At 57.1% G+C, this 57,671-nt stretch carries 47 protein-coding genes, 1 tRNA gene and 3 pseudogenes (1 of these 51 cut by a window edge); 35 read left to right on the top strand and 16 right to left on the bottom strand.

The window, feature by feature from the left end; all coding sequences use genetic code 11:
• Nucleotides 1-138 precede the first annotated feature (138 nt).
• On the bottom strand, nucleotides 139-864 hold the full coding sequence (gene ompR / locus PEP31012_RS09260) for an osmolarity response regulator transcription factor OmpR (protein ID WP_017234082.1): 726 nt from the start codon (nucleotides 862-864) through the stop codon (nucleotides 139-141).
• Between the two features lie 610 nt (nucleotides 865-1,474).
• Between ompR and PEP31012_RS09250 the strand changes: the two genes are divergently transcribed.
• On the top strand, nucleotides 1,475-3,295 hold the full coding sequence (locus PEP31012_RS09250) for a DUF1800 domain-containing protein (RefSeq protein ID WP_150589058.1): 1,821 nt from the start codon (nucleotides 1,475-1,477) through the stop codon (nucleotides 3,293-3,295).
• A gap of 164 nt (nucleotides 3,296-3,459) precedes the next feature.
• Nucleotides 3,460-4,686: a DUF1501 domain-containing protein gene (locus tag PEP31012_RS09245; protein WP_150589057.1), complete on the top strand. Its 1,227-nt coding sequence runs from the start codon at nucleotides 3,460-3,462 to the stop codon at nucleotides 4,684-4,686.
• Nucleotides 4,687-4,969: 283 nt separating this feature from the next.
• On the opposite strand, the gene PEP31012_RS09240 is transcribed toward PEP31012_RS09245, so the two are convergent.
• A complete protein-coding gene (locus tag PEP31012_RS09240; RefSeq protein ID WP_150589056.1) occupies nucleotides 4,970-5,854 on the bottom strand; it encodes a squalene/phytoene synthase family protein in 885 nt (294 codons plus the stop codon).
• Nucleotides 5,855-6,169: 315 nt separating this feature from the next.
• On the opposite strand from PEP31012_RS09240, the gene PEP31012_RS09235 reads away from it, so the two are divergent.
• Nucleotides 6,170-6,256: transfer RNA gene (locus PEP31012_RS09235), tRNA-Leu, on the top strand.
• A gap of 47 nt (nucleotides 6,257-6,303) precedes the next feature.
• Here PEP31012_RS09235 and PEP31012_RS09230 read toward each other — a convergent pair.
• From PEP31012_RS09230 to PEP31012_RS09215, 4 genes are all read right to left on the bottom strand, one after another.
• Nucleotides 6,304-7,527 (bottom strand): site-specific integrase, encoded by a 1,224-nt coding sequence (locus tag PEP31012_RS09230; RefSeq protein ID WP_150589055.1) that lies wholly within the window; start codon nucleotides 7,525-7,527, stop codon nucleotides 6,304-6,306.
• 355 nt (nucleotides 7,528-7,882) lie between these two features.
• The gene (locus tag PEP31012_RS09225; protein WP_150589054.1) at nucleotides 7,883-8,515 is read right to left on the bottom strand and encodes a hypothetical protein; all 633 of its coding nucleotides are present in this window, start codon (nucleotides 8,513-8,515) and stop codon (nucleotides 7,883-7,885) included.
• Between the two features lie 256 nt (nucleotides 8,516-8,771).
• Entirely contained in the window at nucleotides 8,772-9,683 is a 912-nt protein-coding gene (locus PEP31012_RS09220) for a site-specific integrase (RefSeq protein WP_150589053.1), read from the bottom strand.
• 1,011 nt (nucleotides 9,684-10,694) lie between these two features.
• Nucleotides 10,695-11,762 carry a ParM/StbA family protein gene (locus PEP31012_RS09215; protein WP_150589052.1) on the bottom strand — a complete coding sequence of 356 codons (1,068 nt, stop codon included), beginning with the start codon at nucleotides 11,760-11,762 and terminating at the stop codon, nucleotides 10,695-10,697.
• A gap of 2,094 nt (nucleotides 11,763-13,856) precedes the next feature.
• Between PEP31012_RS09215 and PEP31012_RS09210 the strand changes: the two are divergent.
• The 4 genes and pseudogenes from PEP31012_RS09210 to PEP31012_RS09195 form a co-directional block, all read left to right on the top strand.
• A pseudogene (locus tag PEP31012_RS09210) lies at nucleotides 13,857-14,801 on the top strand (IS3 family transposase); the annotation flags it as partial.
• 316 nt (nucleotides 14,802-15,117) lie between these two features.
• Nucleotides 15,118-16,485 carry an MFS transporter gene (locus PEP31012_RS09205; RefSeq protein ID WP_150589051.1) on the top strand — a complete coding sequence of 456 codons (1,368 nt, stop codon included), beginning with the start codon at nucleotides 15,118-15,120 and terminating at the stop codon, nucleotides 16,483-16,485.
• A gap of 26 nt (nucleotides 16,486-16,511) precedes the next feature.
• The gene (locus PEP31012_RS09200; RefSeq protein ID WP_150589050.1) at nucleotides 16,512-17,762 is read left to right on the top strand and encodes a CaiB/BaiF CoA transferase family protein; all 1,251 of its coding nucleotides are present in this window, start codon (nucleotides 16,512-16,514) and stop codon (nucleotides 17,760-17,762) included.
• 7 nt (nucleotides 17,763-17,769) lie between these two features.
• The gene (locus tag PEP31012_RS09195; protein ID WP_150589049.1) at nucleotides 17,770-18,576 is read left to right on the top strand and encodes an enoyl-CoA hydratase-related protein; all 807 of its coding nucleotides are present in this window, start codon (nucleotides 17,770-17,772) and stop codon (nucleotides 18,574-18,576) included.
• Between the two features lie 61 nt (nucleotides 18,577-18,637).
• Here PEP31012_RS09195 and PEP31012_RS09190 read toward each other — a convergent pair whose 3' ends face one another.
• A complete protein-coding gene (locus PEP31012_RS09190; protein ID WP_150589048.1) occupies nucleotides 18,638-19,573 on the bottom strand; it encodes a LysR substrate-binding domain-containing protein in 936 nt (311 codons plus the stop codon).
• Between the two features lie 178 nt (nucleotides 19,574-19,751).
• On the opposite strand from PEP31012_RS09190, the gene PEP31012_RS09185 reads away from it, so the two are divergent.
• The 5 genes from PEP31012_RS09185 (at nucleotide 19,752) to PEP31012_RS09165 (ending at nucleotide 24,839) form a co-directional block, all read left to right on the top strand.
• Complete coding sequence (locus tag PEP31012_RS09185; protein ID WP_150589047.1) at nucleotides 19,752-21,443, top strand: MFS transporter; 1,692 nt, start codon at nucleotides 19,752-19,754, stop codon at nucleotides 21,441-21,443.
• 9 nt (nucleotides 21,444-21,452) lie between these two features.
• On the top strand, nucleotides 21,453-22,271 hold the full coding sequence (locus PEP31012_RS09180) for an alpha/beta fold hydrolase (protein ID WP_150589046.1): 819 nt from the start codon (nucleotides 21,453-21,455) through the stop codon (nucleotides 22,269-22,271).
• Between the two features lie 22 nt (nucleotides 22,272-22,293).
• Nucleotides 22,294-23,064 (top strand): short-chain dehydrogenase/reductase, encoded by a 771-nt coding sequence (locus PEP31012_RS09175; RefSeq protein ID WP_150589045.1) that lies wholly within the window; start codon nucleotides 22,294-22,296, stop codon nucleotides 23,062-23,064.
• Between the two features lie 169 nt (nucleotides 23,065-23,233).
• The gene (locus PEP31012_RS09170; RefSeq protein ID WP_150589044.1) at nucleotides 23,234-24,385 is read left to right on the top strand and encodes an iron-containing alcohol dehydrogenase; all 1,152 of its coding nucleotides are present in this window, start codon (nucleotides 23,234-23,236) and stop codon (nucleotides 24,383-24,385) included.
• A 73-nt stretch (nucleotides 24,386-24,458) separates the two neighbouring features.
• Complete coding sequence (locus PEP31012_RS09165) at nucleotides 24,459-24,839, top strand: acyl-CoA thioesterase (protein ID WP_217427122.1); 381 nt, start codon at nucleotides 24,459-24,461, stop codon at nucleotides 24,837-24,839.
• Between the two features lie 184 nt (nucleotides 24,840-25,023).
• Here the strand turns inward: PEP31012_RS09165 and PEP31012_RS09160 are convergent, their stop codons facing one another.
• From PEP31012_RS09160 to PEP31012_RS09150, 3 genes are all read right to left on the bottom strand, one after another.
• Complete coding sequence (locus PEP31012_RS09160) at nucleotides 25,024-25,263, bottom strand: integrase core domain-containing protein (RefSeq protein WP_246171213.1); 240 nt, start codon at nucleotides 25,261-25,263, stop codon at nucleotides 25,024-25,026.
• 310 nt (nucleotides 25,264-25,573) lie between these two features.
• Nucleotides 25,574-26,599 carry an IS110 family RNA-guided transposase gene (locus tag PEP31012_RS09155; protein WP_150589042.1) on the bottom strand — a complete coding sequence of 342 codons (1,026 nt, stop codon included), beginning with the start codon at nucleotides 26,597-26,599 and terminating at the stop codon, nucleotides 25,574-25,576.
• Between the two features lie 209 nt (nucleotides 26,600-26,808).
• Nucleotides 26,809-27,744, bottom strand: coding sequence for a LysR family transcriptional regulator (locus tag PEP31012_RS09150; RefSeq protein ID WP_150589041.1), 936 nt, complete (start codon nucleotides 27,742-27,744; stop codon nucleotides 26,809-26,811).
• Nucleotides 27,745-27,833: 89 nt separating this feature from the next.
• Between PEP31012_RS09150 and PEP31012_RS09145 the strand changes: the two genes are divergently transcribed.
• Complete coding sequence (locus PEP31012_RS09145; RefSeq protein ID WP_150589040.1) at nucleotides 27,834-28,487, top strand: SDR family oxidoreductase; 654 nt, start codon at nucleotides 27,834-27,836, stop codon at nucleotides 28,485-28,487.
• Here PEP31012_RS09145 and PEP31012_RS09140 read toward each other — a convergent pair.
• Both PEP31012_RS09140 and PEP31012_RS09135 read right to left on the bottom strand, forming a co-directional pair.
• Complete coding sequence (locus tag PEP31012_RS09140) at nucleotides 28,471-28,719, bottom strand: AAA family ATPase (protein WP_150589039.1); 249 nt, start codon at nucleotides 28,717-28,719, stop codon at nucleotides 28,471-28,473. The two genes, PEP31012_RS09145 and PEP31012_RS09140, sit on opposite strands and share 17 nt — an antisense overlap.
• Nucleotides 28,720-29,373: 654 nt before the next feature.
• Nucleotides 29,374-29,904, bottom strand: a pseudogene (locus PEP31012_RS09135) (IS110 family transposase); the annotation flags it as partial.
• Nucleotides 29,905-30,327: 423 nt separating this feature from the next.
• Here PEP31012_RS09135 and PEP31012_RS09130 point away from each other — a divergent pair.
• The 3 genes from PEP31012_RS09130 to PEP31012_RS09120 all read left to right on the top strand — a co-directional run bounded on the left by PEP31012_RS09130 (nucleotide 30,328) and on the right by PEP31012_RS09120 (nucleotide 33,812).
• Nucleotides 30,328-30,963: a nitrile hydratase subunit alpha gene (locus tag PEP31012_RS09130; protein ID WP_343039896.1), complete on the top strand. Its 636-nt coding sequence runs from the start codon at nucleotides 30,328-30,330 to the stop codon at nucleotides 30,961-30,963.
• A 46-nt stretch (nucleotides 30,964-31,009) separates the two neighbouring features.
• Nucleotides 31,010-31,627: an SH3-like domain-containing protein gene (locus PEP31012_RS09125; RefSeq protein WP_150589037.1), complete on the top strand. Its 618-nt coding sequence runs from the start codon at nucleotides 31,010-31,012 to the stop codon at nucleotides 31,625-31,627.
• Between the two features lie 394 nt (nucleotides 31,628-32,021).
• Nucleotides 32,022-33,812, top strand: coding sequence for an acyl-CoA dehydrogenase (locus PEP31012_RS09120; protein ID WP_150589036.1), 1,791 nt, complete (start codon nucleotides 32,022-32,024; stop codon nucleotides 33,810-33,812).
• A 62-nt stretch (nucleotides 33,813-33,874) separates the two neighbouring features.
• Here PEP31012_RS09120 and PEP31012_RS09115 read toward each other — a convergent pair whose 3' ends face one another.
• On the bottom strand, nucleotides 33,875-34,729 hold the full coding sequence (locus tag PEP31012_RS09115) for a LysR substrate-binding domain-containing protein (RefSeq protein WP_150589035.1): 855 nt from the start codon (nucleotides 34,727-34,729) through the stop codon (nucleotides 33,875-33,877).
• A 92-nt stretch (nucleotides 34,730-34,821) separates the two neighbouring features.
• On the opposite strand from PEP31012_RS09115, the gene PEP31012_RS09110 reads away from it, so the two are divergent.
• From PEP31012_RS09110 to scpB, 6 genes are all read left to right on the top strand, one after another.
• On the top strand, nucleotides 34,822-35,136 hold the full coding sequence (locus PEP31012_RS09110) for a DUF485 domain-containing protein (protein ID WP_150589034.1): 315 nt from the start codon (nucleotides 34,822-34,824) through the stop codon (nucleotides 35,134-35,136).
• A gap of 9 nt (nucleotides 35,137-35,145) precedes the next feature.
• Complete coding sequence (locus tag PEP31012_RS09105) at nucleotides 35,146-36,717, top strand: solute symporter family protein (protein ID WP_150589033.1); 1,572 nt, start codon at nucleotides 35,146-35,148, stop codon at nucleotides 36,715-36,717.
• A gap of 272 nt (nucleotides 36,718-36,989) precedes the next feature.
• Nucleotides 36,990-38,390 carry an amidase gene (locus PEP31012_RS09100; protein ID WP_150589032.1) on the top strand — a complete coding sequence of 467 codons (1,401 nt, stop codon included), beginning with the start codon at nucleotides 36,990-36,992 and terminating at the stop codon, nucleotides 38,388-38,390.
• A 75-nt stretch (nucleotides 38,391-38,465) separates the two neighbouring features.
• Nucleotides 38,466-39,236, top strand: coding sequence for a short-chain dehydrogenase/reductase (locus tag PEP31012_RS09095; protein ID WP_150589031.1), 771 nt, complete (start codon nucleotides 38,466-38,468; stop codon nucleotides 39,234-39,236).
• Nucleotides 39,237-39,556: 320 nt separating this feature from the next.
• Nucleotides 39,557-40,777, top strand: a complete 1,221-nt coding sequence (locus PEP31012_RS09090) for a CaiB/BaiF CoA transferase family protein (RefSeq protein ID WP_150589030.1) — start codon at nucleotides 39,557-39,559, stop codon at nucleotides 40,775-40,777.
• Between the two features lie 21 nt (nucleotides 40,778-40,798).
• Entirely contained in the window at nucleotides 40,799-41,608 is an 810-nt protein-coding gene (scpB, locus tag PEP31012_RS09085) for a methylmalonyl-CoA decarboxylase (protein ID WP_150589029.1), read from the top strand.
• Nucleotides 41,609-41,807: 199 nt separating this feature from the next.
• Here the strand turns inward: scpB and PEP31012_RS09080 are convergent.
• The 3 genes and pseudogenes from PEP31012_RS09080 to PEP31012_RS09070 form a co-directional block, all read right to left on the bottom strand.
• Nucleotides 41,808-42,244: pseudogene (locus PEP31012_RS09080) on the bottom strand (DDE-type integrase/transposase/recombinase); the annotation flags it as partial.
• A gap of 172 nt (nucleotides 42,245-42,416) precedes the next feature.
• Complete coding sequence (locus PEP31012_RS09075) at nucleotides 42,417-42,722, bottom strand: hypothetical protein (protein WP_150589028.1); 306 nt, start codon at nucleotides 42,720-42,722, stop codon at nucleotides 42,417-42,419.
• A 38-nt stretch (nucleotides 42,723-42,760) separates the two neighbouring features.
• Nucleotides 42,761-43,630, bottom strand: a complete 870-nt coding sequence (locus PEP31012_RS09070) for an IclR family transcriptional regulator (RefSeq protein WP_150589027.1) — start codon at nucleotides 43,628-43,630, stop codon at nucleotides 42,761-42,763.
• Nucleotides 43,631-44,085: 455 nt separating this feature from the next.
• Between PEP31012_RS09070 and PEP31012_RS09065 the strand changes: the two genes are divergently transcribed.
• From PEP31012_RS09065 to PEP31012_RS09005, 13 genes are all read left to right on the top strand, one after another.
• A complete protein-coding gene (locus tag PEP31012_RS09065; protein ID WP_174978175.1) occupies nucleotides 44,086-45,396 on the top strand; it encodes an ABC transporter substrate-binding protein in 1,311 nt (436 codons plus the stop codon).
• Between the two features lie 5 nt (nucleotides 45,397-45,401).
• The gene (locus tag PEP31012_RS09060; RefSeq protein ID WP_150589026.1) at nucleotides 45,402-46,307 is read left to right on the top strand and encodes a branched-chain amino acid ABC transporter permease; all 906 of its coding nucleotides are present in this window, start codon (nucleotides 45,402-45,404) and stop codon (nucleotides 46,305-46,307) included.
• On the top strand, nucleotides 46,307-47,329 hold the full coding sequence (locus tag PEP31012_RS09055; protein WP_246171212.1) for a branched-chain amino acid ABC transporter permease: 1,023 nt from the start codon (nucleotides 46,307-46,309) through the stop codon (nucleotides 47,327-47,329). The genes PEP31012_RS09060 and PEP31012_RS09055 overlap by 1 nt, the downstream gene beginning before the upstream one ends.
• Nucleotides 47,326-48,069: an ABC transporter ATP-binding protein gene (locus PEP31012_RS09050; protein WP_150589025.1), complete on the top strand. Its 744-nt coding sequence runs from the start codon at nucleotides 47,326-47,328 to the stop codon at nucleotides 48,067-48,069. Before PEP31012_RS09055 ends, PEP31012_RS09050 begins: the two co-directional genes overlap by 4 nt.
• A gap of 1 nt (nucleotide 48,070) precedes the next feature.
• Nucleotides 48,071-48,748, top strand: coding sequence for an ABC transporter ATP-binding protein (locus tag PEP31012_RS09045; protein WP_150589024.1), 678 nt, complete (start codon nucleotides 48,071-48,073; stop codon nucleotides 48,746-48,748).
• A gap of 153 nt (nucleotides 48,749-48,901) precedes the next feature.
• Entirely contained in the window at nucleotides 48,902-49,795 is an 894-nt protein-coding gene (locus PEP31012_RS09040; RefSeq protein WP_150589023.1) for an NAD(P)-dependent oxidoreductase, read from the top strand.
• 14 nt (nucleotides 49,796-49,809) lie between these two features.
• Nucleotides 49,810-51,519: an IlvD/Edd family dehydratase gene (locus PEP31012_RS09035; RefSeq protein WP_150589022.1), complete on the top strand. Its 1,710-nt coding sequence runs from the start codon at nucleotides 49,810-49,812 to the stop codon at nucleotides 51,517-51,519.
• A gap of 23 nt (nucleotides 51,520-51,542) precedes the next feature.
• Nucleotides 51,543-52,883 carry an NAD(P)H-dependent oxidoreductase gene (locus PEP31012_RS09030; protein ID WP_150589021.1) on the top strand — a complete coding sequence of 447 codons (1,341 nt, stop codon included), beginning with the start codon at nucleotides 51,543-51,545 and terminating at the stop codon, nucleotides 52,881-52,883.
• A gap of 81 nt (nucleotides 52,884-52,964) precedes the next feature.
• Nucleotides 52,965-54,401, top strand: coding sequence for a 3-isopropylmalate dehydratase large subunit (leuC, locus tag PEP31012_RS09025; protein ID WP_150589020.1), 1,437 nt, complete (start codon nucleotides 52,965-52,967; stop codon nucleotides 54,399-54,401).
• Nucleotides 54,398-55,039, top strand: a complete 642-nt coding sequence (leuD, locus tag PEP31012_RS09020; protein ID WP_150589019.1) for a 3-isopropylmalate dehydratase small subunit — start codon at nucleotides 54,398-54,400, stop codon at nucleotides 55,037-55,039. The genes leuC and leuD overlap by 4 nt, the downstream gene beginning before the upstream one ends.
• Before the next feature lie 416 nt (nucleotides 55,040-55,455).
• Nucleotides 55,456-56,196, top strand: a complete 741-nt coding sequence (locus tag PEP31012_RS09015; protein ID WP_246171211.1) for an N-carbamoylsarcosine amidohydrolase — start codon at nucleotides 55,456-55,458, stop codon at nucleotides 56,194-56,196.
• Between the two features lie 13 nt (nucleotides 56,197-56,209).
• Entirely contained in the window at nucleotides 56,210-57,142 is a 933-nt protein-coding gene (locus PEP31012_RS09010; RefSeq protein ID WP_150589018.1) for a LysR family transcriptional regulator, read from the top strand.
• Between the two features lie 252 nt (nucleotides 57,143-57,394).
• Nucleotides 57,395-57,671, top strand: partial view of a CaiB/BaiF CoA transferase family protein gene (locus PEP31012_RS09005; protein WP_150589017.1) — the 5' end (the start) only. It continues 920 nt past the right edge of the window; only the first 277 of its 1,197 coding nucleotides appear in the window; its start codon is at nucleotides 57,395-57,397; the stop codon falls past the right edge of the window.

The following is a 57,671-nucleotide window of genomic DNA, read 5'->3' as shown; positions in this document are numbered from 1 at the left end:
CCGGACGAGACGCGCGGTGCGCCGTGGGATGCGGCACCAAACATGGCACGCGGCACGGCACACGACGCGACACAACGCCGCTTGGCGAGCGTGTCGCGAGCGGCGTCGTTTTGCTGCGTGAGACGAGACGGCGGACGATCACGCGCCGCCGTCCGGGATGAACACGTAGCCGAGGCCCCAGACGGTCTGGATGAACCGCGGGCTGCCCGGATCCGGTTCGATGAGCTTGCGCAGACGCGAGATCTGCACGTCGAGGCTGCGATCGAACACTTCGTACTCGCGCCCGCGTGCCAGCTCCATCAGCTTTTCACGAGAAAGGGGCTGACGCGGATGACGCGCGAACACCTTGAGCACCGAGAATTCGCCCGTCGTCAGCGCAATCTCCTGACCGTTCTTCGTGAGCGTGCGTGTGGCGAGGTTCAGGGAGAAGTCGCCAAACTCGAACGTCTCCATCGTTTCGCTGGGCGCACCGGGGAGTTCGGGCGGTGCCTGACGGCGCAGCACGGCGTGAATGCGGGCGACGAGTTCGCGCGGATTGAAAGGCTTGGGCAGGTAATCGTCCGCGCCCATTTCGAGGCCGACGATGCGGTCGACATCCTCGCCTTTGGCCGTTAACATGATGATCGGCGTGCGGTCGTTGGCGCCACGCAGGCGGCGACAAATCGACAGACCGTCTTCACCGGGGAGCATCAGATCCAGCACGAGCAGATCGAAACGCTCGCGCACCCAAAGCTTGTTCATGGCCGTTGCATTTTCCGCCACGAAGACATTGAAACCCTGTTCCCCGAGGTAACGTCGAAGCAGGTCGCGCAGTCGCGGATCGTCGTCGACAACCAGAATTTTGGGAGAGTTTTTGTTTTCCATGCCACGTATCTTAGCCCGAAATGTTACGAACGGATGGGGCCGCCAAAGCGGGTTACAAAGGGTTACACAATTTACCCTACGGCTTGCGCGCTGACCATAGGCTATGGGTACACTTGCACCCCTGCCGGGGCGAAAACCTGCCGCATGGCATGAGGGACATACGCACAAGATGAGATGGGCTGCTGAGTGGACGCTACTGTTCGGGGGAATCATGCTCTGGGGACACCTGGGCGTGACGTATGCCCGTCCTGTCGCGCATTTCAGTGCGCAGTCGCATGGGGTGAGCGCCCCGCGCTTCCACCACGCGGGGCCTGCGCCTTCGCCGCGGAACCCGACGAAGCGCGAGCCGCCGCAGAACGATTCCGGTGCAGCGCGCCGCAACGACGAATTCCCCCCCGCGCCGCCGGGCCGTCGTCCCAATGGTCATATGTCGCCGGAAGACCGGCGCCTGCTACGGCAACATATTCAGGACGCCGTGCGTGAGTTGTACACTCACTAACGATAAAGGCGCGTGCCCTCATGGCTGATGGTTCATGGATCGAAAGGGCACCGCAGCGTCGCCAACCGCTTCCCCAAAACGCCAGTGATGTCAGGATGACGCGAGCGTCCCATGAAGCCCACCCCAAACTTGCCAGCCTGCGTCGACGCCGGCTTTTTTTGCGCCTGCCGAAAGGGCATTGAGGCAACGAAGGTCTTCATGGCGATGGCCGCCGAGGTGCATCGCCTGCCGTGTTCGATGTCGTGGACACGATGGGGGCTGACGTCCGGCCGGCTTGCCGGCGCAGTGCGTCACCTGCCGTCTTCAATGTCGTGGATGCCGCGCCGGCTGGCGTTCTGCCTGCTTGCCGGCGCGTGGCTGGCGTCGCCGCTCGTCGGTCGCGCGTCGCCGATGCGGCATGTGGCGGGTTCGACGACGTCGCACGCAACCGGTGCAGTCGGGGCAACGGGTGCTGCCGATGCCGTCGCCGATCGCGCGACGCGCCCCCTCACCGCAGCCGACGCGCGCTACTTGCTCACACGCACCGGTTATTCGCCGGACGCGCGCGAACTCGCCCCGTTCGTTGGACGCACGCGTGCGCAAGCCGTCGACCTGCTGTTGTCGCGGGCGCGCCGCATGGCCGTGACGCCGCCCCCCGCCTGGGTTGAAGATCCGCCGCTGTATGGCGCACGGGTCAAGTCCATGACGGCCGAGCAACGCCGTGCGCTGAACCAGCGGCGCAACCGTATGGCGGCGTCGCTGGCGGCATGGTGGGCGCAGGAGATGGCCACGACACCGTCACCGCTCACGGAGCGCATGACGATGTTCTGGCACAACCACTTCGTGTCGAGCGACGACAAGGTGCGTGAGCCCGTCATGCTTTATCGACAGAACGTCTTGCTGCGCGAGAACGCGCTTGGCAACTTCGGGACGCTGCTGCATGCCGTGTCGAAGGACCCGGCCATGCTCGTGTATCTGGATGGCGCGGGTAGCCGTAAGGGGCGCCCCAACGAGAACTTCGCGCGTGAAGTCATGGAGCTGTTTACGCTGGGTGAAGGACATTACACCGAGCAGGATGTGCGCGAGGCGGCGCGCGCCTACACCGGCTGGGGCATCGATCGGGCGACGATGACGTATGTCTGGCGTCCCAAACTTCACGATGCCGGCACGAAGACGGTGCTGCACCAAACCGGCAACTTCGATGGCGATCAGATGCTCGACATCCTGCTGGCGCGTCCGGAGACCGCGACGTTCATCACCGGCAAGTTGTGGCGTGAATTTGTATCCTCGACGCCGGATCCGCCGCAGGTCGAGCGTGTCGCGCTGCGTTTTCGCGAGAGCGGTTACGACATCGGAGCGGCGCTGCGTGCCTTGCTGCTGACCCCCGCCTTCTGGGACGCCCGAACCCGAGGGACGTTGGTCAAGTCGCCTGCGGAGTTCGTGACCGATACGGTGCGCGAGTTCGACATCGGCTACGACGATCCGGCGATGCTTGCGCGGCAGATGCGAGTCCTCGGGCAGGATCTTTTCCGTCCGCCCAATGTGAAGGGATGGCCAGGGGGCGATGCGTGGATCGACAGTACGACGTTGCTCGCACGCAAGCAGTTTGTCGAGCGCATGTTCCGTGCGACGGAGAACGCGAATGCGGGCGGGGTGTCGATGATGTCGCCGCCCGTGTCGTTGGCGACACGCCCCGGTGTGCGGCGCACGGCACTGAGAGGGGAGCCATCGATGCCTTCGATGCCGAGAACCGTGGTGGGCGTGCGCTTCGATTTGTCGCGGTGGCTGCAACCCTACTCGCTGGGGCCGGTCGATGTTCCGGATGCGGCGTCGCGCGAGGCGTTGCAGCGGGCCGTGCTGCCGTTCAAGCCTGCGGCGCCACAAACCGCTGGCGTGAACAGCGAGGCCTACTTGCAGGGGTTGCTGATGGACCCTGCGTATCAGTTGAAGTGACGAAGCGACGGCGTGACGACTTGAGCCCGAGACGACGCGGCGGCGTGGTGGCGCGGTGGCGGCACGGCGTCATGGCGTCATGGCGGGCAGCAAGGCACAGATGACATTGAGCGATGGCTTCGCAGGCTTGCGAGGCTGGCCGAGAGAGGTGTGAGATGCGTGAAATGCGTAGACGCGATTTTCTGACGTTCGCCGGCGGGCTTGGCGCGGCGTGGCTTGCACCGATGCCGGTGTTCGGGGCGGCACGTGATCTTTCCGGGATACGGCGCGGCGCGGGCGGTGACTACGGCAATCTGCTGATCCTCATCGAACTCAAGGGCGGGAATGATGGGTTGAACACGGTTATTCCTTATGCGGATCCGCTGTATGCGAGCCTGCGACCCGGTATTGGCATTTCGCGGGATCAAGTAGTGCAACTCGATGCGCGCAGCGGCCTGCATCCGGCGATGGATTCATTGTTGCCGATGTGGCAGACGAACGAGTTGGCGATCGTGCAGGGGGTGGGATACCCGCAGCCGAACCTGTCGCACTTTCGGTCGATCGAGATATGGAATACGGCGTCGCGTTCGGACGAATACATGCGCGACGGTTGGTTGTCGCGGGCGTTCGCGCAGCGGGCCGTGCCGCCCGGGTTCGACGCCGATGGCGTGATCGTGGGCAGCGCCGAGCTTGGGCCGTTGGGAGGTGGCGCTCGCGCGGTGACGCTGACCAATCCGGCGCAATTCCTGCGAGAGGCCAATCTTGTGTCGGCGAATGCGGTGCAGGTGGGCAATCCTGCGCTGGCGCATGTGTTGCGCGTGGAGAACGACATCGTGAGGGCGGCGGATGGATTGCGTCCGCGCCAGGGGCAATATGTATTGCAAACGCCGATGCCAGTGGGCGCGTTTGGCAATGCGGTGAAGACAGCGCTGCAGGTGGTGGCCGCTGCCGATTCGCCGGCGGGCATGCCGCAGCCGGGGCGTGGGGTTGCGGTGTTGCGTCTGACACTCAATGGATTTGATACGCACCAGAATCAGCCGGGGCAGCAGGCGAACCTGTTGCGTCAACTGGCGCAGGGGATGATGGCGTTGCGGGCGGGGCTGACCGAGTTGAATCGCTGGGAGTCGACGATGATCGTCACGTATGCGGAGTTTGGCCGGCGGGCGCGCGAGAACCAGAGCCGAGGGACGGATCACGGCACGGTGGCGCCGCATTTCATTGCGGGTGGTCGCGTTCGTGGCGGGCTATACGGGGACGTGCCGCGCCTGGACCGGCTCGACGGCAACGGTAATCTGCCGTTCGCCGTTGATTTTCGCGAGGTGTACGCGACAGTGTTGCAGCGCTGGTGGGGGCTCGATCCGCAACCGGTGTTGGGCAGCGTGTTCAAGCCGTTGGACGTGTTGCGGGCATGATGCGCTGAGGCTGGCGGACTTGAGTGGCTGTGTGGCTGCGTGACTAAGTTTTTTAATCGCTCTATTGCTTAGTCGCACTGTCGCTAAGTCACTCAGTCACTCAGTCACTCAGTCGCTCGGTCGCTCAGTCACTCAGTCACTCAGTCACTCAGTCACCCCGTCACCCCGTCACCCCGTCACCCCGTCACCCCATCGCTGTGCTGCAGTGCCAGTGTGCCAATGTGCCGCTGCCGGTGGGGCGAGGCGACGCCGAGAGCCGGGGCGAGATGTCAGCCGGCGTGTGTCAGCGTGCGCGCCAGGCTCGCCAGAATTTGCGCAGCGGGGTGAGATCGATGCGTTGATGCAGCACTTGGTAATCGCTGGCGGCGACTTCGTCCATCAGTGCCAATTGCAGTGCGGCGAGGGCGAGCAGCGGCTTTTGTCGGCGGCGATCCGGCGCGGGGATGGCGGCTGCCGCCTCGGTAATGGCCTGACGGGCGCGCGCGTGCTGGAACTTCATTAGATCGACGAACGCGGGCGAGTACTTGCCGTTTTGCAGGTCGGCGGCAGTCACGCCGAATTGTTGCAGTTCGTTGATCGGGAAATAAACGTAACCGGCGCGCGCATCGACACCTGCATCGGTGATGCGTCGGCCGAGCGTGATGGCGTGGCCTAGGGCGTGGGCGACGGTTGGAGTTTGCGGATCGTCGAAGCCGTAGACGTGGGACGCAAGCACGGCGGGGGCACCGCCGGCGGCATCGCAATAATGGGAGAGGCCGGCGAAGTCGAGATAGCGCATCTGGGCGAGGTCCATCTCTGCGCCATGCAGGACGGCATCGAACGTCGCGCGGGCGAGATCGCGTGCTTGGACAACGGGGGCAAGGGCGCGGGAGACGGGGTGGGCTGGGGCGCCGGAGAACAGACGCGCGAGTTCCTGGCGCCACCAGTCGAGCTTTGCGTGGGCGACGCCGGGGTCATGCACGGCGGCATGGATATCGGCGATTTCCTGGCAGAAGGCGTGGGCGGCGTAAGCGGCGTCGCGCTGGGACGGCGGCAACTGGAGGAGTGCGTAGTAGAGCGCGGAGCCGGGAGGGCCGGCTTTCTGGCGGCAGTAGTCGTTGGCCTGCGCGGGGCTGGCGGGATTGCTGGGGATGCCGGAGGTATTGTCGGCGGGTTCGTGGGGTTGCATGCGAATGGGGTATCGGTTGGGTCATGTGCCCGGAGGCCGATGCGCGGGCGCGCACTTGGGGCACATGCCATGAATTTGGGCGAATTTTAGCATTGAGGGGGCGGCGGTGCCGGTGGCGCGGGAAGGGCGGGGCGGGGCGGCGTTGACGCGGCATGAGATTGCCGGTGGATATCACTTCGTGTAGAATTCTCGCCTGCTTTGACGCATGCGAGCGGGGCGGCGACGAGTCGCCCCTTTTCATGTCCGACAGGACGCATGCCGTCGACCCGATGCTGGGGTGTCGTGCCTGACGAAGGTGTTCGACGCCCACGGGCTGCGAGGATGGCGAAATTGGTAGACGCACCAGGTTTAGGTCCTGACGCCCGCAAGGGTGTAGGGGTTCGAGTCCCCTTCCTCGCACCAAAAACTCGTTTAAAATCAATTGGTTGGATTTTTTGGTTGGCGGAAATCTAGCCGATTTTTGCCAGTTTTTCTCCCAAAATGCCAGCATTCGTGCCAGCATTTTTGCCGAACTTTTTCACCGCTTTATCTCCCGCGCCTAAGTCAGCTGCTGGCATCCATCGCCCGTAAATTCTTGCGATCATCGTCCAGTCTGAGTGCCCCATCTGCTTTGCCACCCACATGGGATGTTCTCCCGCCGAGAGCATCATCGATGCGTAGGTGTGTCGGGTCTGATACGGATTGCGATATCGGACACCAGACCGCTTGAGCGCCGATTGCCAGATGCGCCAAATCTGGTGTGAGCCTGCGAATCGCTCACCTGCGCGGTTCTTGAAAATCGCGCCATCCTGTTCGGTGAGAAACGTAATGGTCTTTTGCGCCTGGAGGGCGGCACTTGCCGGTCCAAGTAGGCGGATGTCGCGGCGTCCGGCGGCTGTTTTCGGAAACTCGGCAACACCCTTGGCCTCCCGCGTAATGGCCCGACGTACACGGACATATCCACCGACGAAGTCAATGTCTGACCAGTTCAGCGCGATGTATTCGGAAGTACGCATGCCAGTCCAGAGTGCAAACAGGATCAGGTTCCGGTTTGTCCCGGTCAATTTATCGAGGACGGCTGCCTGCTCTTCCGGTGAGAGCGGATCAATCTCATCCTCTGCTGTCTCCGTTGGCCTCTCGGCGCGCGCGTAGGTATAGCCAGCTAGTGGATTCGCGTCGATGATTTCGTCACCAGCAGCATCGCCGAGGGCAGAGCGAATGCAGCTTTGAATATTTGCCAGCCGCTTGTTGGACACCTTGTGATCGCGCGCCTCGTCGATTGTCGCGAGCCAATCGCGGATGGCGGCGCGCTTCAAGTCGGACAGGGCCATTTCGCCAAATTTCGGGATCACCCAATTGTTGACGATGAGATCGTAGCCTTTGTACGTCGACGCCTTTATTTCCGCTTTTTTGCGGCGTAGCCACTGCTCGAAATATGACTCTACTGTTAGAACGTCGCCCGGTTTCTCGGCAAGCTGACGCGCTCGCGGCGAGTCGGGGAAGGACTTTGCATAGTCGAATTCGCCTTTCTCAATCGCATGCAGAATCGCTGCTCGAAATTGAGTTATCTTGCGAGTGTTGGCAGGACAGGGCTTCGCTTTGATCCGCTCCCGGTACCGCTGTCCTTGGTAATTGAAGGTGATTTCATAGCTGGAGTCCGAAACGATGTCGACTCCTGTCCCCTTTCTAGCCATCGTTCGTATCCCTCCATGTCCATCATGATCTTCTTAGTGCCGGGTTCGTACTTCCAGACCGAGCCTTCCGGCCAGATGCCCTTGCACTTCCGTGTATAGACAGCGGCCGGCGTGTATCCCGTCAACTCGCAAAATTTTGCAATAGTCACAAAGCGAACCATTTGGGCCTCGCGCTACCGTTGGCCAGCGCGGTGTGCGCTGCCGTGATGACTCTGAAGTCCTGCATCCCTATTCGAATCCCAATTTCTTGCGGCGATCCGCCGAATTTGAATTCGCGCAAACCCTTCTCCGTGCATTAAGGTTTGCCGATCGCCTGTTACCCGTGCCAGAGCTTCAGCGCCGATTGGTCGTGTGCTCATGTCTGCTCCTGATCGAGTATCAGGGACGCATCAGGCAACGCAAGCGCATTGCCCTGATCGGGAGTTGTCTGAGTTGCCCGCTTGACATTTGGCATGGTCGCGCGACGTTCAAACCGCAGGCGTCCCGTGGGGCGGGCCAGCGCCAGAGCGGGGGAGACAGCGAGCTGCCCCAGATCGGATAGCTTCAATTGATAGACTGCGGGGCGTAGGTCGGTGCGACCACTCTCCGTCAGAGCCTGAATGGCAGGTGGGACGGCAGCCGCCAGCGCCGCGATAAGTCCTGCTTCGTGGCTGACGATCATGTCAGGCACCTGAACGGCAGCCACGTGTGCGCCGTCGTGCAGCAGGGTGTCCAGCAGGCGCTTCAGTGGGTTGGCGGCAAACGTGCCGATCACATCTGCTGCCTCGAGTTGCAGCCGCGGTTTGCGCAGGTCAAGGCTGGGCCATGGACACTCGTTGTGTATGGCGCTTTGGGCTCGCATTACACTCCATGCACGGCGTAGCAGACGCACTGTGGAGTCGGCGGGCGCCGGGCGCTTGTGTCGTTGGAACCACGCAAGGAAATCGCTCTGATTGGGCAACTCGTCGAGCCACGGCAGGTTGTTCTCCACGAAGAACAGGGCGAGCACGGCCAGCTCCGCGATGTGGCGCGTTGCTGCCACAGGGACGGAAGGTGTCGTGCCTGCGTGGGCAAGGAGATCAGCCGTGGTGCAGCGTGACGATGCCACTGTTTGGTGATGTAACCTGACCCAGCGTATGAGTGCGATCCGGAGGTCATCGCCTAGATCGTGCCGGCGACTATCGGTCACGGTGAAATAGACCGGTGAGCCGTCACGCGGATGGCGCACGCTCAGTCCCGTGGGGAGCATTGGAGAAGTTCGCATCTCAGCACCTCCCCACAAGATATGCAGTGGTAATGTCGGGCCGCAGATGCCCGACCTCCTGGCTGATGATCTCGAGCGCGTCGATCGGCGCGACGCCCAGCGACAGCAGTGTTACAAGCCGGTTCTTCACGTATGCGTGACGAAGACCGTGGAGGCCGAGAGAAAACCCGAGAGCCCGTTGACTGGCGTCGCTGAATGACTGGCTGAGGGCCAGACCACCCCCGATGTCGAAGAAAGCGCTTCTTACCACGCCACGATCCGTGACGTACCGGGGCGCGGTGCGTCGTCTCGCCTGAAGCTGATCATGAAGGTCGGCAGGTATCCAGACCCGTCGTGCGAGTCCGCCCTTGCCAGTTGTTCCATACAAGACCCCATCGTTAAGACCGCGAAACAGGTCACCGCGCCACGGGCGATCCGCTGCTGAAAACTCATCGGCAATCCGAAGCTCGATAAGCTCGCTGGCACGCAGGCCAGAATGGAATGCGATACGGGTGGAGAGTGCGTTGTGCTCGCTCTGTCTGACGGCAATACGCTCCATTTCGGTCGCACTGTAGGCGCGACCGCGAGTATGCGTGGCAATCCCGGCGCCCACTTCCATCAGCGTCACGCAGAAAACCAGTGAGAGCGCTTGACGGTGTTGATCCACTGTCTTTTGGCGCCAGCGGAAGCTCTCGTGAGTGAGGTATGCCTCCAGTTCGGCACGTGTGACCGGCTCGATTAAGCTAATGTCTGCAGCCGTGCGCCACGTAAGAAAGTCCGTCACACATTGCACTACGTTGCGCGCGGTGCCGACTGAAGCAATCGCATTGTTCGCGAGCTTCCTCAGCGTTGCTCTGCTCGTGCGCAGCATGAGAAGGGACGAGACCAGCCTCGTTGCCAGGTCGCGTTCGGGTCTCGGGATGGCTTTCTTCATTTGTCGGTCCTCCATGCGAAGGACAGGCCGAGCCGCTTAATAAAGCGGCTTAGCGTCGACTTGTGGACACGTAGTCCCCATTGGAGGTCGATCTTGTCGGCAATGCACTGAAGGCTGCTGCTCGTCTCATTTTTGGTCTTCAGACGAGAAACGGCCGTTCGCCGCAGGAACGCGACGATGTCGGGGTGATCCAGGCGTGAGTGTCGGGGGCGCATACGTTCTCCCAGCAAGAGAGGTTGGAAGTGCAGCGAACGCTGCCGTCGGTCCGGCGGAGCGACGGGTCGGGTACATTTTTCAATTGAATCCCGAACCTTCCTGACCAAGGAGGATGTGGGTGGTCGACGAGGACCTTGCTGGGGGCAACTTGGGGCTGCGCGGACGAGTGAATTTCGCCATCGGACGAGACTTGTGCTCGTCAGAAGCCTGTGAGAAGCCTTTTTTAAATGCGTGGAATATTTGCGCTGCGGGGACGACCAATACAGTGTCCCGCTTAAGCTGATTTCTGAGGCACCTTTGCGCCAATTTCACGAAAAGGAAATTGGCGCTAGGAGTCAAAGCCTCCGGATCCGATTGTGCAGAACTATCGGGAAGCGGAGAGATTTCTACATCATGCCGATTTAACGGCTGGAATAAGCCTACCGCATTTTTTCCTCTGATGACGCAGGTATCTACAAGTGTCGTTTTTGTGCGACGAACGTTAGCCGATTCAGCGCTCTTCTCCAGTGGCTTCATCTAGGTCAGACCGCATGTATCCGCCAAGGATGCTCGTGATGAAGTCTTCGTCGAGTGGCGTCTCCTGTGTTATCGGGTCCGAGGGCGGTACCGTACCTGTGAGATGAGTGGGCACCGCGCCGGGCGTCAACAGGACCCCCTGCGATTTGGGTTGGCATCCCTGCTCGGCCATCCAGACGAGCAGGCGTGCGCGTCTTCTTGGCGATGGTTCTGCAGCAAGTACCGCGTACAGGTTAGGGTGCTCGTCGCTGTACACCGTGTGGTGGCCCTTCAGTGGCGTCATTTTCGGCAATTTGCTTCGCCCGCAAAAAGAAAGCCCGTGGCATTCGCGAAACGCGGATCGTTCACCACAGTCACCGGACAGCCCAGTGTTTCCTGAAGGGCTGGAAGGTAGTATCGGGCGCCGCCGCCCGTGACCAATACAGTAAGGTCCTCTGCTGTGCGCAGGCGGGTCAGAATGACGCGTGCTACCGGGACAGTGATGTGTGCTACGCGGTTGAAAAAATCGCTCAGATCAATCGGCGCGCCGTTGTGTTGCAACGGTTGTCCGGTACGCATGGCTCGATCGATCAGATCAAGATTTGTGAATCGCCCGCCGAACTCACTGCGTAGCAGTAGAGAAACTTCGCGCACGACTGCGGCTGCACCTCCGCTGGGCACTCCATCGCATCGGCTATGGTCAATCTGGAGCTTCTCGGAGCTTACAAACACGTCGCTGGTACCCCAGCCGACATCGATGATGCACTTTGGCGTATCTGCTTTCAGATAGCCCGGCTGCATTGTTCTCACATAGGTAAAGGTTCCGACGGGCTGTGGCAGAACTGCCACGTTACCGATGGTGAAGGCCCCGTACCCAAAATCGTGAGAGCCCCTGAAGCGCTGCATGAGTTGTCCGGCATATCGTTTAAAGGTGTGCAAGGGCAGCCCCAGCACAAGTTGATCGATGCGGCGGTGACCGGAACGTACCAGGGCTGCGTATACCAGTGCGGTATGCTCGTTCGTGAGCGGAAAGGAGTCGTTCTCGGTGCGCAGGACGCTTCCGCGGACTTCACCATCGTCGTTGGTATCAACCAGGTAGACGGTGCCGCCGACGTTGATCTTCAGATCCGAGTCGTTCGCCGAAAGGCCTTCGAGGGTCGTGCTGAGGCCGTCTGGCAAGGGGGGCGCCACGGAAGGGAAGCCCACATTGACGATACTTCCCTCACGCCGGAACGAGAGCTTCGTGCCGTAGAAGCCGGCATCAATACCGACACAGACTGGGGCTTGACTGAACTGGGGTTCGTTACGCATAGCGCAGATTCTCCACAGAAGGTTTTCGAGAAAAATGAGTTGGATTACGAACGTCATGCCAATCCTGCCGCAGGTGTGAGGCGATGCAAGCGAAGCGTGCGAGCGATGCCCTGCCTTGCGCGCCAGAATTCGGACGTGCGAAGCGGTATAGCTAAGCTGAAAGATCTCGGCCCGATGGCCGTGCGTGCCCCCGCAGGGGTGCGGCGTGCCGCGATAAAGCAGGGTTTCTGTCGAGACAACTGCGCGGCCAGCAGATGCCTCAGCGTGTTAGCGATTTCGGAGTGAGATTTGCGTCCGGCGTGAACGCAGATTGCCGGTCCGCCAGGATGCAGGCGGACGGATAGATTCCCAGATGTCGGTTAATCGCCGTCTGGCGTGGGATCTTGATTGAAGGCGGGAAGTGCCTGTCAGGCGCAGGCAGGGCGAACCGATGTGGACTACGGGCGCACGCGGCGCAGTAGCACATGGACGATTTTCTAGTGATGTGAATATCGCTATAACCCACGCTCAGATTAGGTCAAAGCGAGAGCCGTTCATTTTTGGGCACGGAAACCCAGATCGATTTTGATTGATCGTGCGACTGCATTGCCGCCAGCGCGGCGAGTGAGAGTATGTAAGTTAAAACACCCGAGGTCATTTTGACAAGCTTTTTCACCGTGATTTTTTGTTCGTCGTAAATGATCGCGGTGTTGATCCGACGCCGCGTCATCTCGCAGCAGGGGAGAAATGTCTTGTTCCCGCTTGAGGGGGGCGATGTGTCGCCCGCTGGCGAGGGGCAATCCGATGGGTGTGGCCGCCGGGACGAGTGAAAGTGGCACCTGAGTGGCACTTGGGGCGCGCGGTGACCTTGTTTCGGTTTCCCGAGTTGGCAAAGTGGCATTTGAGTGGCACTTTGACATTGCAGACTCAGGCAGGGTGGTATGCACCTGTGTATTTCCATGAGCAGCGTGCCTGGCCTGACCTGTTCAATTCGGTCAATCGGCTTCTGGCGAAGTCCCGTTTCGCCTGATCCTGGATAGCGGCAAGACTATCCACTCTCGCCCGATATTTCTCCGCAAACGCTGGTAGCGAAAGGTTGCTCGGTACTGTCGACCGCGCAGCCAGTCCATTGCAGAGTTGATCCACCCGACACTTCGACCGTTGCGTCGACGCGTCTGGATTGTCGTGCACGGACGCTTGTCGAGTGTTGATTTTAAAGGCAGGAGAAGGACTCTCGTCAAGTTGGTCGACCCTGACACAGCCGTTTTTTTGCGACCAACGATGGCCGTTGAGCCGTGACATTGCAGCTTCGAACGTTCCGCGTGCGCATGAGGAGCGACATTCGCGTCATCGATTTTTTCGCCGCGCTGGATGGAACGTCGGGCTCTGCTGCAATGACTGTCGGCGGACTCGCGCCTGGTGTTGAGCCGGCCGCAGTCAGTAAACCGAAGACTGTTTCGATATGCCGCTCGCCCGGAATCTCGTAGCGAGGCCTTGGGGCCGGAAGGGATTCTGTGGCCGAGAACTCGACGGGCGGGCGGTTGCATCAGCTGCGGGTGTGGCGGTACCTTCTGCCCTTTCTTGGGTTCATTTGTTCATGATCACAGCGATGGCACATCCTTGCGTAGTGACCAGACAAGGGCATGTCGTCCGGTTACCCACCATGACGGCGTAGCCAGCGCGCGATAGTCCGGCGCGACGGAAAGCCTCGCCCGCGGATGAGGGCGCGGCAACCGATAAGTAGCGGCAGGAGGTAGACCGGCAGCGAGCTCCTGATCTCGTTGACCATGATGCGCCACAGTGATTGTCGGGTGACCATAAGGCAGGTTCTCCATCGGTGTGCGGGTTGCCGTGCGACCCGTGGTTGCGTGTGGGTCCGCAATTTCAGGCGCGGACTGATCCAGGTTCGCACGGTGTGCCAGCGATGCAAATTGTCGTGAGCTATGGAGCCCGCCGGCTTCTCGGGCTCGGGAGCGAGGCCACCGCTACATGTCGTGCGGTGGTGACTCCGGGGTTGCGCGAGGGTAGGTTGAGTGCGCGACGGCTTCAGGTCGGGCATTCCGTAGCGCCGCCGATACGTGTGAGAATGTCCGCAAGGCGAAGACGGGACGAGTCAACGACTTCCGAACCGTTGAGATGCGGGATGACACTCAGGTTGATAGTCTCGCCAATGGTAAAAAAGGGACCGTGGAGAGCGAGATTCTTCGCGAAGCAGTCGAATATGGCCCGACAAAAAAAGAATAGCGCGCGCTATGGTTGCCGGGGGCGCGCAGTGAGACTGGTCTGCAAAGTTCTCGGTGTGTCGCGCTCGAACGTTTCGGCACAAGCTGCACGCTCCGCTGACTTACAGGGTGGGCGTAAGTCCAGGAAAACCGATGATGCACCTGTGGTCGATGCAATCCGCCGGGTTATCGGTGATTCGCCGAGCTACGGCTATCGTCGAGTCTGGGGCGTGCTGCGCGAAGAGCGATAGTCCATTGGAATGATCGTCTTGGATGCAAAGCGCATCTATCGCGCCACGAGCACATATGGATTGCTCATGGAGCGGCGTCCTACACCTTCACGTCTGCAGCGGCGGCACGGCGGCAAGGTGGGCGTGGCTCGCAGCAATCAGCGTTGGTGCTCCGAGGGCTTCGAGCTTCGATGTGACAACGGTCAACCGCTGCGTGTGACGTTTGCGCTGGACTGGTGCAACCGCGAAGCCATGAGCTTGGCCGCGACCACAGCAGGCCACAGCGGCGATATCGTTCGTGACTTGATGCTGGCTGCGGTGGAAAACCGCGTTGGCAGTGCGTTGCATACGCCGTCCGAAATCGAATGGTTGAGCGACAACGGTTCGGGTTACACGGTCGACGAGACGCGCCGGGTCGCTGAGGATATCGGTCGAACTCATTGACCACACCCGTGTACAGCCCGCAAAGTAACGGCATGGTCGAGAGCTTTGTTAAAGCGACGAAACGCGATTACGTGGTTTTCATTGCGAAGCCAGACGCTGCAACTGCTGCGCGAAACCTGACTATCGTCTTCGAGCGTTAGAACGAGACGCATCCCCATAGCGCGTTGAAAGTCCGCTCGCCACGAGCGTTTCGCCGGACGATGGAATCAGCAACCTCAGTGTGGCGCTTTGTCCGGAAGTACGGGGGCAAATCCACTCGAATGGATTCCCCAAAGCGATTCCCCTGAGCGCCATGACAGTCTGCGCCCGAATATTGTGGCTCCCCATGTCCAATTTCCTAACTACGTGATTGGACCCTCAATCAGCGTACCACTTAAATTGGGGGGGGGCATCGCGCTTTCAATAATTTTTTCATATTGGTCAATCCGAATTTTATATTTTCTCTTATGGTGCATGCCAAATAGACTGGGCGGGTAGCTCCACTCTGCCTGCGCAGATTGGCGTACATCCCAAAAAGAGAAATACTGGAGACGATGGATGATCGTTGAAAATCGCGGCGCGCCTCTCTCGGATGCGGCCGAGGCGGTCTGCCGCAAGGTCTTGTGGCGCCTCATGCCCGTGCTCTTCTTGAGCTACCTATTTTGCTCGATGGACCGCTTCAACGTCTCATTCGCGCAATTGCAGCTGAAGGAAGCACTGCAGTTCTCGGATTCGACCTATGGGCTTGGAGCGAGCCTGTTCTTTGTTACTTATGTGCTTTTCGAGGTCCCGGTGAGCGCGTTCCTCAAGCGTTTTGGTGCGCGCCGAGTGTTTTGCACAATCATGATCGGCTGGGGACTGTGTTCTGCCGCTACGCTTCTGGTGCAGTCTGCGGGACAGTTCTACGCTGTTCGACTACTACTCGGCGTCTCCGAAGCGGGCTTTTACCCGGGCGTCATCTACTACCTGAGCACGTGGCTACCGCTGGCACATCGGAGTAAAGCCGTTGCGATCTTCGCGCTCGGAATCGTTGTTGCAGGGGTCGTCACGGGGCCAATATCCGGCCTGATCATGACGACGTTCGACGGCGTCGGGAACCTTGGCGGATGGCAATGGCTTTTCTTGTTGGAGGCGTTGCCAAGCCTTTTCATGGCGGCCGTTTGCGCAGTCAGGCTCGCGGACCGACCGGAGCAGGCCGAATGGCTTAGCCGACTTGAAGTTGACATTTTGAATGACAGTCTCCAAGCAGATCTTCAGCGCAAGACGATTCGGATGGGCGGCACCACGCTCGGGTCTCTCCTACGAGAACCAAAGATCTACTTGTTCGCCCTAGTGTTTTTCTGCGCGACTTCAGGAACGTATGCGATGAATTTCTGGGTCCCCAGCATCATCCGTGGATTCGGCGTTGTCGATCCTTTGATGATCGGCATGTACTCAGTCGTGCCATGGGGGAGCGCGGCGATCGCTACAGTGCTCATCGCCCGGAACTCGGATCGCACAGGTGAACGACGCTGGCATTTTGCAGCCACTGCAATGGTCGGAGCGGCGGGTTTGGCTGCATCTGCAACACCCAACCTTCCGTTTAGCGTTTCGCTCTTATTTCTTAGCATCGGCGCAATCGGTGTCTCCGCCACCCTGCCGATCTTTTGGTCAATGCCGAGCGCGGCGATTGATTCAAAGCTTGTCGCAGGAGGGTTGGCGTTGATCAACAGCATTGGCGCCAGCTCGGGCATCGTTGCGCCGTTCGTTGTTGGTCTGATGAAAGAAGCAACTGGATCGATGGCATCAGGCCTTTATCTGCTTGCTGTGCTTTTGTGCTGCGGCGGTCTTCTTCTCCTGAAGATCGTCCCGCCGATGATGCTACCGCACGACCGTCACATGGATAACGACGAGGATAGGGTCGTCGCGATCGCCGCAGAACAATGATGATTACGTTGCTGAAAGGATCGAACATGAACCAACCAATTGCTGGACTGAGCAAGCCACTTGCCGGTGTTAAAGTTCTCGAGCTGTCCCAGATCATGGCGGGCCCGACTTGCGGGTTGATGCTCGCAGACCTGGGCGCCGACGTGATCAAAGTCGAACGCTATCCGCAAGGTGACGATGCACGTCGTTATCGACGCGCCGGGGATGACGGTTTGCCGCCCTCGTTCATGATGCTTAACCGGGGAAAGCGCTCCATTGCACTCGACGTTAAGCGACCAGAAGGCAAGGCAGCGCTGTTAAAACTCGTCGAGAAGAGCGATGTCGTGACGGAGAACTTCCGCATGGGCGTGATGGAGCGGCTAGGTCTCGGATATGACGTCCTGCGCGAAGCTAACCCGGCGCTCGTCTACTGTGCTATCACTGGATATGGTCGCACCGGGCCACTGGCTGCTTGCGGTGGATTTGACCTGATCCTTCAAGCGTTCAGTGGACTAATCAGTGTCACCGGCGAAGACGGTGGCGATCCCGTCAAACCCGGGGTCTCTATCGCTGACGTCAACGCCGGTATTCTGGCGGCCTTTGGCACGCTTGCAGCATATATCGAGAGATTGCGCACAGGGCAGGGCCAACGTGTCGACACGTCGTTGTTGCAAGCCTCGATGCAGCACATGTATTGGTATGCGGCGGCTTATTTCTCCAGAGGCATCGTCCCTAAGCCCGCAGGTACCGCACATCCATTGATCGCCCCTTACCAGGTCTATAGGTGTCGCGACGGCGGTCTCGCGGTCGGCGGCGCCAATGAGACGAACTGGGGGCGCGTCGCGCAGGTACTTGGCCACCCGGAGTGGGTAGATGATCCGCGCTTCAACACGCCGGATATTCGACTCGCAAACCGCCGGGAGCTTGAGGTGCTCATCAATGAGATCCTTTCGACAGATACTCGCTCGGTTTGGGCGTCAAGATTCGATGCAGCGCAAGTCCCCTGCGGTCCTGTTCAGACGGTCGGTGAAGCATTGGATCACGAGCAAACGCGAAGTGTGAGAATGGTTGTTGATGTTCAGTCGCCTGAAGGCGGTTCAATGCGCGCGCTCGGTCTCCCGGTGTTGCTCAATGGGTCTTCCTATGTCGCTGAGGCACCGGCACCGCGCGTCGGGCAGAATACTGCCGAGGTCCTGCGTGAGTACGGTTTTGCGGAAGCGGACATTAACCAGCTTTTAGACTCGGGCGCGGCTTTCCAAGGCGGTGCCTCTGAGCGGCTGACGGCCGATGAACTGTGAGGCCATTATGAACCTGAGCTTAGAAGGTGGGGTTGTGGTTGACAGGGACATCGTTGTCGAAGCCGTCAATGGTGTGGCACTGGTGAGATTAAACCGCGAAGCTAAGAGAAACGCCTTGACGCTAGCGCTTTGGAAGCGTCTCGGCGCGACGTTCTCACAGTTGGATGCAAACATCGAGGTGCGATCGATTGTCTTGACGGGGACTGGAGCAAGTTTCTGTGCTGGGGCGGATATTTCCGAATTCAATGAGGCTAGGGGAGATCCGGAACAGGCCGTTGTCTATGAGAGCGCATATGACGACTGCTGCGATGCAATTGCTGCGACCTCGAAACCTACCATCGCTGCAATCAATGGCTTCTGTATGGGCGGTGGATGTAATGTAGCGATGTCGTGCGACTTCCGGATTGCCGTTCCTTCGGCAGAATTCGCCATTCCTGCAGCCCGTTTGTCGATCGTTTATGGTGTGAAGGGGACGCGCAGGCTGTTTAACCTAGTTGGCTTGTCGAACGCAAAGCATATCTTGTGTTCGGCTAGGCGCTTCGATGCGGAGCGCGCGCTTCGAATTGGGTTTGTTGATGAGGTGGCACCGGACGCGCTCGAGTCGGCATTGCAATTTGCAATGGAGCTGGCTTCTAACGCCCCCCTCACGATCAAGGGCGCGAAGTACATACTGAATAGTCTCGCCAACACGGAAAACGCAATTTCCGCGTCGACAGTCAACCACCTGATGGATGAGGCGGCGCAAAGCCACGACTATATGGAAGGTCGAACAGCGTTCGCTGAGAAGCGTCCGCCGCAGTTTCGCGGCTATTAGTCGTCACTGCCTCAGGGCAGAGAATGAGAAAGTTCCGCAAGGACGTGGGAGACGCGGACCATCAACTCGCAGACTGCTTGATGGGCTGAGCACCCTCCCATGTTCCCGAGGAGACGAGGGCCTCGAGAACGGTCACGACCGTGTCTCGTACGACCTCGGCGGCACGACTGAGCGGCAAGCTATCTGAGATGCATAACGAAAGCTCCCGCTGCAAAGTGCGCCCGCTAATTGACGCAGTGCTGATCTCGTCGCGTTCAACGTAGTCTGCGACAGCTGACCAGGGCAGCACAGTCCAGCCGATTCCGGCAGTCACTAACCGCACCAACATGTCCGTTGCGCCGACTTCGCTGACCAAGTTAAAACCGAGATGTTCGGCGAGGAAAGCGGCGTCGATTCGCTGTCGGATGGTGCTTGGTAGGCTGGGAAGTATCAACGGATGTCGGGCCACGTCTTTCAGGCGCAATGTCTTCTTGTCGATATGCTCTGAAGTGGGGTACACGACATATAGCTCCTCATGAATCAACGGCTGTATGGTGGTCCCGCGTCGTTGGCGTGCGTCAACGGCGACAGCAATATCGATTTTTCCATTGGCGACCAGATCAACAAGTTCAGCGCTAGGCCGCTCGACAATCTCGAGCAGGATCCGCTCGTAGGCGCGCAACTCCTGCAGCAACCTTACCGCCAAGATTTTTCCTGTGCTACCGGGGATGCCGATCACAACATGTCCTGACGGATCCTCGCCTTCTTGAGATACGGCAACGCGAACATCCTCGAATTGCTTCAAGAGGGACTTTGCATGCCGATAAAGTACCTCGCCTGTGCCGGTCAGCCTAACGCCCTGAGCTGTTCTGTCGAACAAACGGGTATCCAGTTCACTTTCCAAGTTTGCGATTTGTTGACTAAGGGCTGGCTGGGCAATCCGAAGCGACTCGGACGCACGGGTCATGTTGCCGAGCTCAGCGATACGCGCAAAGTACTTCAATTGCTTGAAGTCCATTTTTGTGCCTCCTGCGATGCCGGTGGCGGATGTCCCGCCGCGTTGATTGAAATAAGAAACCGCGATTGACCTATATGTTTTGCATATTTTAATTCTATCGACCGAAAACATAAACTACCTCATAGAACGCCGATATCCCAAGCACTCAAGGCGTCCGTACACGGATGGAGACAAATTTATGAATGCAAGTACAGAAAACCTTGCCGCAACGTATGCCCCGCCTGATTCAGGCGTACAAAAGCGGGTGATCTTCGCTTCCTCTTTGGGAACGATGTTCGAATGGTACGACTTCTTTCTCGCTGGCTCGCTGGCGGTGCAAATCTCACACAGCATTTTCTCCGGGGTCAACCCCACTGCGGCCTTCATCTTCACATTGCTGAGTTTCGCGGCTGGCTTCGCTGTGAGGCCGTTCGGAGCGCTCGTCTTCGGCCGCATCGGCGACATGGTGGGGCGCAAGTACACGTTCTTGGTGACCATCTCCTTGATGGGGGGGGCGACGTTCGTAATCGGGTTGCTGCCGGGATATGCTTCGATCGGGCTTGCCGCGCCCATATTTTTTGTCGCCATGCGAATGCTGCAAGGGCTCGCACTTGGCGGTGAATACGGTGGCGCGGTGGTATATGTCGCTGAGCACAGCAGTAATGAGACTCGTGGAGCGAAGACCGCCTGGATCCAAGCCACCGCTGCGCTTGGGCTGTTACTTTCTCTCGCAGTGATTCTGCCTACGCGGTACATACTGGGGGAAACAAGTTTCATGGCCTGGGGCTGGCGAGTGCCGTTCCTTGTCTCATTGATCCTGCTCACGGTCTCACTTTGGATCCGGGTAAAGCTGCATGAATCGCCCGAATTCGAGAGAATGAAGCGCAAGGGTACGACGTCGAAATCACCAATTTCAGAAGCGTTTGGCCAATGGCGCAATCTGAAGCTCGTGCTGCTGGGCCTGTTCGGTATGGTGATGGGCCAAGCTGTCGTTTGGTATGCGGGCCAGTTCTACAGCATGTTTTTTCTGACCCAAACGCTGAAGGTTGATGGGGGAACGGCGAATTTGCTCATCATTGTCGCGACAATCATCACGACGCCTTTTTACGTCATCTTTGGCAAGCTTTCGGACCGAATCGGCCGCAAGCCAGTATTTCTGGCGGGATGTTTGCTGGCAGCGCTCTTCTTCTTCCCTCTGTTCAAAGGGCTCACGCATTTCGCAAATCCGGCGCTCGAAGCCGCGCAACAGAAGGCGCCGATTACGGTGCGGGCAGATCCGCGTGAGTGCAGCTTCCAGTTCAACCCGGCAGGAGCGTCGAAGTTCGTGAGTTCTTGTGATATCGCGCGAAGCGCAATCACCAAGGCGGGTTTGAATTACACCGACGAACCGTCGTCGAAGGGAGAACTCGCACAGATCAGAATCGGACAGCGGGTGATCACCAGTTTCGATGGGAATGCATCGAACGCGGCGGTGCTTTCGAAGGCCTTCGACGCGGACATTGCCAAAGCCTTACACGATGCGGGGTATGAAACCGGCCCGGCGGATCCGGCGCGCATCAACAAACCGATGACGATCCTGCTGATTGTCCTTCTTATGCTGTTCGGCACGATGACGTATGGTCCGATTGCAGCGATGCTTGTTGAGCTGTTCCCTTCGCGCATTCGATACACGGCAATGTCGCTGCCATACCACGTCGGCATTGGCTGGTTCGGTGGATTTTTGCCTGCGGCGTCTTTCGCAATATCTGCGGCGTCGGGTGATATCTACTCAGGTCTCTGGTATCCGGTATGTCTCGCAGCTGTATGCTTTGTCGTGTGTCTGCTGTTCGTCAAAGAGAGCAAGGGCGCTGACATCTACACGAGCGGTGCACACCAACAAAAGACGGCGTAAGGGGGAGTCATGGGATTTGCAAATTCAGAGGGCGTGCAGCTTTACGTTGAGAAGACGGGGCAAGGCACTCCAATCGTCTTCGTTCATGAGTTCGCTGGTGATTACAGGAATTGGGAAAACCAAGTTCGATTCCTGTCGCGTCGCTATCAATGCATCACGTTCAATGCACGGGGTTACCCTCCGTCGGATGTGCCTGAAGAACCGGAGCAATACAGTCAGGCGCACTCGGTTGAGGACATCGCGAACGTTATGCGGTACTGCAATGTCAAGAAAGCTCACATTGTCGGCTTGTCCATGGGGGGATATGCGACGGTGAACTTTGGAATCGCCCATCCGGAGATGGCGCGTTCCTTGGTGATCGCCGGTGCAGGACACGGCTCAGATCCGCAGGGGCGCGAACGCTTCTTGCACGATAGCGGGGAGCTGGCTGACCGGCTGATCTCGCTGGGTATGCAGGAAGGGATTGTTCACTACGCGAACAGCACCATCAGACGTCGATACAAAGAGAAAGACCCGCGCGGCTTCGAAGAATTCAACAGACAGTTCGCGCAGCATTCTCCACTGGGTTCAGCTCTTACGACCCGGGGCTATCAAATGCGTCGCTCAACGATTTACGAACTTGAATCCAAGCTGAAAGCGCTGGATGTCCCCGCGCTGATCATCACAGGCGATGACGACGAACCTTGCCTGGGACCCGCGATTTTTATGAAGAAGACCATCGCAAACTCGCGGCTCTGGGTGGTCCCTCGAACCAGCCACCCTGTGAATCTTGAAGAGCCGGATGCTTTCAATCGGGCGGTGCTCGACTTCTTCACCGAGATCGACTAGACCTCAAACTCTTAGGCAAAAAATGAATCTGGAACTTCAAGGAAAGTCGGTACTAGTCACAGGTGGTTCCCGTGGCATCGGATACGCCTGCTGTGAGATGTTTGCGGCCGAAGGATGCAACGTCACTATTCTTGGAAGCCAAAAGCAAAGCGTCGAATGCGCATCTGCCCGCCTGGAAGCCCAGATTGGCCGTGGAGTCGAGTCTATTTGCCTAGACCTTGGCAAGCCAGACGCCGTATCGGGCATACGAGACCGCCTGCGCTCGGTGGATATCATCGTGAACAACGCTGGGGCGATTCCGGGCGGTGGGCTTGAAGATGTTTCCGATTCGGGGTGGAGGGAGGCGTGGAATCTCAAGGTACATGGCTATATCGACACCATTCGCGAAGCGCTTCCTGCGATGATTGGGCGGGGTGCCGGCGTCATTGTCAACGTCATTGGAATTGCTGGCGCAGCACCACGTTATGACTATATCTGCGGGTCGAGCGCGAACTCGGCGCTAATGACTTTTACGAAGGCGGCAGGCGCGCATGCCGCCCGCCACGGAGTCCGCATAGTCGGTGTCAATCCAGGGCCGACCGAAACTGATCGGCTGGTGAAGCTCTACAAATCGCGCGCTGCCGAGCGATTTGGCGACGCATCGAGATGGCAGGAACTGCTCGCAGACATGCCATTTGGACGGGTAGCAAAGCCCGAAGAGGTCGCAAGCCTGGTGGTGTTTCTAGCATCTGCTCGAGCCTCGTACATCAGCGGCACAATCGTCAATGCCGACGGCGGCGCAATGTATGGCTGACAGCTTGTGGTATTGCCTCGTTGATTGGAGAGAAATTGTGTTACCTGGCCGCCCGAAACCTCGAGGCTAAGGCGTTGGGAAGACGTGTTCACGTCGAATGAACTAAACGCCACAGCGGGTAAGCGAAAGTAGAACAGCCGCTTCCTACCAAATTTAGAGATTGAGAAGAATGTCACTTTCCTTTGAAACGACGCCAAAAATCGTTTGCGAGCATGGTAGCGCGCAGCGTTTGCACGAGATCGTTACCAGTGTTGGCGGCTCTCGCGTGCTTATGGTGACCGACAAAGGCATGCAAGCAACCGGCCTGATCGAACCAGTCGTTGATGCGTTCGCCAAAGTCGGTCAAGAAGCGATTGTCTACGCCGATGTCCAGGCGGATCCACCGGAAGACGTGGTGCTTGCCGCCGTCGAATTTGCTATCCAGCACAAAGTCGATGCGGTCGTCGGGATCGGCGGCGGCAGCTCAATGGACACCGCGAAGCTTGTGGCTCTGTTGGCGAAGACGAAGCAACCGATTGCCGAGATTTATGGGATTGGGCTTGCGAAGGGGCCGCGACTGCCTCTTATTCAAGTACCGACCACTGCCGGTACCGGATCGGAGGCGACGCCAATTTCGATTGTCACAACGCCCACGCACGAGAAGAAAGGCATCGTTTCGCCGTTACTCTATCCAGATGTTGCAGTCCTCGATGGGCTGCTCACGCTTGGCTTGCCGCGAGCGGTGACAGCAATGACAGGTATCGACGCGATGGTGCATGCCATCGAGGCGTACGCCAGTCGTCACAAAAAGAATCTGCTTTCCGATATGTTCGCGGTGAAGGCCCTGAACCTCCTGTACCCTAACATCCGCCGCGCTGTGTCGGATGGGGCGGACGCACACGCGCGTGAGCAGATGCTACTTGGCTCACTACTGGCAGGCATTGCTTTCGCGAACGCGCCGGTCGCGGCTGTCCACGCGCTAGCCTACCCGCTTGGCGGGCATTACGGGCTTCCGCATGGGCTGACCAATTCTTTGATGCTCGTACCAGTGCTGCGCTTCAATGAGCGCGTAGCGACTCCGCTTTACGCTGAGCTGGGCCGGGTCATGCTTCCCGGCCTTGGCTCCTTGCCTGATGCCGCAGTGTCAGAAGCTTTTGTGGGCGCTATTGCGACGTTAGTACGTGAAATGCCGTATGCCCAGACGCTCCGCGAGGCGGGGATTCCAGCAGGCTCACTGCCGATGCTTGCAACCGACGCGATGAACGTCAAGAGGCTGCTGATCAATAATCCACGCGACGTCGAATACGAGGAAGCGCTTGCTCTGTATCAGGAAGCGTTCTAAAAGAGACACGTGAATGACGCCAAATCTTACGAGAAGTGACTTCCGCTACTTTGCAGACATATCCACGAGGTGGATGGATAATGATATCTATGGCCACGTGAACAACGTCACGTATTACAGCTACTTCGATACTGCAGTCAACCAACACCTGATTCATCATGGCGTGCTAGACATTCATCGAGGCGATGTGGTGGGCTTTGTCGTCGACAGCGCTTGCTCTTACTTCAAACCGATTGCGTTCCCCGATGCATTGCAGGTTGGAGTACGGGTGGGCCGGATCGGCCGCTCGAGCGTCCGTTATGAATTGGCGATCTTCCTCGGAGACGATGCTGCTCCATCAGCCGTAGGCCATTTTGTACATGTCTATGTCAGCAGGTCCACAGGGCAATCGGTTGAAGTACCCTGTCAAGTTAAATCGCTACTGACGGGGCTCATGGCTACCGGTTCTGCCTAACAGAGGTGGCCGCGTGAATTCGGACAGTCGGGTCGCACCCACCTTCACAACTCCAACAGATTTTTGACTCATGCAATCTCACAGTGAAGCGAAGCTACACGTTTTCCAAGCCTACGATCGGGTGCGAATTGACCTGCCCGGGAATTTTCCTTAGCCTGTAATGACCCAGCAGAACCTGCTCAGGTCAGGCGGCTAAAGCAAAAGCCTCGGCCGGGGTCATCATCTTCAGCGCTTGGTGCGGCCGTCGATGGTTATAGGAATGAATCCAGTCGCCGATTACACGGCTGGCGTGTCGCAGCGTCTCGAAGCGATGGCGGTGTGCACATTGCTCCTTGAGCGTCCGGATGACACGCTCGACCATGCCGTTCTGCTGCGGACAATGCGGGGTGATGAATTCCTCGCGCAGGCCGTAGCTGCGCGCCACCGCTTGATCTCGTCTTCCATCTTCATGCTCATGTGTTTGTCCTCGAAGGTTAATCTATGGTCACCCCCGTTTTTGCAACACTGATGTTGATGTGTGGTGGCTTTGCACAAATCTATCCGGCGTCGTTGTGAGGAACGCTCCTCGCGCCACGATGAGAGTCGCGCCAGGCGATCCTGATAACAGCTGCAGCTTCAAGAAGCTCGTTAACCTTTCAGGGTGTCCGCCAGGCCGGTTTGCCATTCACGTCATCAATAATCAGCAGTCGCAAAACCAGATGAGTTGACTTCGGTAAAAGAATGATGACATTCCGTCATGCAGCCGTGACGGCCGCTCGTTGCTCGAATACAGTGTTGTGGCTCACGATCGCCCATGCGATTCGGGCAAGCTTGCTCGCTAGCGCACAAGCGACCACGCTGGAATGTCGTCGCGCCAGCAGCGAGCGGACCCAGTCGGCCATACGGCCCGACTGCTTGTCCAGTCGGAGCATAAATGCTCGTGCACACTGGACCAGCAAGTGGCGGATATTCTTGTCACCTCTCTTGGAGATTCCGAGCAGGTTTGACTTTCCACCAGTACTGTATTGCCTTGGCACCAGCCCGACCGCAGCGGCGAAGTCACGGCTGCATCGGTATTGCTTACCATCGCCGAGCTCCGAGGCAAGCAGACTGGCAGTGATCGTTCCAACGCCGGGAATCGTCATCAGACGCTGGCCAAGAGAGTCATCGGCGAGTTGCCGCTCGAGTTCTTTCTCGATATCGCGAATCTGTTCACTAAGATATTTGAAGTGCTCATGCAACCGATCAAGGATCGCGACGAGACGCGGCGGCAGTCGATACTCGGCCAGTACCGCGGGCAGGCGCCTTACGACGGCGTGGCCGACAGGGAGGCTGATTCCGAACTCAAGCAGGAATCCATGCATCTGGTTGGTCGTGCATACCCGATCGCGAACCAGAGCCTGGCGAACTCGATGGAGCGCGGAAAGTGTCTGCTGCGATTCCGTCTTTGGCGTCACAAATCGCATCGATGGGCGAGACGCGGCTTCACATATAGCCTCGGCATCAACGAAGTCGTTCTTGTTGCTCTTGACGAACGGGCGCACGAATTGTGGAGAGATCAGCTTGACGGCGTGTCCGAACTCGCTGAGCTTGCGCGCCATCCAATGCGCACCTGCGCAGGCCTCCATCACGACTGTACAAGAGTGGAACGTCGCAAAAAATTCGAGTAGCTGCTTGCGTGAGACCTTCTTGCGAAACACGGCTTTGCCAGCACGATCCTGTCCATGCGGGTGGAAAGAATGCTTGCCCAAATCAATTCCAATCATCGTGACGTTGTCCATGGCAATGACCTCCCGAGGAAAGTTCTCAGCAGCCTACTCGCTGAGAGGTGGGGGTGACCATCCCATTACACCTGAGCAGGTTTTCAGTGGGGCATTACAACGACTCGCAGCGCACGCGGTTCGCCTGCTTACCGCCGCGACGAGTGCCTGAACGCCATTACGCCAGCGAGTCTGGTGCTGACGGCGCCACGTTGTCGTCCCTTGCTAGCTCACGCTGCTGAAGGACTCCATCCCGCTTGAATGGCTTGGGTAATCTCGTCAACGAAGATGCGGGTCTTGGTCGGTATCAGCCGACCAGGCGGCATCACGGCGTAGATACCTCCTTCTTGCGACCCTTTCCAGTCGGGCAGCAGTTGCACCAGTTCCCCCGCCCGAACGGCGGGGCCCGCAAGCCAGTCCGGCGTCAGGATGATGCCGAGACCCGCGATTCCCGCGAGTAGTAAGGCCTCGGAACTGTCGGTCTGTAACGGCCCTGACGGTCTAATGGTCTTGCGTTGACCGTCTTTGTGAAGCGCCCAGTCTGGCCAACCGACATAGTTGGTGAAGCTAAGGCACGCGTGTGCCTCAAGTTCAGCCGGTTCGGCTGGTATGCCACGCGCTTCGATATACGACGGCGCCGCGTAGAGCATGTTGTGAAACGGAGCGATCCGGCGTGCGATCAGCGTGCTGTCGTTCAGAATCCCAACGCGGATCGCAACATCAAACCCCTCAGAGACGACATCGACATGACGGTCCGCAAATCTCGCATCCACGCGAATCTTTGGGTGTCGCAGTATGAATGCCGGTAATAGTGGCGATATCCAGCGACGCCCAAAGGTCACGGGGGCCGACACCCGCAATAATCCTTGTGGGCTTGCCGCGAAGCTGCTGGCCTCATGGCCGGCAGAGTCCAGTTCATCGAGCAAACTGCGAACTCTGCGGTAGTAGAGCGCTCCGACTTCGGTGAGCGCTACACGCCGGGTAGTGCGAGAGAGCAAACAGACCCCGAGGCGCTCTTCCAACTGGGTAATGCGGCGCGAGACGATCGTGGCATCGCGTCCAACGACGGCGGCAGCATCGGTGAAGCTATGTGCTTCAACGACCGCGACAAAGGCCGACAACTCGTCCATGCTCACTCGTCCCAGCAATTCCTGCATTTTTTGCATGATATTTATTCGTGCGAGCCAGATTATCTCTGATTCTGCATTTGATAGCCTTTCAAGTCACGATTTTCCGATTTGACGGAGAGATACGAATGAAGATATTTCTGAGCATTGGCAGCGGGCCGGGTATCGGCTTCGCAACCGCAGAGCGCTTCGCCCGCGAAGGCTTCCGCATTGTTCTCAGCGGCCGCGACCTCGCGCGCGCAGAGGCACTTGCGCAACGACTGAAGCATCTTGGTCACGACGCTTTGGCGCGCCCGGTGGACGCAAGTGACGCCAAGGCGGTCGCCGCTCTGGTTGCGAACGTTGAATCGCAACATGGGGGCATCGACGTGCTGCATTACAACGCTGCCAGCCTACGACAGGCAACGCTGGAAAGTCAGCCGGCTGACACATTTAACACAGATCTTGCCGTCAACATTGGTGGTGCACTAGCGGCATCGCAAGCTGCCATCGGTGGCATGCGCAAACGCGGCAAGGGAGCGATTCTGTTGACCGGCGGCGGCTTCGCTGTTTCACCGAACCCTGAGTATCTGTCGCTCAGCTTGGGCAAGGCAGGTATCCGCGCTCTCGCGCAAGGGCTGTTCGAACCGGCGAAAGCGGAGGGTATTCATGTCGCTAGTGTCACTGTCGCTGCCTACGTGAAACCCGACTCGGAAGAAGCCACTGGCATTGCCGAGGCGTTCTGGCAATTGCATAGCCAACCCAAGGACGCATGGACAGCGGAAGTTACCTACTTCCGCTAACCCACGAATCAACACGGAGAGTCTCCGGTGTTTCGTTAATCCACTTTGACGCCATGTCGCCGAAAGCGACCGGAAAGAACGAAATATCGAGCTCGCCGGCCAGTGCTTCGGCGAACATCGTCTTGCCGTTGCCGGGTTCGTCGAACAGAAGGATGCCGTTGCGCGGTTCGCCATCTAAACCGGCCAGGATGTCCTGCCCAGCTCGTAGTAGGCGACGTTTGGTGTCGACCATACCGGCGAGGTGTTTGTACGTAAGCCGAGCGTACCGGACGAGGTCGCTGCAGTCGTGCGGAAATTCATCTGTCCTGACGTGCTTCGGAGTTTCCTAACGTTTGAGGGGCGGGGCGCAGGTGAAGGGCCGGCCGCTGTGGCGGCGCATGTCGCCGGTGCACGTTTTTCCGACTCAACGGAATTATTAGTCGGCGCAGTCATTGTGATTAAAGAATCTTGTGCTGCGCCAGAGGCGGTGTGAACCGTTGCCCCTGTTGCACTATGGGATTGGATGATCTTTTCGTTTAGGGGAATCCATGCGTGGGAGCCTTCGACGAAGAGCTTGGACTTGCGGCCGGAAAATGGTTTTTTTTGGGCGGAGGGTTGCACGTTGACCTCGTGAGTGTGTGGGCTGGCTGGCGCCGATCCGTTCTTCTCCCGCAGTTCGCTGCGGAAGACAGAAGTAGGTTCTCACATGGCTTTATGCATGCAAGGCAATGGTGCTGTGGGGGCCATCGGAGAAAGATCTCATTCACATGAATTCCATGGATGCACGGTTTTTTCCCGATCCGAATTGAAAAGTGCGGTAAAAACATGCGGTTGTTGCTCCGGCTCCCTGTTGTTTTGAAAATCAGGGCGAGGCAGCGTTTCCGTGTTCAAGGCGGGTTGAGAATCACACGGATGCCAGCCCGGTGTTGGCGGCGAGGCGCGCGGCCGAGGCAAAGGCTTTGTGCGAGACTTTGGTGAGGAGTCCGACAGCAGTCCTGATGCTGACTCCCAGCATGCTTGTCAGGGGCGGAAAAGAGGGGGCGCAAGCACCCGTCGCTCAACTTCGTCGCGCTGTTTGCGTAAGGCGGCGAGTTGCTGGGTCAAACGAGGCATGACGATGGTGGCGGCCTGGGTGCCGGGGACGGTCACGGCTTGTCCGCTCTGGGCCTGAACGATTTCGGCCGCGACCATCACGCCTTCGTCGCGTGCAACAGCCACCGGCAGTGCGCCGATGGTGGCGGGCTGGTCAACGACGAACAGGACTCAGCCTTGCGCCTTGAGTTCGGCGATGAGGGCGCAGCTTAGCCTCGTCGTTGGGAAGCGCCTTGTTGCGCAGGCGCTTGCCGCTACGATCAAGTGCAACGGCGTGATGCTGGCCTTTGCCGACGTCTACACCAACGAAGACATCGGCGGCGTCATATTGTTGAATTTCTTGCATCGCAGTTTATGCAGAGTGTACGGATTGGCCTGCAACAACGGTGGCAAGTCTCGACATCCACGTTACGGACGGCGCAGGGATATCCCGGCCAAACCCCTATCAGCGATCACTAGCCACCCACCAACCCCGGTGACAACACCTCCTGGATCATGAGTGCGACTGGGGGCGAGAATCATGCCGGACCTGGCTGGCTAAAACCTCGATTATTGAGGCGGAAAGATAGTGACGGGGGGGGGGGGTGATTCGATAAATTAATCATTGTGATGGGAAAAATTCAATATTCGAGGATTGACCCGCCATTTTTTTCTTTTCATGATCGAGTCTGATCAAAATTTATTATCACATCCCAAACTTTGATGGATGTGGGGTGGGTGAAGTCAATCAATTGTTAGTGAGGCAAACACGCTCTATAGGTTGCCTCAAATGCAAACGGTACCGAGGATAGATATGAGCACAGAGACGTCGTACTCTCGTCCACTAGCAGCGCCGGAGAAGCGGGCAGAGGCAATTGTGGGCGCGCTGAAAGACAAGGGGCTGATTTCGGACCAGGACATAGCAGAATACGCGGCCCACGCAGCGCAGAGGTGGTCTGCCGACAACGGAGCAAAAGTTGTCGCGAGGGCTTGGCTGGATGACGACTTTCGCGCACGCCTGGATGGTGATGCAACGGCAACGCTGGCAGCGCTAGGCTACAGTGGTCCACCACAGCAGACGCGGATTAAAGCGCTCTTCAATACTCCAACGCTGCAAAATGTTGTCGTGTGCACACAGTGTTCCTGTACGGCTTGGGCGGTACTCGGTTTTCCACCTGATTGGTACAAGGTCCCGGAATATCGTGCGCGAGCAGTGCGAGAGTCGAGGCAGGTTCTTCGAGAGCTAGGACTGGAACTCCCAGCGTCTGTGCAGATTCGGATGTGGGATACCACGGCAGACTCTCGCTATTTCGTGATACCGGTTCGACCGGAGGGAACGGATGGTTGGGGCGAAAAGCAATTATCAGAAATCGTGACGCAGGACTGCATGATTGGGGTCGCGAACCCCATTGTTCCCCCGCTCTAATAACGATGAACGGTCATACAATTCAACGCGCAGTCAGGAGTACGTAATGGACGGCATTCATGATCTCGGCGGAATGCAGGGTTTTGGTCCCGTATCCAAAGATCCCCACGAACATGCGCCCTGGGAGATTATTCCCAAGGTTCTTCTGTATGTCGGCGCTTCAAAGCTGAAGAAGTTCAACGTCGATCAATACCGGCATGCAATTGAGCGCATCGTGCCACTTCAGTACTTGGCGGAGGGCTATTTTGAGCGCTCACTGACAGGGCTTGCTTCGCTCTACGTAGAGACAGGCGTCATTGATCATCGAGAGCTCGAAGAGCGCGCGGGTGGCCGCTGGCCTCTTAGTCTGCCAGTTGGACCGGGGCGAGAGCCTCCTCCGCCGCCAAAGTTTCTCTTGAAGGTTGGAGACAGGGTAAAGACGCGGAATATCTTCGTTTCAGGCCACGTTCGTATGCCTGCTTACGCACGCGGAAAGCGCGGTGTCGTGATTGAGCGAGACATCGATATTCACTATCCAGATGCCGTGGGTAATGGCATTCCATCAGGCTATGTTCCGACCTTTCACGTCGAGTTCTTGGCAACTGAACTCTGGGCCGATGCTGAACCTGGCGCGACTCTGGTGATGAGCCTCTGCCAAGATTATCTCGAGCAAGTCGAGTCCTGAAATGGTGCGAGGGGCCGATGTGTTTAATCTTTCCTCGACACACCATAACCCTCCCGCCGCTTTCCAGAGTATAAGGACATCGAAGTAAGGATCAGCACAGGCAGTCTTCGCGATGGCAGGATGTCCCATAGACCGGCTTCGTGCGCCCGTCCGTCACCTAATCATGAAACGCCTCTAACCACGGGCGGCGCCGGTAGATCAAGTGTCGACTGTCTAGACGGGAGTCGCCCGGGCGCACGGGCGACTTGTCTGCGGACGTCGGACGCGGCCTCGACCTTACTCATAGAGATGACGTCTGAGCCGTATGTATGAAAACGATGGATCGTCGGCTAGTGACACTAGTCGGGTGAAAACGCCTGATTCACCAAATCTTCGGGATGGAGACGTAAAGAAGATGAAATATGCTGCGCCTATCAACGACATGCTGTTCGTGATGAACGAATTGGCCGGTCTCGAAGATATTTCGGCACTACCGGGCTTCGAAGACGCGAGCGCAGAAACGGCACAGGCTGTATTGGAGGAGTCCGCCAAATTTTGCGGCGAAGTTCTTGCGCCGCTTAACTTTTTGGGGGATCAAAATCCCAGTGTCTGGAAGGATGGTGTCGTGAGTGCTACGCCGGGTTTCGGCGACGCATTCCGGCTATTCGGGCAAGGTGGCTGGCAGGGTGTTCAGCACCTGCCTGAGTATAGCGGGCAGGGATTGCCGAAGCTTATCGCGACGCCGTGTGTCGAGATGCTGAATGCAGCTAACCTGTCGTTCGCCCTCTGTCCTTTGCTTACCGACGGAGCGATCGAGGCGCTCCTCACGGCGGGAACTGAAGCTCAAAAGCAGGTGTACGTGCCGAAGTTAATTTCCGGTGTGTGGACCGGCACGATGAATCTCACGGAACCCCAAGCAGGTTCGGATCTCTCACAGATTCGCACGCGCGCCGAACCACAACAAGACGGCACATACAAGCTTTTCGGCACAAAGATCTACATCACCTGGGGCGAGCACGACATGGCCGAGAATATCGTCCATCTTGTCTTGGCGCGCACACCAGGTTCGCCGGACGGGGTCAAAGGCATTTCGCTTTTCTTGGTTCCCAAGTTTCTTGTGGACAACGACGGTGCAACTGGCGAGCGCAACGACGTGCACTGCATATCCATCGAACATAAGCTCGGTATTAAGGCGAGCCCGACCGCAGTGCTGCAGTTCGGAGATCATGGCGGCGCAATTGGGCACCTAGTAGGAAAGGAAAACCACGGCCTCGAATATATGTTCATTATGATGAACGCGGCCAGATTTGCCGTGGGCATGCAGGGTGTCGGCATATCGGATAGGGCTTATCAGAAGGCAGTCGAGTACGCGAAAGATCGTGTGCAAAGCCGTCCTGTGGATAGCTCATCTAAACACCCGGTCAGCATTATTCATCATCCTGATGTGCGCCGTATGCTTGCAACGATGCGGGCAATGACGGAGGCCTCGCGAGCTCTTGCTTATGTCGCTGCGGCACATTGCGATCTCGCGCATCGCCATCCTGACGGCAACGTACGCATCGGACATCAGGCAGTCTACGAATACCTAGTTCCGATTGTGAAGGGATGGAGCACCGAACTTGCGATCGAGGTGACCAATCTGGGCATTCAGGTACACGGCGGCATGGGGTACATTGAGGAGACAGGGGCCGCGCAGTTCTTTCGAGACGCCCGCATCCTGACGATATACGAGGGCACTACGGCTATACAGGCGAACGATCTGGTGGGGCGAAAGACCGTGCGCGATCAAGGTGCGGTTGCAAGGCAATTGCTCGTCGGGATTGATGCAACCATAGACGCGCTGCGCTCTGGGGAAGGCGGTGCCTTCTCATCAATGCGGAGGCATCTCGCACAAGGGCGTAAATCGTTGGCTGCGATCATCGAGTATGTCTTGGATAAATCGCAAACCGATCCGAATGCGGTTTTCGCTGGCACTGTGCTTTACCTGAAGCTTGCGGGCTACGTTTTGGGTGGCTGGCAAATGGCGCGAGCGATGATTGTCGCGGATCAGCGGCAGAAAGAAGACCCGTCGTTCTACGGTGCAAAGATTGCTACGGGACAGTTCTTTGCCGAGCATCTGCTTTCACAGGCGCCAGCGCTTGAAATTGCTATCGTGAGCGCGAATGGTGCCGAAGGTGTACTCGCGCTGAGCGAGGACCAGTTCTAACGCGACGTTCTCCGTAACCATGAAGGCGCGTCCCAGCCCTTGGGCGCGCCTTTCTCGCCAATTCAGGCGTCTGCGCCGAACATCGTGTTCAAAAGGCTTTCGAAAGCACCTACGAGCTCCGAATCTCTTTGCTTGATGAAATGAAACTCACAGCGAGGAAGCTCGGGATACCCCTCTCGCGCGCCGACGACGCGCACGTCTCCTTGTACAGCGTTGAAGGAGGCCGCAGTAATGGCGATTCCTGCCCGTACTGCAGTCAGAGCTCCTTCAAGATGCTCGCTTGTTGCGACAACACGCCATGGAATTTTGGCTTCGTCCAGAGCGGCGAGCGCGATGCGGCGGGTATTCGAGCCTTCGCCCAGCAGAACTAGCGGCAGTGGCTCTGTCTCGGGATTCTGGAAATCGCTAGATGCGACCCAAACCGTTGGCTCACTCCACAACGCGCGTTGGCCGTCGCCTTTCGTCGCGATTCGTTTGATGATGGCCGCATCGAGTTGTCCGTCTGCAAGCATCGCGGACAACTGAGCGGAAATACCAACCGAAATCGACAATTGCACGCGGGGATACTGGGCTGAAAACCGCTTGATGATTGGCGGGAGGCGGGTTGTCGTGAGTTCTGTTAACACACCGATTCGAAATACCCCCGTCCGGCTCTGTCCGCTAAGCCGTTGCCTGACAATGCGCTCGAAATCGAGAAGCCGTCGGGCGTCGTACATGAGCGCCTCGCCTTCAGGTGTCAAGCTGACGGTCTTCCGGTCGCGCAGCAGAAGGGGGGTTCCCGTGATCTCTTCCAGTCGCTTGAGCTGCTGACTGATGGTGGACTGCGTCACATGCAATTGATCCGCCGCACGCCGAAACCCGTGACAGTCAACGATTGTGATGAACGTGCGAAGCAGTTGTAGGTCAAGTGGCTGCATGTGATTTGAAAATGCGATCAGTGTGACGGAATTTCTTCATTATCGCACGCATTGACGGCGTTATTTTGGCCTTTCACCATGACCGCTGATCGTTGATTGAGATCGATGCGGGCAGGATGACTGCTCTGTATCTATCCAAGGTATCGACAGACCATGTCTTGACAAGCGGAGTTTTTATTGTGAAAAGCCCCTCTCAGACCGCTATCAGGCGGGATCGAAAATTCGCAGTAATCATGCTTTGCGTTTATGGAGTGTTTGCACTGCTTTTGGCGTTCTTCCCGGACGTCCTCGCGCAACAGGTGCTGAACGGTTTGCCCGCGTCTCTCATCGTTGGGCCTGCCATTATCGTTTTGGGCATTGTGCTCGCCGCTGTCGTGAGCTTTCAGGCCAATCGTGGCTATGCGTAGGAGCATGTGATGAATAGTAATCGGGTCGTCTCCGCCATTTTCTTTGTCCTATTTTTGGTTGCAACTGTGCTGATTACAGTTTGGGCCACTAAGCGAAGCCGCTCTTCAAAGGCCTTCTTGCTCGCATCGGGAGGAATCTCTGCTTGGCAAAATGGATTCGCCATGTCCGGTGAGTACCTTAGTGCCAGCGCACTTCTTGGCATGACTGGACTGTTGGCCATCGGTGGATTTGGTGGATACATCTATTCGATCTCCGCAGCCATTAGCTGGCCAATCATCCTATTTTTGTTCGCGGGACCGATTCGTCGACTCGGTAGTTTTACGCTTGCGGATGTGCTCTCATATCGCTTGCGACAACGTCCGATGAGAATCGCGACGGCGACCTCAAACATTCCCATCACGTTGTTCTACCTGATTGGGCAATTGGTTGCAGGCGGGGTTTTGATCAAATTGTTGTTCGGAATTCCGTACTGGTTGGCGGTTATGGCAGTTGCTGTCATTACGCTCGCATACGTGCTGTTTGGTGGCATGCTCGCGACGACTTGGGTGCAGATCATCAAAGCAGCCCTTCAATGCTTCGGGGTCGCGATGCTGACGCTCCTGCTGCTTCGTCATTTCAGCTTCAATCCTGCGAACGTATTTCGACTGGTCGCGGACACGCGTGGTGCTAGCTACCTCGGACCGCCGTCGCTCTCGGGCATTTCACGCTGGGATTCGATATCACTGTCGATTGGCTTGGTTTGCGGCGCCATGGGACTTCCGCAGATCCTCACACGTTTTCTTACAGTGCCTGACGTTGGATCGGCACGGAAATCTGCCATGTACGCGACGGCGATTGTCGGCGGCTTCCACCTGATGGTTTTGGTGTTGGGATTCGGCGCACTGGCTTTGCTCGGACGAGACACCATTCTTCATGCCGGCGGTGGAGGCAATATGGCGATTCCGCTGCTTGCCGAGAAGCTTGGCGGCGGAACACTGTTCGGCTTTATTTGCGGCATTTCTTTCGCGACGATCCTTGCTGTCGTTTCCGGGATTACGCTGACCTCGGCTACCACGCTGGCCCACGATGTTTGGGGGAATCTCTTCTCCAAGGAAGAAGGTGCCGAGCCATCGATTCGGGTTGCCCGTGTGAGTTCCGTCGTAGTCACCGGAATCGCTGCGATGTTGGCTATGGCGTTCGAAAACACAAACGTGGCCTTTCTTATCGGCTTATCCCAAGCGATCGCGGGTGCGACCAATTTCCCAATTCTTGTGCTTAGTCTCCTCTGGCGCAAGCTGACGACTCGTGGCGCAGTTTGGGGAATGGCGGTGGGAGCGATCTCGTCAGTTTTGTTGATTATTGTGTCGCCGACCGTTCAAATCTCGTTGCTTCATAATGAACTTGCGATATTGCGTGAGCAATGGTGGTTCTTCCCGTTAAGTACTCCCGCACTTGTCTCTGTGCCGCTTGCATTTCTTTGCAGTGTTTTGGTGTCGGTCTTTTCCCGAGAGCCATCATCGGAAGCGAAATTCGATGTCCTTCGACGCTACGAGGAAGCCAGCGGAGATCAGCTTTCGCAGCTAGCGATAACCAATCACTGAAATTCGAGAGGCAACGCTGCTCCGATAGCAATACTTACCTAAGTAGATGGAAGAGAAATCGTGGAAAAAAAATATGTGTTTCCTGATGAGTCAGACGAGTCAGTCATTGCTCGCGCAGTGAACCTCGGTTTACCGACGCAACAACCGTACGACACTGAAATCCTTCGGGGTTATCGACGGATGCAGGATATCTCTCATCGATTAGTCAATCTTGAGATATCAGAAACACCCGCATTCACTTTTGATTCGACCCGTTGAGCTTGGTGGTAGCAATGTTGAAACGTTCAGATATTCCGACACTCGTTGAAGCAAAGCAGAGCATCCGTGATGGCTCGCTGTCAGCGGTGGGACTGCTGCAAAAATGTCAGTCTCGAATTGACGAGCATGAAGAGGGCGTCAACTCATTCACGACGCAAACGCCGGATGCAGCAATGGCTTCGGCAGAGCGCATCGACCAGGCGATCGCAGCGGGCGAGCCGTGCGGCGCACTGGCGGGTATCCCCTACACGCTTAAGGACATTATCGATACAGCGGGTGTTCGGACCACGGGACAATCGCGATCTTTAGAGTCGCGGGTTCCCGAGGTGGATGCGGCCGTGACGACGCGTCTCAAAAATTCGGACGCGGTAATGTTAGGTAAGGCCGTGACATGGGAATTCGCGCATGGCGGCCCGTCCTGGGACATTCTCGGCGCTCCGTGTAGGAACCCCTGGCGGCTATCGCATGACCCGTCAGGTTCCTCGTCTGGCTCGGCCGCCGGAGTCGCTGCAGGCTTCTGTCTCGCAAGTATTGGATCAGATACTGGAGGGTCTATTCGTGGCCCTTCCGCCCACTGTGGGGTGACCGGGTTAAAGCCAACCTTTGGCCGAGTCAGCCGCCGAGGGGTTATGAGCAACTCCTTCTCCCATGACCATATCGGTCCAATCGCGTGGAGTGCGGCAGACGTAGCAGAAGTCCTGCAATCGATAGCTGGGCACGACCCGGCTGATCCGCATTCTTCAATCGCGCCTGTCGGTGATTACATATCCGGATTGAATCGGGATATTTCAGGTGCAATGATTGGGGTCCCATATCACTGGTTCGACGACGAGGTTCCGGCGTCTATGGAGTTACGCGCGGCGTTCGACGACGCCATGAAGGTCTTCCAGGCGCTTGGCGCGAAGGTCGTACCAATCGAGCTCCCGCGACTTCGTCTGTTCGAGGACTCGAAGAAGCTGATTGCTGCTGTGGAATTGTTCGCAGCGCATTCTGATCTTATTCGCCAAATGCCCGAGAAATTGGGCGAAGTCTTCCGCGTTCGAGTCATGGGTGGAGCGCTTGCTTCCAGCGAGGCATATGTTCGCGCACACCGCCTACGCAGAGAGTTGAACAAGGCTGTGACCTCCGTTTTGGAGCGTGTCGACGTGGTTATGTTGCCGACCTGTGAACCTGCCGGCCGACTCCAGCCGCCAATTGCTGAAGACCTGCTCTCTGGTGTTGGTTACCTCACGGCATTCTGCTCAACAGGACATCCGGCACTGGCAGCCCGTATGGGCTTCACATCTTCGGGGCTCCCCCTTTCTATCCAGATTGCGGGGCGCTACTTCGATGAGGCAACGGTCTTGAACTTCGCACATCGGTACGAAATGCAAACCGACTGGCGATTGTACCGACCAGGTTTTCTCCCAGACTAAGCTGCCACAGCTCGTCGAAATGCAGCGCATTCGGGACTGATTGAACCGACAGTCCGCGGAATAAGGAGACATCAAATGAATTTGAATCTACAGGGCAAGAAAGTCCTCGTCACTGGCGGATCACGGGGGATTGGTTTCGACTGCTGTCGACTGTTTCTCGAAGAGGGGTGCGACGTCACGCTAGTCGCGTCAGACGAGGTCAGGGTGGAATCGGCTGTCAGCAGGTTGCGGCAGCCCGGTGCCATGATCAACGGATTGAGCGTCGATCTCTCATTGCGAACGCTTCCGCAAAAATTACTGGAGAAGCTCGGCGAAGTCGATGTGGTCGTCAACAATGCCGGAGCCATCCCTGGTGGTGGTCTTGACAAAGTGTCGGATGAAGTCTGGCGTTCCGCATGGGAGCTCAAACTTTTCGGCTACCTCAACGTGACTCGAGCGGCCTTGCCCTCGATGCTGGCACGCGGATCGGGGGTAATCATTAACGTGATTGGGATTGCTGGAGCCGCTCCCCGCTACGACTATATCTCGGGCTCCACCGCGAACGCCGCCCTAATCGCATTTACGAAAGCGACAGGTGCGCACGCATCGCGAAAGGGGGTTCGAGTCGTCGGCGTCAATCCCGGTCCGACTGAAACGGATAGGTTAGTCAACCTGTATCGATCCCGAGCCGCCGAGCGCTTTGGGGACCCAGAGCGTTGGAAGGAGATGTTGTCGGACATGCCGTTCGGCCGCGCCGCCAAAGCGGAAGAAATAGCTTCCCTCGTGGTGTTTCTGTCGTCCTCGCGTTCTGCATATGTTAGCGGCACCGTCATCGATGTGGACGGAGGCGCCTCTTACATGGGATAGCGCAACAACGTCATGAGGACATAGTTTGTTGGCGCTTGTTGAAGTCTGGGGCTGATTTGGGCCGTCAGCTCCAGAAGTCGCGATCGACCAGTGCCTGCTCCGTCGACTAGGTTTCGGAGCGTTACGAAAAGAATTGGCGAGTGCGCTTGGTATTAGCGGCGGAAAAATTTGATCAAACGTCGACGTTTTTTCTGAAATTAATTAATTTAGTAATACTAATAAAAATTTTTAATGCGAGGTCGCACCTCGCAATCTTCCGAGCCGTTTTTGGGGAATGACGCAGCGAACGGGGTGAGCGTCATTCGGATACTGGAGTCGTAATGAATTCGTTGAAAGGTGTCAAAGTTATCGATTTGACTCGAGCATTGTCAGGGCCATTCTGCTCGATGATCCTCGCCGACATGGGGGCGGATGTAGTGAAGGTTGAAGCTGGGCCCGGAGGAGACATGAGTCGTGGGTGGGGACCTTTCGACGGGGAGATAAGTACCTACTACCTTTCGTGTAACCGTAACAAAAGAGGCATTTGCGTTGACTTCCGCAAGCTGGAGGGGCTGGACGTTCTTAGATCTCTGATCCTTCAGGCCGACGTTGTGCTAGAGAACTTCAGGCCCGGAACGATGGAGCAAATGGGGCTTGGGTTCACCGAGCTAATGTCGCAGAAGCCGTCAATCATCATGGGAAGCATCACTGCTTATGGCCCCCGTGGACCGTTGAGTTCGTGGCCAGGGTTTGATCAGATCGCCCAAGGCTATTCTGGACTGATGAGCCTCACCGGCTTTCCCGAGGGGGAGCCAACCCGCACTGGAACCGCAATTGGAGACTTGAGCTCCGGCATGTGGTTGTCCACGGCTATTACTGGAGCGCTCTTTGAGCGTGCTAATACCGGGAAAGGCAAGCACGTCACGACGTCGCTACTTGATAGTCTCGTCGCCATGCTGAGTGTGCATGGCCAGCGATATTTGAGTTTGGGCGATGTACCGAAGCGTACCGGAAATGCCCATGCAGTGATTGCGCCTTACGGTGTATTCCAGACGGCAGACGGTCCGCTTAACTTGGCGCCGATCACGAGCGAGATGTGGATACGGTTGTGCAATCTTCTGGGCCGAGAGGACTTGCTGGCCGATGCAAGGTTCACGACCAACGACGCGCGCGTTTCCAATCGCGATGCCTTGAAGGCCGAGCTTGAAAGTGTGCTTAGAACAAAAGGAAAGCAAGAGTGGACGGCCCAGTGCGTTGCAGCGGGATTGCCCGCAGGTCCGATTAACTCATTGCCTGAGGTATTTGCTGACCCACAGGTGATTGAGTGCGATCTGGTGGAGTCTGTTGAACACCCAATTCTGGGCGCCGTGCGGCAGATCCCGACGCCGTTGGCGCATGCCGACGTGGCCGCACCAAGTAACGCCGCCATTACGGCCAGCCGTCATCCGCCACTGTTGGGCGAGCATACGTTTGAGGTTTTGCGCGAGGCGGGGTTCGATAGCTCACGGATCGAGCATTTGCTGAGCACAAAGGCAATTTTTCAGTTTGAGCCCAAAGCCTAAGGCGACATCTGAGGATGCGAAATGAGTATCGAAGTTAAACACCACACGAATGAGAAGGTCGTCTTGAGCGAGATTGAAGAAAGAGTCGTCCGGCTAGATTTCTCCAATGCATCATCTCGGCATGCCTTCGACGCGGAACTTCTTGGACAGTTGACTCAGCACATGACGCTTCTCAGTAAGCGCCAAGTGGCTCCGGTCGTCATTATTGGAAATTCATCGGGAGATCGTGTCTGGAGTTCGGGGCATGATTTGAAAGAGCTTAGCGAGGATCGCGACCCGTTGGCTTATGGAAAGCCAATCGAGAAGGCATTGCGCACTATCCGAGGGTATCCGAACGTTGTGATCGCAGCGGTGTCTGGCTCGGTTTGGGGGGGCGCCGTGGACCTAGTGATGAGCTGCGACCTCGTGTTTGCTGATCGCAATGCCCAATTCGCGATAACGCCATCGAACATAGGTCTTCCTTACTCAACGAGCGGATTACTGCGATTTTTCAATAATCTTCCGATCCACGTGCTTAAGGAGATGTTCTTCTGTGCCAAGCCGCTCGAAGTAGAGCGAGCTGCGCAGTACGGGGTCGTCAATCAAGTTGTTGAGATTGGGCAGTTAGATGATGCCACGCTTGGGCAAGCCCGCCATCTCGCGACCAAGGCACCTCTTGCTATTCGTGCAGTGAAGGAGCAACTACAGGTATTGGAGGATGCAACACCGATTTCTGTCAGTGCAATGGAGAGAATCGCTGAGATGCGAAAGCAGGCGTGCGAGAGCGCAGATTTTGAAGAAGGGCTGCTGGCGTTCTCAGAGCGCAGGCCGAGCCAATTTTACGGCCGCTAGGCTGTTTGGTTGTTGACCCCCGGTTGCGCCGCTGGATGCTGTAGCGGATGGGCGGCGAAATGTCCGAGTTGGACTCTCTCGCCGCTTCTGACTACTTAGGCTGATGTCGAGATTCATCTAACGTTGAACCAATGTCTATGACGCCGCTTGGCTTTCCAGGCGCGCTGAATCGCCCTAGTTTTCGAGGAGGCTAATTGGTTTAAGTTGAAACCATTTCGGCGGTCTCACTGGCGAGTTCCCGCCAGCGGTTTGCCCCCGCATCTGCCGGTGGGATGCACACGATGGCCTCAAGCAATCGGATATGGTTAATACAGTGTACCCATTGCAGGGTCGCAAGCTCCACCGACTCCCTGGATTTGCAGCGTGCCCGGCGGTAAATTAGTTCGGTTTTATACAGCCGTCCGATGGTTTCCGTCAGGGCATTGTCGTAACTGACGCTTCGGCTACCGACCGCCGGTTCAACGCCTGCTTCGGCAAGTCGCTCGGTGTACCGAATGGAAATGTATTGTGCCCCCTGTCCGAATGATGGACCAAGGTATCGGACGAAGCTGGTTGGCGTTCAAACAGGGCTTGCTCCTGCGCATCCAGCACGAAGTCGGTACGCATGGTGCGGCTCACCCGCCACTGCACCTTTCTCCACCGTTTCGGCATCAGCGCGCGTGTAGTTTCTGAAGATCCACTCGGTGACTCAGTTCGGCGGTGCTGCGGCCGTCTTTTTATGAATGGCGTGCAGCATGCCTTCCGTGATGTAGAAAACGCTGCCATCCCGATCGACTTCCGACAGATACACTAAGATCAACGCGTCCCCCTAATCGATGGAGATGCGCAGTCCGGCGACGGGATGCCCGACCACCGCTGTGGCGTCCGCATACGGGGTCGTATCGAAGCCAAACATCGATGCACAGCGCTCGGCCCAGTCGGGGTAGTAATCCACGATGCTCGCCGCCCATTGTTCGGCGTGCATGTTGAAGTAGTGAATGGGCGATTCGTTTGTCAGGCCGGTCGTCTTGCCAAGCAGGTGCTCGTCGAAGAAGCGTAGCACTTCGGCCAGCAGATCGAACTGCGGCGCCATCACGTCGCGCCAAGGCGACACGTTCGTTCTAGCATAGCTCATCTGCAAAGCCCGTCCGCAACTAGATAGGAAATTTTCTATCAGGCGTCTGTGCGGGAGGACTCGGCCCATCCAGCGGCATTTGAAACGGAGATACTGCACTTCTTAAGAAGTCGTGCTGCTTCCGAATTAGGATCGTCAACGAGTTCGGTCATCGGGCCCATGATGGTCACTGCGGCGATGATGTTGCCGAATTGATCGAAGACCGGAGCCGACATCGTCGTGACGCCCGGAAGGAATCCATGGCAAAAGCTGAAGCCGTTTTCACGGGTGTGGGCAGCCAATGCATAGACTTGGGTCAAGGTCTTGGGCACGTTGGTGCCGTGGAAATCAGTGCTTCGTTTTTGCTGAGCAAGCTCTTCTTTCACCATAGCTGCAGTGACATGCTGCGGAAGGTGGGCAAGGAAATTGCGTCCCAATGCTGACGTGAGTAGGGGCAATACACTGCCTACGCGGAGTTCCCAGAGCGATGGGCGTTGAGCACATTCGACACGGTAGACGATGGTAGGCCCTTTGTTACCCCATACGCCTAGAAATACGGATAAGCCGGTTAGCGCCCCCAGCTCAGCCATTGCCGGTCGCGCGACTTTGTGGACGTCAAACTGCTGCAGTGCAGCGGTCCCCAGCTTGATCGCGTATTGGCCGAGTCCGTAGAAGCCAGTGTCAGGCTCCTGCACTACCACGCCAACATTTTGAAAGCTTACGAGATAGTTGTGCACGTTTGCGACGGGCATTTCGCAACGGGCTGCGATAGTGCGCAACGGGATCGGCCCCGCTGCCATTCGAAGCACCTCAAGAATAGCGAAGCCAATTTCGATTGACTGAATACCTCGCCGGGGGCTCTTCCCTGCATCGACCACGCCGTCTTCCGTAACATGTTTGCGCGCAGCCTTCCTGATTTTTGCGTCCATGATCTCGATGTAATTGGGGCAATGCGACGTGGATGAGCCACGTTCTGACGCTACCATTCTATCGCCAAACAAGCCCGACCCCATTCTCTGACCACCCGGAAGGCCAAGTCGATCAGCCTGTTGACTACCCGCGCAAGCCAGAAATGGTGCTGCAGTCACCCAACGGGGGGGATCTACGCGCGCTTTCTGGGGAGGGGCAACCGCGGCGGGGGAATAATAGTATTCCCTAGGATGCGCATTCTGCGAAAGGGTTGTGCCGACATAGCAATTGTGCAAGGGCAGGGGCGACACATAAGCTGAATATTGCAATAGTTATTGCAGTGCCAGGAAGAAATATCCAAAGCAATTGGCACACGAAGGTGTGCATTACGCCGTAGAGCTTGACTCTACGTACGGCACGCCATACAGCCCGATCTTATGCGCATTCCGCACGCGCGCCACCAAGGAAGAGAAAGATGCCACGCTCCCGTGTTGCCTGCCTAGCCGCTATCGCATTGTCGACCATCATGTGTACCGCACATGCACAGTCAAGCAAGCCGACTGAAATAAAGATCGGCATTTCCACGTTCCTCTCAGGTCCGCCTTCGGTGTTTGGCGTGCCTTCAAAGATCGCCGCCGACATGTACATCGAGGAGCTGAACGCGGCGGGAGGTATTGGCGGTGCCAAGATTGTTCCCACCTACATTGACGAAGGCGTTGGCACCGATAAGTTCCTCACCGAGTATCGCCGAGTGGTGCAGGAGGAAAATGCAAAGGTCATGATCGCAGCAAATTCCAGCGGGAATTGCAACGCGTTGGCCCCAGTTGCCGAAGATCTGAAGGTTGTCGACTTGATGTGGGATTGCGGCGCTCAAAAGATCCTCGAGGAACGGCGCTACCGTTACACGGTCCGGCCTCAATCGAACACGATTCAAGACTTCACGGGCGCCGTCGTGTACCTGCTGCGACACCACCCGAATTTCAAAACTGTTGCTGTTGTCAATCAGGACTATGCGCAAGGACGCGAGGCGTGGGACGTCTTCCTGACGGTGCTTAAGACACTCAAGCCTGATGTGAAAGTAGTAGCAGAACTCTTCCCTAGGTTTGGTGCGACGGATTATTCGACTGAGATCAGTCGGCTCCAAGCACTGCGCCCCGACGTCGTATTCTCTGCGGCGTGGGGTGGTGACCTTGACACCTTCGTCCGCCAGGCATCACAGCGCGGCTTGATGAAGAACTCGCAGTTTGTACTCCCGCTCGCGGAAAGCTCTCTTGAGCGTGTCGGCGCCTTGTTGCCGGACGGCGTCATTGTCGGCGCCCGCGGCGATCACTATTTCCTCAATCCCGAGTTCCAGAACGATCCAAAGCTTAAGGCGTTCATCTTGAAATATCGTCAAAAGATGGGGGCGTATCCGATCTATCCCGTCTTTCACATGATTCAGGCGCTCGACGCCACCAAGGCAGCTTACGAAAAGGCCATGAAAGCCAACGGCGGAAAATGGCCGACCTCGGACCAGGTGGCTGATGCGTTGCACAAGTTCACCTTCCAAAGCATGGCCAGCACGGTGACGATTCGAGAAGACGGTCAGGGTCTCGAGGATGAGCTGTACGGCGTTACCCGCAAGGTCAAAGGCTACCCGTTCCCAATTATTGACAAGATCGAAATTTACCCCGGCGCCATGATCAACAATCCGGTCGGTAAGCCTGCGATGGAGTGGTTGAAGACGGTGAAGCCTGAAATGCTGCACGATTCCCGTATCAAGACCTTCCCGTCCTTCGAGCAGTAATCACCATGAATGAATCCATGATCGTCTTGGCAATTCTTGACGGATTGTCATTTGCAGCGCTGCTGTTCTTGGTGGCGCTGGGGCTTACGTTGGTTTTTGGCGTCATGAATGTCATCAACGTGGCACACGGCAGCATGTTCGCCATCGGAGGATACGCAGCGGCGACGGTTGGCATATGGGCCGCATCGATCGGAATCTCGGCATATGCATCATTGCTTCTTCTGCCATTAGTGGCGCTCGCTGTTGGAGCAGTTTTCGGCGGAGTGATGGAGACGTTTTTGATGCGTCCGATCTATAGAAAGGAGCCCGTACTCCAATTGTTGGTGACGTTTGCTGCGTTCATGGTGCTGGAAGACCTTCAGAAGATGATCTGGGGAACCCAGCCGTACGCGGTGTCGGCGATCGTGGATGCACTTGGGTCTATCGATGTCTTTGGTATTACATACACCCGATACCAACTATTCGTTTTGCCCTTGGTTGCAGTCGGTGTGTTCCTGCTTGTCCGATATTTTTTGCGGCACAGCCTACTGGGCAAGCAGGTAGTAGCCGTTGCGCACCACCGCGAAACAGCTACTGCGATTGGTATCAACGTCAAGCGCATTTGCCTGCTTGCATTTGTGGCGGGGGCAGCGCTTGGCGCTCTCGGCGGCGCAATGTCGGTTCAGACAACTTCTTGGGTTTCTGGCATCGGCTCGGAAATGATTGTCCTGTCGTTTGCCGTCGTTGCGACTGCTGGTTTGGGGCAGATCGAGGGCGCTTTTGTCGCAGCGATTCTTATCGGACTTGCTAGGTCGTTTTCTGTCTATCTCGCCCCGGAGCTTGAGGTCTTGGTTCCTTATCTAATCATGGCGTTGGTCCTCATGCTTCGCCCGCAAGGACTATTTTCAGTCGCAAAAGCGAGGAGAGTTTGATGTCGAAATCGAAGAATTCGACGGTGCTTGCAACGGTCGACATTTCGCGTCCACCATCGCGACGTCGATGTGCACCGACGATGACCATCGTTGCCTTTGTGCTGTTTGCGGCCGCGCTCATCGTGCCGATGTCGATGACTTGGTTGAAGACCCCTGTGATTTTCGCTGCGAGTTTGGGCATAGCCGCGCTGGGCGTATCGATTTTGATTCGTGCTGGACAAGTGTCGTTCGGTCACGCGATGTTCTCATGCTTGGCGGGGTACGCGGTCGCCTTCATTTCGCGGTGGTGGGCCGGGCTTGATAGCGCCGTGCTGATTGTCTGCGGAACCGTATTTGGCACGTTCTGCGGCTTAGTCATCGGGCTATTCGTTGCTCGATATAGGGAAATCTTTTTCGGGATGTTGAATCTCGCTCTTTCCATGGTCTTGTTCGCTGTTTTGGGCAAGTTGTTCGACTTCACGGGGGGGACGGATGGGCTTCAGTTGCCCAAAGCGACGTTCCTTGGGATGGCGCTTGAACGGGATGGTCTGGAGACGGCTTTGCTGATCTTCACCATGATCTGCGCGTTAGCCGCGAGCTATTTCGTGTCCCGTTATGTTGAATCTGCTGCAGGAAAGTCATTGTCTGCTATCAAAACAAACGAGACTCGCCTTGAGTACGTGGGCATCTCCACATATCGCACGTTCCTCACTGGCTACGTTTTGTCCGCGGCCTTGTGCAGTTTGTCGGGCGCAATCTTCGCGGTGACTCAAGGGCTTGTGACGCCGGAGATGGGCTATTGGGTACGTTCAGGAGAGCTTGTATTCGTGGCGATTCTCGGGGGAGTTGTTCATCCGGTTGGCGCATTCCTTGGCGCGACGATCTTCGAATTTGTCAAATTGTTCGCTGCGGCTTATCTGACTGATACTTGGCAAATGGTGCTCGGAGGCGTACTGATTTTCATGGTGTTCTTTGCCCCAATGGGGATTTCGGGACTACTGGTGCGCTTTGACGCTTCGCGCGGGAACGGAGCCCGGCAATGAACGAGACTCTGCTGCAAACCTCTGACCTGAAACTTGCCTTCGGCGCTGTGGTGGTTGCCGACAATATCAATTTCGAATTGAGCGCAAGAGAGCGTTTAGCCGTGATTGGTCAAAACGGCGCAGGGAAGACGACGTTCATCAATATCTGCACAGGGTTATTACAGCCGCAGGGCGGGACCGTTCGCTTTTGTGGGCAGGACATTACTGGCATGGCGCCGCGCAAGATTGCGCGACTCGGCATGGCTCGCTCGTTTCAACTGCCTCAGTTGTTTCTTGAGCACTCTGTGCGTGACTGCGTACGAATCGCAGCCGCTGGCAAGCAAGGAGCGATAGGGGTTTGGCGTTCGTTGGCGAACGCCGTGCCAGACGGGGATGTCGAGCACGTTCTCGAGCTCGTTGGGATGCGGGAGCGGGGGGGGGAGCCTTGTGAGTCGCTACCGGAAGGACATCGCAAACTACTGGACATCGCGATGGCGCTGATTTTGCGTCCACGTTTGCTGATTCTCGATGAACCAACAAGCGGTGTGTCTACAGATGAGAAACATGGTCTGATGAAGACCATCATGACGGCACTTGACGCCGCGGACATAACGGCAATTTTTGTTGAACACGACGTCGACATTGTCGAGCAATACGCGACTCGAGTTGCCGCTTGGATCTCAGGAAGAATTGCGGCAGACGGAACGCCAGTCGAGGTTCTGAATGATCCCGTCATTCGTACCGCTGTGTTGGGAGAGTGAGATGCTCAAAATCGATAGTGTGACGGTCAAGATTGCAGGAATCGCTGTGCTTCGCGGCATCAGGACCGAATTCAAGGCCGGCAGCCTTGTCGCCGTCGTGGGACGAAACGGCGCAGGGAAGACCACGTTGCTTAGAGCCATCATGGGACTTCTGCCACTGACAGAGGGCGCCATTCGGCTCAACGACGTTAATCTGGTCTCTCAGCCCGGCTATCGCCGAGCCCGGGAAGGCATTGGATACGCGCCGGAGGATCGCGTGATGTTTCCTACGCTCAGTGTCGAGGAGAACTTGCGCTTGCCGTGCCAAATCCTCGGCATGAGTCGCAGCGATGTTGATGCTCGACTTGAGCAGACGCTTGTCGTTGTGCCACAGCTCGCTGAACTGCTTTGCCGCTCAGGTTCTGCGCTATCCGGAGGGCAGGGAAAGATGGCGGCCCTAGGACGGGCATTGATGGTCGGCACAAAGATGGTCCTTCTGGATGAGCCGTTTCAAGGTCTCGCGCCAGTCCTTGCCAACCAATATGCGGAGTCACTCCGCCGCGTTCGAGACTTTGCTCCCAATTCATGCGTTGTGGTAACGGAGTCAAATCGGTCTCTATTGAAAGATCTTCCGGACGAGACGGTCATCCTTGAACGGGGCGAAATACAGAGCTCTGAGGTAGAGCACGCGATTGCTTAACCGGGCCGACTAGACCAAGGCGGATCCGATGCGCTCGCACCTTGGTTCCTTCCACTACGCGACTTGCGAAGGCCGCATGCCTACACGGCAATTCCGGTTGTGAGGTGATGGTCGTAACCTTAATTCACACCAGAAATCGGGAATATCACGGTCATGAAAATTGGATTTATCGGGCTGGGACAGATGGGCAAGCCCATGGCGATGAATATGCTGAGGAGCGACGGCATTGATCTCGTTGTGTACTCGGCAGATCAGTCGTGCTATGGCGAGTTCATCCGAGCCGGTGTTCGCACTGCAGAAAGTCTGTCGGACCTCTGCGATTCACAAGCGATATTTCTTTGTCTGCCAAACGGAGACGTGGTGAAGAACGTCTTGTTCGGCGCCAATGGGCTTGCAGACAAATTAGCTAAGGGAACTGTCGTTGTCGACCATAGCACCATCGAACACGGATCAACGATGGAGATCGGCGCGGCACTCGAGGCTCGCGGCATTAGATTTCTCGATGCTCCGGTATCCGGCATGGAGTCACGCGCAGTCGATGGCACGTTGACCGTCATGTGTGGGGGGGAATCCTCCACCTTTGAATGGGCTGAGCCATTCCTGCGCTGTGTCGGGAACAATATTCTCTTCATGGGGCCCCGTGGCAGCGGGCAGCTAACCAAGCTCGTAAATCAGCTTCTTTTCGACATCAATTGCGCAGCTTTGGCAGAGGTGCTGCCCATGGCGATCAAGATGGGGCTCGACGCTGACAAGATCGCTTCCGTCGTGAACAGTGGCACTGGTCGCAGTTACGCCTCGGAATTCTTTGTGCCGCGAGTTCTGCAGAGGCAGTTTTCGGCCGGTTATCCGCTCACGCACGCATATAAGGACCTCGTCAGCGCTGCTGAATTGGGTGCTCGCCAATGTATTCCGATGCCGGTACTGGCGGCCTCAACGGCGACCTACCAACAAGCACTCCTTGCGGGACATGGAGCCCTGGATAAGGGGGCAATGATTTTGCCATTTGAGCGCGCCTTGGGCGTGGAATTCAGGTCAGAAGCGAAGTAAGTTGGGGAGAGAAAATGACGAATGAAGGACAAGGGCTTGACCGTGGCCTGACAAATTACGGTGACCGAGATTTTGCGCGATATCTGCGGCGTTCGATGGCTCGATCCATGGGCGTTTCTACTGAGTTGCTTGAACGCCCGATCATCGGCATCGCCACTTCGCCCAGCCAATTCAACAATTGCCATCGTTATATGCCGCAATTGGCGGAGGCCGTAGCACGTGGCGTTCTTGCCGCTGGCGGCCTGCCGCGAGAGTTTCCGACGATTTCATTGGGCGAGGTCTTTCTGAACCCAACAAGCATGGTATTTCGGAACCTGATGTCCATGGACGTCGAGGAGATGATTCGTGCTCAACCCATGGATGCGGTGGTGGTCATCGGTGGATGCGATAAGACAGTTCCCGCCCAACTCATGGGCGCGGCATCCGCAGGGCGCCCGGTTATTCAGTTGGTGACCGGTCCAATGATGACCGGACGTCACAAGGGCGAGCGTCTAGGCGCATGTACCGATTGTCGGCGGTTTTGGGGCAAGTTCCGCGCGGGCGAAATCGATGATGAGGAGATTCAACAGGTCGAAGGCCGCTTGGCGACGACGGCGGGCACGTGTGCGGTGATGGGGACGGCGAGCACGATGGCCTGTATCACCGAGGCGCTTGGGATTGCTTTGCCAGGTACCGCAGCTATTCCCGCCGTAGACTCTCAACGTCTTGTCGCGGCCGAGGAGACTGGTAAGGCGGCGGTTCGATTGGCACGAAGTCCCATCACTCCAAACCAGATCATTACCCAAGAGTCCGTGGAGAATGCGTTTCGACTATTGATGTCGCTAGGTGGCTCCACGAACGCGATTGTTCACCTGACTGCAATTGCAGGCCGGTTGGGTATTCGGATCTCGCCGGAGCGGCTCAATGAGATTTCCGATGAAACCCCGGTGCTAGTCGACCTGAAACCTGTGGGAGAGGGTTACATGGAGGACTTCCATGCCGCAGGTGGTGTAGGTGCCGTGTTGCGTGAGCTGCGCCACCTGCTGCATCTTGATTGTCTAACGGTTGAGGGAACGACGCTTCGCGAGCGACTCGATTGCCCTGCAGGGTGGGTCGACCGAAAAGTTATCCGCGCCTTCGATACACCGGTGAGCAAAATCGGTGGACTGATATCGTTGAGCGGAAATCTCGCGCCTGGCGGTGCCATCTTTAAACGAGCTGCTGCGACGCCCTCCTTGTTTGAAGTCGAGGGGCGCGCGGTTGTGTTCGAGGGGTTGGAGGACCTCGCCGCTCGAATCGACGATCCAACACTCGATGTCAACGCTGACGACATACTGGTGCTGAAGAATGCTGGTCCGTTGGGTGCCGGCATGCCCGAGGCAGGGTACCTGCCAATTCCAAGCAAGCTTGCTCGCGCAGGGGTCAAAGACATGGTGCGTATCTCCGATGCTCGGATGAGCGGTACCGCATACGGAACGATTGTGTTGCACATCGCCCCTGAAGCTGCAGCCGGTGGGCCGTTGGCAATCGTGAGAAACGGCGACCGCATTCGGCTTTCTGTATCGGAAAAGCGAATCGAACTGCTTGTGGACGAGGCTGAAATTGCGCGTCGCCTGTCGAATTGGGTACCTCGCCCTAGCCCGGAGCGCGGCTATGCACGCTTGTATCACCGCTCGGTTTTGCAGGCGCCGGATGGTTGTGATCTCGATTTTCTCGTCAGCGCGCCGAATAACTCAAATGTCTGATCGACAGACTACCGGAGTCAAAAATGAATTTGTTTTCAAAGCTGTCTGAACTTGCCGAAGAAGGTCGTCCGTTACGTATAGGCTTGATTGGCGCAGGAAAGTTCGGTTCGATGTACCTAGCACAAATCCCTCGCACGCCAGGCGTGCACCTCGTCGGTATCGCGGATTTGTCCCCGAACAACGCGCGTGCCAACTTGGAGCGGGTGGGCTGGCCGAATGAGCGATTTGGCGCGAGCTCGCTTGATGACGCCGTTCAACATATGACGACTTATGTTAGTGATGATTGGCGCGCTCTCGTGGAACATCCTGAGATCGAGATCGTTGTCGAATGTACTGGCAACCCAATTGCGGCGGTGGAGCATTGTCTGGCGGCGTTTGAGAATGGTAAGCACATTGTCAACGTGACAGTGGAGGCAGACGCATTCTGCGGTCCTTTGCTTGCCCGCAAGGCGGCCCAAGCCGGTGTGATTTACTCGCTTGCTTACGGAGACCAACCTGCGCTTGCATGTGAGTTGGTCGATTGGGCGCGAGCAAGTGGCTTCCCGGTGGTCGCCGCCGGGCGAGGGCACAAATGGTTGCCGAAATTCCGAGAATCGACACCTGACACAGTTTGGGATCACTGGGGTGTCAGCGCAGAGCAGGCGCGCTTGGGAGGTATGAATCCGAAGATGTTCAACGCGTTTCTCGACGGCTCGAAGCCGGCAATCGAGAGCACTGCAATTGCAAATTCCACCGGTCTGGAGGCACCGGACGACGGATTGACCTTCCCGCCGGGAACGGTCGACGACATCGCAAGCTTGATGCGTCTTAAGAGCGATGGCGGGCATCTCTCGAGGAAAGGCGTGGTGGAGGTTATTTCTTCGTTGAAGCCTGACGGGAGCCCGGTGGGCTACGACATTCGCAAAGGGGTGTGGGTTTGCGTTGAGGCGCCAAACGACTACATCCAGCGATGCTTCAAGGAGTATCAAGTCGTGACTGACCCGTCCGGGACCAACATGGTGTTGTACCGGAAATGGCATCTGATTGGATTGGAGCTTGGTATCTCAGTCGCGTCGATTGGGTTGCGTGGCGAAGCGACCGGTGTGCCGCGTTACTTCAACGCAGATGTCATCGCAACAGCAAAGCGCGATCTACGCCCCGGTGAAATGCTCGACGGAGAGGGTGGCTACACCGTCTTTGGCAAGCTGTTCCCAGCCAAAAAATCGATGATGCTCGGTAGCCTTCCTCTGGGGTTGGCGCACAACTTACGAGTCGTCAGGCCAGTCGCAAAAGATCAGTCTCTTACCTGGGATGACGTTCAGATCGATGAGACGTTGCCCGCATATCGTGTGCGCCGCGAGATGGAGTCAATGTTTGCCCTTTAAGGGTTCGGTTTCGCAGCCAGACTCATCAGTGTTGGTGGGGCTGGCTGCGGTTGAATACTTGCTCGTTTGGCGAGATTGAATATGAGTTCCGACGTATCAAAATCGCAGCAGCCTCGCACGTTGCTGCAAAAACTATGGGACCGGCACGTTGTCGAGCAGGCCGACAATGGCTCTACGTTGCTTTATGTTGATCGACATCTTGTCTACGAGGTAACCAGCCCTCAGGCGTTTGAGGGACTTCGGGCCGCAGGCCGACGTCCCTGGCGCAGTGAAACCGTTTTGGCTACGCCTGATCACAACATTCCGACAACGAACCGCGAGGCGGGCATTATCGATCCTCTGGCTCGCTTGCAAGTCGAGCAGTTGGCTACCAATTGCCGCGAGTTTGATATTCTCGAATTCGGTTTGGCGGACAAGCGGCAAGGCATTATTCATGTGATCGGACCCGAGCAAGGAATGACCCTGCCAGGGATGACCGTCGTTGCTGGGGACTCGCATACAAGCACACATGGGGCCTTTGCGGCACTTGCGTTTGGTGTGGGGACCTCGGAAGTCGAACATGTGCTCGCCACCCAATGCTTATCAATTGCTCCGATGCGCTCAATGCTGGTGAGGGTAGACGGACGACTCCCCAACGGTGTCACAGCGAAAGACCTGATTCTGGCAATCATCGGCCAATTAGGCACTGCGGGGGCGACGGGTTATGCGATCGAATTTGACGGGAGTGCCATACGTGACCTGTCCATCGAGGGCCGAATGACACTTTGCAATATGGCAATCGAGGCGGGTGCGCGCGTCGGGCTGGTGGCTGTCGATGCGAAGACGATTGACTACCTCGAGGGCCGACCCTTTGCTCCACGAGGCGACGATTGGGTGCAAGCCGTCAAATATTGGGCGACGCTCACGAGTGACGATGGGGCGGAGTTCGACAAGGTCATCACAGTAGAAGCATCGCGACTGAGTCCCATGGTCACGTGGGGTACGTCACCGGAAATGGTGACATCTATTGGTGGTGTCGTTCCGGATCCGGCAGACGAGCCGAACCCGGTCAAGCGAGCTGATATGGAAAGCGCGCTCAGGTATATCGGTCTTGCGCCAGGCACGGCACTTCAGGACATTCGCCCCGACAAAGTTTTTATCGGCTCGTGCACGAACGCCCGTATTGAGGATCTGCGGGCTGCTGCCGAAGTTGTGAAGGGGCATCACATTGCTGCCAGCATTCGCCAAGCGCTCGTCGTGCCTGGCTCGGGATTGGTTAAGGCCCAAGCTGAGGCAGAAGGGTTGGACGCGATCTTCACGCAAGCGGGATTTGAGTGGCGTGATCCTGGTTGCTCTATGTGCCTTGGCATGAACGACGATCGGCTCCAGCCGAAAGAGCGTTGTGCATCGACTTCCAATCGGAACTTTGAGGGGCGCCAAGGGGCCGGTGGGCGCAGTCATTTGATGAGTCCAGCGATGGCCGCAGCGGCAGCCATCGCTGGGCACTTTGTCGATATCACGAAGGAGGGTTGGCTATGAACGCCTTTCACGCAATCGAGTCCGTCGTGGCACCGATAGACCGAGCCAATATCGATACTGATGCGCTCTTGGCAAAGCAATTTATGAAGTCGATTTCCCGCACCGGGTTCGGCGATAACTTGTTTGACCAGTGGCGATATTTGGACAAGGGTGAGCCTGGCATGGATCATTCGCAACGTCCAAAGAACCCAGACTTCCCGCTCAATCAAGCCGCCTATGCATCGGCACAAATTCTGCTTGTTCGAGACAATTTCGGTTGTGGCTCAAGCCGAGAGCATGCGGTTTGGGCGCTCAGCGATTACGGAATGCGAGTCATTCTTGCCCCCAGCTTCGCCGATATTTTTTACGGAAATTGCTTCAAGAACGGTCTCCTGCCTATCCAACTGGAGTCCATTGTTATCGACAGCCTTTTTGCGCAAGCAAAGCGTGAGGCGGGCCTATGGCTCAAGGTCGATCTTGCAACACAGGTCATTGACGGTGCCGATGGGGGCCCCATCAAGTTTGAGATTGACGCCGAACGAAAGCGCAGACTCCTGTTGGGCTTGGATGATATTGGGCTGACGCTTGCCAAGTCGGACGCCATTGCCTCATACGAGGCGAAGCGTCGTCTGCTCGAACCTTGGTTGTTCCGCAAGTAGGTCAGCAGGCGTGTAGCGATGACGCGGCTTCGGTTCGCATCAGGAGCCGCCGGACCAGGCATACAACGACCCTGAAATCTACGTTTTCGGATTGATTATGACCCAAGCTACTCGAAAGTTTCACGAGATTTTCGCGTTCGTCATGCATAAGTGGTTGTGTGCCGTCGGCACACTCATCGCAAGATCTTCGTCGATTTTGGTGCAGGAGTTGGCTTGGAGTGACGATTTGCAGAAAACGAGAGTCGTCACGATTTGCCTCTAAGTGCTGGATTTGAACGATCGCACGATCGGGCAGTCGAGGTGTGACGAAACGAATTTATTTTTGATATTGCGATATTATTATATTAATATCAAATGCATGGCGGGCGCTCGTGACGATCGCGGGTTGTGATTCGGAGCTGGGCTGAAAGCGTCCTATGGCGCTCGGTGCCGATTTGAGCCGGCTCAGCGCGCAATCTGCCTCGGGAAGCTTTGCCGTACTTGAAGACAGGAGTTGCAATTTTATGAAAGAGACGCAGGCCTCAGCGCTAGACAATTACCGTGGTGTTTGGGGAAATCGCATTGGTTTTGGAGAGCGAGCTGCGCTCGTAATCATCGATTTTGCAAAGGCTTACACTGAGCCAGAGTCCCCACTCTTTGCTGATGGCGTGCCCCCTGCAGTCGAAGAAACAGTGATGCTTCTCGAATCTGCGCGTCGCAATGGAATTCTCGTCATTCATACTACCGTGGTTCATCATCGGGCCAACTTCATCGACGGTGGAACCTGGCTAAAGAAGTCACCTGTAGTCAAATGCATGATCCAGAAGAACTACTCTGATTTTTGCGATGGCGTCGAGCCGCGCCCAGACGAACTCGTCGTCACAAAGCAGTATGCAAGCGCCTTTTTTGGTACGACCCTCGCACCGACCTTGATGTCAGCGGGAATCGACACCGTTATCCTCACCGGCTGTTCAACGAGTGGATGCATTCGAGCTAGTGCGGTCGATGGTGTTCAACACGGCTTCCGTGTCATCGTGCCGCGCGAATGCGTGGGTGATCGCCATCCGGGGCCGCACGAAGCTAATCTGTTCGATATCGACAGCAAGTATGGCGACGTAGTGGCAAAGGATGAGGTGCTTAAGTACTTCGACCGAGCGCAACACGGCAACCCCGCTTAATGGCATGTCCCGGATGGAACGATTGATCATCAACCCTGCGCGTGTCGATTTCGTAACGCTAAGATTGTTTTGCTCAGTGGCCCAGTCGGGAAGCATTACCAAAGGGGCCTCGCAATGCCATCTCGCATTGTCGGCCGCGAGCAGGCGACTTGCAGATTTCGAGGCGACTGTAGGGGTTTCGCTGCTGGAGCGAACTACGCAGGGTGTCCAGTTGACTGCCGCTGGCCATGTCGCGATGCAGCATGCTGTCCGCCTATGTCACGGGTTTGAGGTGTTCGGCGCTGAGTTGTCAGACTACTCGCGCGGATATCGGGGGCATGTTCGGCTTTGGGCAAATATGTCCGCCTTAATTGAACGCTTGCCAGAGGTGCTGGCGTCCTTTATGGGGCAGCATCCAGAAATCAAGGTTGACGTTGAGGAGCAGCTCAGTGGCGATATCGTACGTGCTTTGATAGAAGGCATGGCCGACATTGGCGTGCTGGCTGACGGTACACCTACGCACGGTTTGACTGTTGTGCCATTTCACACGGACGAGTTGGTTGTGATTTGCCCGGATGATCATGTTTTGGCAAACAAGGACGAAGTGTCGTTTTCTGAATGTCTTCAATACCCCGTTGTTGGACTCAACCGAGGTAGTTCTCTACTTGAGTTGATTTCATCCAAAGCACAAGAGGCGGGGGGCTCCCTTCAGTTGCGTGTTCAGGTGCGCAGCTTCGGTGCTCTTTGTCGAATGGTTGGCGCCAGGCTTGGTGTTGGCGTGCTGCCTCGCGCTACCTGCGAGCCCCTGTTGGACGCATACAGACTGAAGGCTTTGCGTCTTACTGACTCTTGGGCTCATCGGCGGATGATGGTGGCCTGTTCTGAGACCAAGGAACTCTCGTCGGCCGGAAAGTTGCTCTGGGAGCAATTGATTGCCCATGCCGACCGTGTATCGACGTTGCCTTAGCCTTCGTCGTACCCACAATAGTGGGGACGTTACCGTTCAGTTCGATCCCCGCTCGCCGACCTCGATCTCTAAACACCAACTTTCCGGCTCGCTGCTTGCGTGATCCGCGAAGCCGTCATCCCATCTTCGCAATTCCTCGAAAGTCCGTCGTTGATTATGCTTGCTCCAAAGTTCCTGCAGAGTTGTAGGGGCATTGGATCGCGTTAGTGATTGGGTGGTGGGTTTTCCTCGACGTGTGTGAAGGGGTTGCGTATGAGTGAGCAGATCTTAGACGGAATTCGAGTGTTAGAGCTTGGGCAACTGATTGCGGGCCCATTTGCCTCAAAAACGCTTGCCGATTTCGGGGCGGAAGTCATAAAGGTGGAGTCCCCAGAGGCTGGCGACCCGCTGCGAAAGTGGAGGATGCTGCGCAATGGCACGTCCGTATGGTGGCAAGCCCAATCGCGAAACAAGCAGTCTGTGTGCATCGACCTGCGCAGCGTGGACGGGCAAGCACTGGTCCATAAATTGGCTGTCGACGCGGATGTTG

The sequence above is a fragment of the Pandoraea eparura genome (assembly GCF_902459725.1).
GTDB lineage: Bacteria > Pseudomonadota > Gammaproteobacteria > Burkholderiales > Burkholderiaceae > Pandoraea > Pandoraea eparura.
This window is presented reverse-complemented; position numbering and strand designations above follow the sequence as displayed.

Coding starts and splice junctions, on each gene's coding strand:
- ompR (WP_017234082.1), bottom strand. CDS start 864: ATGGAAAACAAAAACTCTCCCAAAATTCTGGTTGTCGACGACGATCCG.
- PEP31012_RS09250 (WP_150589058.1), top strand. CDS start 1,475: ATGAAGCCCACCCCAAACTTGCCAGCCTGCGTCGACGCCGGCTTTTTT.
- PEP31012_RS09245 (WP_150589057.1), top strand. CDS start 3,460: ATGCGTAGACGCGATTTTCTGACGTTCGCCGGCGGGCTTGGCGCGGCG.
- PEP31012_RS09240 (WP_150589056.1), bottom strand. CDS start 5,854: ATGCAACCCCACGAACCCGCCGACAATACCTCCGGCATCCCCAGCAAT.
- PEP31012_RS09230 (WP_150589055.1), bottom strand. CDS start 7,527: ATGGCTAGAAAGGGGACAGGAGTCGACATCGTTTCGGACTCCAGCTAT.
- PEP31012_RS09220 (WP_150589053.1), bottom strand. CDS start 9,683: ATGAAGAAAGCCATCCCGAGACCCGAACGCGACCTGGCAACGAGGCTG.
- PEP31012_RS09215 (WP_150589052.1), bottom strand. CDS start 11,762: ATGACGTTCGTAATCCAACTCATTTTTCTCGAAAACCTTCTGTGGAGA.
- PEP31012_RS09205 (WP_150589051.1), top strand. CDS start 15,118: ATGATCGTTGAAAATCGCGGCGCGCCTCTCTCGGATGCGGCCGAGGCG.
- PEP31012_RS09200 (WP_150589050.1), top strand. CDS start 16,512: ATGAACCAACCAATTGCTGGACTGAGCAAGCCACTTGCCGGTGTTAAA.
- PEP31012_RS09195 (WP_150589049.1), top strand. CDS start 17,770: ATGAACCTGAGCTTAGAAGGTGGGGTTGTGGTTGACAGGGACATCGTT.
- PEP31012_RS09190 (WP_150589048.1), bottom strand. CDS start 19,573: ATGGACTTCAAGCAATTGAAGTACTTTGCGCGTATCGCTGAGCTCGGC.
- PEP31012_RS09185 (WP_150589047.1), top strand. CDS start 19,752: ATGAATGCAAGTACAGAAAACCTTGCCGCAACGTATGCCCCGCCTGAT.
- PEP31012_RS09180 (WP_150589046.1), top strand. CDS start 21,453: ATGGGATTTGCAAATTCAGAGGGCGTGCAGCTTTACGTTGAGAAGACG.
- PEP31012_RS09175 (WP_150589045.1), top strand. CDS start 22,294: ATGAATCTGGAACTTCAAGGAAAGTCGGTACTAGTCACAGGTGGTTCC.
- PEP31012_RS09170 (WP_150589044.1), top strand. CDS start 23,234: ATGTCACTTTCCTTTGAAACGACGCCAAAAATCGTTTGCGAGCATGGT.
- PEP31012_RS09165 (WP_217427122.1), top strand. CDS start 24,459: ATGGATAATGATATCTATGGCCACGTGAACAACGTCACGTATTACAGC.
- PEP31012_RS09155 (WP_150589042.1), bottom strand. CDS start 26,599: ATGGACAACGTCACGATGATTGGAATTGATTTGGGCAAGCATTCTTTC.
- PEP31012_RS09150 (WP_150589041.1), bottom strand. CDS start 27,744: ATGCAAAAAATGCAGGAATTGCTGGGACGAGTGAGCATGGACGAGTTG.
- PEP31012_RS09145 (WP_150589040.1), top strand. CDS start 27,834: ATGAAGATATTTCTGAGCATTGGCAGCGGGCCGGGTATCGGCTTCGCA.
- PEP31012_RS09140 (WP_150589039.1), bottom strand. CDS start 28,719: ATGGTCGACACCAAACGTCGCCTACTACGAGCTGGGCAGGACATCCTG.
- PEP31012_RS09130 (WP_343039896.1), top strand. CDS start 30,328: ATGCAAACGGTACCGAGGATAGATATGAGCACAGAGACGTCGTACTCT.
- PEP31012_RS09125 (WP_150589037.1), top strand. CDS start 31,010: ATGGACGGCATTCATGATCTCGGCGGAATGCAGGGTTTTGGTCCCGTA.
- PEP31012_RS09120 (WP_150589036.1), top strand. CDS start 32,022: ATGAAATATGCTGCGCCTATCAACGACATGCTGTTCGTGATGAACGAA.
- PEP31012_RS09115 (WP_150589035.1), bottom strand. CDS start 34,729: ATGCAGCCACTTGACCTACAACTGCTTCGCACGTTCATCACAATCGTT.
- PEP31012_RS09105 (WP_150589033.1), top strand. CDS start 35,146: ATGAATAGTAATCGGGTCGTCTCCGCCATTTTCTTTGTCCTATTTTTG.
- PEP31012_RS09100 (WP_150589032.1), top strand. CDS start 36,990: ATGTTGAAACGTTCAGATATTCCGACACTCGTTGAAGCAAAGCAGAGC.
- PEP31012_RS09095 (WP_150589031.1), top strand. CDS start 38,466: ATGAATTTGAATCTACAGGGCAAGAAAGTCCTCGTCACTGGCGGATCA.
- PEP31012_RS09090 (WP_150589030.1), top strand. CDS start 39,557: ATGAATTCGTTGAAAGGTGTCAAAGTTATCGATTTGACTCGAGCATTG.
- scpB (WP_150589029.1), top strand. CDS start 40,799: ATGAGTATCGAAGTTAAACACCACACGAATGAGAAGGTCGTCTTGAGC.
- PEP31012_RS09075 (WP_150589028.1), bottom strand. CDS start 42,722: ATGAGCTATGCTAGAACGAACGTGTCGCCTTGGCGCGACGTGATGGCG.
- PEP31012_RS09070 (WP_150589027.1), bottom strand. CDS start 43,630: ATGGACGCAAAAATCAGGAAGGCTGCGCGCAAACATGTTACGGAAGAC.
- PEP31012_RS09065 (WP_174978175.1), top strand. CDS start 44,086: ATGCCACGCTCCCGTGTTGCCTGCCTAGCCGCTATCGCATTGTCGACC.
- PEP31012_RS09060 (WP_150589026.1), top strand. CDS start 45,402: ATGAATGAATCCATGATCGTCTTGGCAATTCTTGACGGATTGTCATTT.
- PEP31012_RS09055 (WP_246171212.1), top strand. CDS start 46,307: ATGTCGAAATCGAAGAATTCGACGGTGCTTGCAACGGTCGACATTTCG.
- PEP31012_RS09050 (WP_150589025.1), top strand. CDS start 47,326: ATGAACGAGACTCTGCTGCAAACCTCTGACCTGAAACTTGCCTTCGGC.
- PEP31012_RS09045 (WP_150589024.1), top strand. CDS start 48,071: ATGCTCAAAATCGATAGTGTGACGGTCAAGATTGCAGGAATCGCTGTG.
- PEP31012_RS09040 (WP_150589023.1), top strand. CDS start 48,902: ATGAAAATTGGATTTATCGGGCTGGGACAGATGGGCAAGCCCATGGCG.
- PEP31012_RS09035 (WP_150589022.1), top strand. CDS start 49,810: ATGACGAATGAAGGACAAGGGCTTGACCGTGGCCTGACAAATTACGGT.
- PEP31012_RS09030 (WP_150589021.1), top strand. CDS start 51,543: ATGAATTTGTTTTCAAAGCTGTCTGAACTTGCCGAAGAAGGTCGTCCG.
- leuC (WP_150589020.1), top strand. CDS start 52,965: ATGAGTTCCGACGTATCAAAATCGCAGCAGCCTCGCACGTTGCTGCAA.
- leuD (WP_150589019.1), top strand. CDS start 54,398: ATGAACGCCTTTCACGCAATCGAGTCCGTCGTGGCACCGATAGACCGA.
- PEP31012_RS09015 (WP_246171211.1), top strand. CDS start 55,456: ATGGCGCTCGGTGCCGATTTGAGCCGGCTCAGCGCGCAATCTGCCTCG.
- PEP31012_RS09010 (WP_150589018.1), top strand. CDS start 56,210: ATGGAACGATTGATCATCAACCCTGCGCGTGTCGATTTCGTAACGCTA.